57 protein-coding genes (1 of these 57 cut by a window edge) are annotated in these 54,898 nt (G+C 69.5%); 26 read left to right on the top strand and 31 right to left on the bottom strand.

Annotation, left to right across the window (positions count from 1 at the left end; genetic code table 11):
• Positions 1-1,851, bottom strand: partial view of a methyl-accepting chemotaxis protein gene (locus ABB34_RS15755; RefSeq protein WP_152979475.1) — the 5' portion only. It extends 834 nt beyond the left edge of the window; the window shows 1,851 of its 2,685 coding nt (coding positions 1-1,851); its start codon is at positions 1,849-1,851; the stop codon falls past the left edge of the window.
• Positions 1,852-2,030: 179 nt separating this feature from the next.
• Between ABB34_RS15755 and dnaX the strand changes: the two genes are divergently transcribed.
• From dnaX to ABB34_RS02455, 4 genes are all read left to right on the top strand, one after another.
• Positions 2,031-3,932, top strand: a complete 1,902-nt coding sequence (gene dnaX, locus ABB34_RS02470; RefSeq protein WP_057639652.1) for a DNA polymerase III subunit gamma/tau — start codon at positions 2,031-2,033, stop codon at positions 3,930-3,932.
• 6 nt (positions 3,933-3,938) lie between these two features.
• Entirely contained in the window at positions 3,939-4,259 is a 321-nt protein-coding gene (locus ABB34_RS02465) for a YbaB/EbfC family nucleoid-associated protein (protein WP_057639651.1), read from the top strand.
• 286 nt (positions 4,260-4,545) lie between these two features.
• Positions 4,546-5,142 carry a recombination mediator RecR gene (recR, locus tag ABB34_RS02460; protein ID WP_057639650.1) on the top strand — a complete coding sequence of 199 codons (597 nt, stop codon included), beginning with the start codon at positions 4,546-4,548 and terminating at the stop codon, positions 5,140-5,142.
• A gap of 194 nt (positions 5,143-5,336) precedes the next feature.
• Positions 5,337-5,690, top strand: a complete 354-nt coding sequence (locus ABB34_RS02455; RefSeq protein ID WP_057639649.1) for a histidine triad nucleotide-binding protein — start codon at positions 5,337-5,339, stop codon at positions 5,688-5,690.
• A gap of 132 nt (positions 5,691-5,822) precedes the next feature.
• On the opposite strand, the gene ABB34_RS02450 is transcribed toward ABB34_RS02455, so the two are convergent.
• The 4 genes from ABB34_RS02450 to ABB34_RS02435 form a co-directional block, all read right to left on the bottom strand.
• A complete protein-coding gene (locus tag ABB34_RS02450; RefSeq protein ID WP_057639648.1) occupies positions 5,823-6,338 on the bottom strand; it encodes a Slp family lipoprotein in 516 nt (171 codons plus the stop codon).
• 2 nt (positions 6,339-6,340) lie between these two features.
• Positions 6,341-8,299, bottom strand: a complete 1,959-nt coding sequence (locus ABB34_RS02445) for a transglutaminase TgpA family protein (RefSeq protein ID WP_057639673.1) — start codon at positions 8,297-8,299, stop codon at positions 6,341-6,343.
• 138 nt (positions 8,300-8,437) lie between these two features.
• Positions 8,438-9,394, bottom strand: coding sequence for a DUF58 domain-containing protein (locus tag ABB34_RS02440; protein WP_057639647.1), 957 nt, complete (start codon positions 9,392-9,394; stop codon positions 8,438-8,440).
• A gap of 1 nt (position 9,395) precedes the next feature.
• Entirely contained in the window at positions 9,396-10,343 is a 948-nt protein-coding gene (locus ABB34_RS02435; RefSeq protein ID WP_057639646.1) for an AAA family ATPase, read from the bottom strand.
• 42 nt (positions 10,344-10,385) lie between these two features.
• On the opposite strand from ABB34_RS02435, the gene ABB34_RS02430 reads away from it, so the two are divergent.
• The gene (locus ABB34_RS02430) at positions 10,386-12,233 is read left to right on the top strand and encodes an ArnT family glycosyltransferase (RefSeq protein WP_057639645.1); all 1,848 of its coding nucleotides are present in this window, start codon (positions 10,386-10,388) and stop codon (positions 12,231-12,233) included.
• A 24-nt stretch (positions 12,234-12,257) separates the two neighbouring features.
• Here ABB34_RS02430 and ABB34_RS02425 read toward each other — a convergent pair whose 3' ends face one another.
• Positions 12,258-12,830, bottom strand: a complete 573-nt coding sequence (locus tag ABB34_RS02425) for a Maf family protein (protein ID WP_057639644.1) — start codon at positions 12,828-12,830, stop codon at positions 12,258-12,260.
• Positions 12,831-12,944: 114 nt separating this feature from the next.
• Here ABB34_RS02425 and ABB34_RS02420 point away from each other — a divergent pair, with 114 nt between their 5' ends.
• From ABB34_RS02420 to ABB34_RS02380, 9 genes are all read left to right on the top strand, one after another.
• Positions 12,945-13,454: a YceD family protein gene (locus ABB34_RS02420; protein WP_057639643.1), complete on the top strand. Its 510-nt coding sequence runs from the start codon at positions 12,945-12,947 to the stop codon at positions 13,452-13,454.
• A 111-nt stretch (positions 13,455-13,565) separates the two neighbouring features.
• Entirely contained in the window at positions 13,566-13,760 is a 195-nt protein-coding gene (gene rpmF / locus ABB34_RS02415) for a 50S ribosomal protein L32 (RefSeq protein WP_057639642.1), read from the top strand.
• A gap of 85 nt (positions 13,761-13,845) precedes the next feature.
• A complete protein-coding gene (locus ABB34_RS02410) occupies positions 13,846-14,811 on the top strand; it encodes a beta-ketoacyl-ACP synthase III (RefSeq protein ID WP_057639641.1) in 966 nt (321 codons plus the stop codon).
• Between the two features lie 72 nt (positions 14,812-14,883).
• On the top strand, positions 14,884-15,666 hold the full coding sequence (locus tag ABB34_RS02405; RefSeq protein WP_057639640.1) for a BUD32 family EKC/KEOPS complex subunit: 783 nt from the start codon (positions 14,884-14,886) through the stop codon (positions 15,664-15,666).
• A 94-nt stretch (positions 15,667-15,760) separates the two neighbouring features.
• Positions 15,761-16,705, top strand: a complete 945-nt coding sequence (fabD, locus tag ABB34_RS02400; protein WP_057639672.1) for an ACP S-malonyltransferase — start codon at positions 15,761-15,763, stop codon at positions 16,703-16,705.
• A gap of 81 nt (positions 16,706-16,786) precedes the next feature.
• Positions 16,787-17,530, top strand: a complete 744-nt coding sequence (fabG, locus tag ABB34_RS02395) for a 3-oxoacyl-ACP reductase FabG (protein WP_057639639.1) — start codon at positions 16,787-16,789, stop codon at positions 17,528-17,530.
• A 147-nt stretch (positions 17,531-17,677) separates the two neighbouring features.
• Positions 17,678-17,917, top strand: coding sequence for an acyl carrier protein (acpP, locus tag ABB34_RS02390; RefSeq protein WP_005415509.1), 240 nt, complete (start codon positions 17,678-17,680; stop codon positions 17,915-17,917).
• A 143-nt stretch (positions 17,918-18,060) separates the two neighbouring features.
• Entirely contained in the window at positions 18,061-19,323 is a 1,263-nt protein-coding gene (fabF, locus tag ABB34_RS02385) for a beta-ketoacyl-ACP synthase II (RefSeq protein ID WP_057639638.1), read from the top strand.
• Positions 19,324-19,611: 288 nt separating this feature from the next.
• Positions 19,612-20,964, top strand: coding sequence for an aminodeoxychorismate synthase component I (locus tag ABB34_RS02380; protein ID WP_057639637.1), 1,353 nt, complete (start codon positions 19,612-19,614; stop codon positions 20,962-20,964).
• 164 nt (positions 20,965-21,128) lie between these two features.
• Here the strand turns inward: ABB34_RS02380 and ABB34_RS02375 are convergent, their stop codons facing one another.
• From ABB34_RS02375 to ABB34_RS02355, 5 genes are all read right to left on the bottom strand, one after another.
• The gene (locus ABB34_RS02375) at positions 21,129-21,527 is read right to left on the bottom strand and encodes a hypothetical protein (protein WP_057639636.1); all 399 of its coding nucleotides are present in this window, start codon (positions 21,525-21,527) and stop codon (positions 21,129-21,131) included.
• A gap of 90 nt (positions 21,528-21,617) precedes the next feature.
• Positions 21,618-23,618, bottom strand: coding sequence for a M2 family metallopeptidase (locus ABB34_RS02370; protein ID WP_057639635.1), 2,001 nt, complete (start codon positions 23,616-23,618; stop codon positions 21,618-21,620).
• 142 nt (positions 23,619-23,760) lie between these two features.
• Positions 23,761-25,416, bottom strand: a complete 1,656-nt coding sequence (locus ABB34_RS02365) for a phosphoethanolamine transferase (protein ID WP_083490025.1) — start codon at positions 25,414-25,416, stop codon at positions 23,761-23,763.
• Positions 25,413-26,174: a phosphatase PAP2 family protein gene (locus ABB34_RS02360; protein WP_057639634.1), complete on the bottom strand. Its 762-nt coding sequence runs from the start codon at positions 26,172-26,174 to the stop codon at positions 25,413-25,415. The genes ABB34_RS02365 and ABB34_RS02360 overlap by 4 nt, the downstream gene beginning before the upstream one ends.
• Positions 26,175-26,316: 142 nt before the next feature.
• Positions 26,317-28,044, bottom strand: a complete 1,728-nt coding sequence (locus ABB34_RS02355; protein WP_425478933.1) for an ArnT family glycosyltransferase — start codon at positions 28,042-28,044, stop codon at positions 26,317-26,319.
• A 161-nt stretch (positions 28,045-28,205) separates the two neighbouring features.
• On the opposite strand from ABB34_RS02355, the gene ABB34_RS02350 reads away from it, so the two are divergent.
• Together ABB34_RS02350 and ABB34_RS02345 are read left to right on the top strand one after the other, a co-directional pair.
• Positions 28,206-28,898: a response regulator transcription factor gene (locus ABB34_RS02350; RefSeq protein ID WP_057639669.1), complete on the top strand. Its 693-nt coding sequence runs from the start codon at positions 28,206-28,208 to the stop codon at positions 28,896-28,898.
• Entirely contained in the window at positions 28,895-30,166 is a 1,272-nt protein-coding gene (locus ABB34_RS02345; RefSeq protein WP_057639668.1) for a sensor histidine kinase, read from the top strand. The genes ABB34_RS02350 and ABB34_RS02345 overlap by 4 nt, the downstream gene beginning before the upstream one ends.
• 305 nt (positions 30,167-30,471) lie before the next feature.
• Here the strand turns inward: ABB34_RS02345 and ABB34_RS02340 are convergent, their stop codons facing one another.
• Genes ABB34_RS02340 through ABB34_RS02320 form a run of 5 tightly spaced genes read right to left on the bottom strand, consistent with a single transcriptional unit; the run spans position 30,472 to position 33,446 of the window.
• The gene (locus ABB34_RS02340; protein WP_057639633.1) at positions 30,472-30,957 is read right to left on the bottom strand and encodes a hypothetical protein; all 486 of its coding nucleotides are present in this window, start codon (positions 30,955-30,957) and stop codon (positions 30,472-30,474) included.
• Between the two features lie 42 nt (positions 30,958-30,999).
• Complete coding sequence (minE, locus tag ABB34_RS02335) at positions 31,000-31,260, bottom strand: cell division topological specificity factor MinE (protein ID WP_057639632.1); 261 nt, start codon at positions 31,258-31,260, stop codon at positions 31,000-31,002.
• A 2-nt stretch (positions 31,261-31,262) separates the two neighbouring features.
• A complete protein-coding gene (gene minD, locus ABB34_RS02330; RefSeq protein WP_057639631.1) occupies positions 31,263-32,072 on the bottom strand; it encodes a septum site-determining protein MinD in 810 nt (269 codons plus the stop codon).
• Positions 32,073-32,104: 32 nt separating this feature from the next.
• The gene (minC, locus tag ABB34_RS02325) at positions 32,105-32,896 is read right to left on the bottom strand and encodes a septum site-determining protein MinC (protein WP_057639630.1); all 792 of its coding nucleotides are present in this window, start codon (positions 32,894-32,896) and stop codon (positions 32,105-32,107) included.
• Positions 32,856-33,446 (bottom strand): GNAT family N-acetyltransferase, encoded by a 591-nt coding sequence (locus ABB34_RS02320; protein ID WP_057639629.1) that lies wholly within the window; start codon positions 33,444-33,446, stop codon positions 32,856-32,858. Before ABB34_RS02320 ends, minC begins: the two co-directional genes overlap by 41 nt.
• 140 nt (positions 33,447-33,586) lie before the next feature.
• On the opposite strand from ABB34_RS02320, the gene ABB34_RS02315 reads away from it, so the two are divergent.
• From ABB34_RS02315 to ABB34_RS02295, 5 genes are all read left to right on the top strand, one after another.
• Entirely contained in the window at positions 33,587-34,786 is a 1,200-nt protein-coding gene (locus tag ABB34_RS02315; protein ID WP_057639628.1) for a sensor histidine kinase, read from the top strand.
• On the top strand, positions 34,783-35,424 hold the full coding sequence (locus ABB34_RS02310; protein ID WP_057639627.1) for a response regulator: 642 nt from the start codon (positions 34,783-34,785) through the stop codon (positions 35,422-35,424). Before ABB34_RS02315 ends, ABB34_RS02310 begins: the two co-directional genes overlap by 4 nt.
• Before the next feature lie 202 nt (positions 35,425-35,626).
• Entirely contained in the window at positions 35,627-36,760 is a 1,134-nt protein-coding gene (locus ABB34_RS02305; protein ID WP_057639626.1) for a polyketide cyclase, read from the top strand.
• Positions 36,761-36,903: 143 nt separating this feature from the next.
• The gene (locus ABB34_RS02300; protein WP_057639625.1) at positions 36,904-37,275 is read left to right on the top strand and encodes a DUF423 domain-containing protein; all 372 of its coding nucleotides are present in this window, start codon (positions 36,904-36,906) and stop codon (positions 37,273-37,275) included.
• Positions 37,276-37,282: 7 nt separating this feature from the next.
• The gene (locus ABB34_RS02295; protein ID WP_057639624.1) at positions 37,283-37,957 is read left to right on the top strand and encodes a DNA-3-methyladenine glycosylase family protein; all 675 of its coding nucleotides are present in this window, start codon (positions 37,283-37,285) and stop codon (positions 37,955-37,957) included.
• A gap of 231 nt (positions 37,958-38,188) precedes the next feature.
• Here ABB34_RS02295 and ABB34_RS02290 read toward each other — a convergent pair whose 3' ends face one another.
• The 9 genes from ABB34_RS02290 to ABB34_RS02250 all read right to left on the bottom strand — a co-directional run bounded on the left by ABB34_RS02290 (position 38,189) and on the right by ABB34_RS02250 (position 44,203).
• Complete coding sequence (locus ABB34_RS02290) at positions 38,189-38,950, bottom strand: DUF6508 domain-containing protein (RefSeq protein WP_057639623.1); 762 nt, start codon at positions 38,948-38,950, stop codon at positions 38,189-38,191.
• Positions 38,943-39,743, bottom strand: a complete 801-nt coding sequence (locus tag ABB34_RS02285) for a M15 family metallopeptidase (protein ID WP_057639622.1) — start codon at positions 39,741-39,743, stop codon at positions 38,943-38,945. Before ABB34_RS02285 ends, ABB34_RS02290 begins: the two co-directional genes overlap by 8 nt.
• A 170-nt stretch (positions 39,744-39,913) precedes the next feature.
• Complete coding sequence (locus ABB34_RS02280) at positions 39,914-40,444, bottom strand: PH domain-containing protein (protein ID WP_057639621.1); 531 nt, start codon at positions 40,442-40,444, stop codon at positions 39,914-39,916.
• A gap of 21 nt (positions 40,445-40,465) precedes the next feature.
• Positions 40,466-41,263, bottom strand: a complete 798-nt coding sequence (locus ABB34_RS02275; protein ID WP_057639620.1) for a CPBP family glutamic-type intramembrane protease — start codon at positions 41,261-41,263, stop codon at positions 40,466-40,468.
• The gene (locus ABB34_RS02270) at positions 41,260-42,555 is read right to left on the bottom strand and encodes an alpha/beta hydrolase (protein WP_057639619.1); all 1,296 of its coding nucleotides are present in this window, start codon (positions 42,553-42,555) and stop codon (positions 41,260-41,262) included. Before ABB34_RS02270 ends, ABB34_RS02275 begins: the two co-directional genes overlap by 4 nt.
• A 1-nt stretch (position 42,556) precedes the next feature.
• Positions 42,557-42,739 carry a DUF4177 domain-containing protein gene (locus tag ABB34_RS02265; protein ID WP_057639618.1) on the bottom strand — a complete coding sequence of 61 codons (183 nt, stop codon included), beginning with the start codon at positions 42,737-42,739 and terminating at the stop codon, positions 42,557-42,559.
• On the bottom strand, positions 42,736-42,915 hold the full coding sequence (locus ABB34_RS02260; protein WP_057639617.1) for a type II toxin-antitoxin system antitoxin: 180 nt from the start codon (positions 42,913-42,915) through the stop codon (positions 42,736-42,738). The genes ABB34_RS02265 and ABB34_RS02260 overlap by 4 nt, the downstream gene beginning before the upstream one ends.
• Entirely contained in the window at positions 42,912-43,202 is a 291-nt protein-coding gene (locus ABB34_RS02255) for a hypothetical protein (RefSeq protein WP_057639616.1), read from the bottom strand. Before ABB34_RS02255 ends, ABB34_RS02260 begins: the two co-directional genes overlap by 4 nt.
• Before the next feature lie 134 nt (positions 43,203-43,336).
• Positions 43,337-44,203, bottom strand: a complete 867-nt coding sequence (locus ABB34_RS02250; RefSeq protein ID WP_057639615.1) for an SPFH domain-containing protein — start codon at positions 44,201-44,203, stop codon at positions 43,337-43,339.
• Between the two features lie 119 nt (positions 44,204-44,322).
• On the opposite strand from ABB34_RS02250, the gene purT reads away from it, so the two are divergent.
• Complete coding sequence (purT, locus tag ABB34_RS02245) at positions 44,323-45,507, top strand: formate-dependent phosphoribosylglycinamide formyltransferase (protein ID WP_057639614.1); 1,185 nt, start codon at positions 44,323-44,325, stop codon at positions 45,505-45,507.
• A 219-nt stretch (positions 45,508-45,726) separates the two neighbouring features.
• On the opposite strand, the gene ABB34_RS02240 is transcribed toward purT, so the two are convergent.
• Both ABB34_RS02240 and ABB34_RS02235 read right to left on the bottom strand, forming a co-directional pair.
• Positions 45,727-46,929 (bottom strand): endonuclease/exonuclease/phosphatase family protein, encoded by a 1,203-nt coding sequence (locus tag ABB34_RS02240; RefSeq protein ID WP_057639613.1) that lies wholly within the window; start codon positions 46,927-46,929, stop codon positions 45,727-45,729.
• A gap of 93 nt (positions 46,930-47,022) precedes the next feature.
• Positions 47,023-47,760, bottom strand: a complete 738-nt coding sequence (locus ABB34_RS02235) for an arginyltransferase (RefSeq protein ID WP_057639612.1) — start codon at positions 47,758-47,760, stop codon at positions 47,023-47,025.
• Positions 47,761-47,910: 150 nt separating this feature from the next.
• Here ABB34_RS02235 and ABB34_RS02230 point away from each other — a divergent pair, with 150 nt between their 5' ends.
• Positions 47,911-48,477, top strand: a complete 567-nt coding sequence (locus ABB34_RS02230; RefSeq protein ID WP_057639611.1) for an EF-hand domain-containing protein — start codon at positions 47,911-47,913, stop codon at positions 48,475-48,477.
• A 159-nt stretch (positions 48,478-48,636) separates the two neighbouring features.
• Here ABB34_RS02230 and ABB34_RS02225 read toward each other — a convergent pair whose 3' ends face one another.
• The 4 genes from ABB34_RS02225 to ABB34_RS02210 all read right to left on the bottom strand — a co-directional run bounded on the left by ABB34_RS02225 (position 48,637) and on the right by ABB34_RS02210 (position 52,364).
• Positions 48,637-49,827, bottom strand: a complete 1,191-nt coding sequence (locus ABB34_RS02225) for an RNA polymerase sigma factor (protein WP_057639610.1) — start codon at positions 49,825-49,827, stop codon at positions 48,637-48,639.
• A gap of 210 nt (positions 49,828-50,037) precedes the next feature.
• The gene (locus ABB34_RS02220; RefSeq protein WP_057639609.1) at positions 50,038-50,520 is read right to left on the bottom strand and encodes a putative signal transducing protein; all 483 of its coding nucleotides are present in this window, start codon (positions 50,518-50,520) and stop codon (positions 50,038-50,040) included.
• Between the two features lie 3 nt (positions 50,521-50,523).
• A complete protein-coding gene (gene tesB / locus ABB34_RS02215) occupies positions 50,524-51,423 on the bottom strand; it encodes an acyl-CoA thioesterase II (protein WP_057639608.1) in 900 nt (299 codons plus the stop codon).
• Positions 51,424-51,581: 158 nt separating this feature from the next.
• Positions 51,582-52,364, bottom strand: a complete 783-nt coding sequence (locus tag ABB34_RS02210) for an enoyl-CoA hydratase/isomerase family protein (RefSeq protein WP_057639607.1) — start codon at positions 52,362-52,364, stop codon at positions 51,582-51,584.
• Positions 52,365-52,401: 37 nt separating this feature from the next.
• On the opposite strand from ABB34_RS02210, the gene ABB34_RS02205 reads away from it, so the two are divergent.
• The 3 genes from ABB34_RS02205 (at position 52,402) to ABB34_RS02195 (ending at position 54,870) form a co-directional block, all read left to right on the top strand.
• A complete protein-coding gene (locus ABB34_RS02205) occupies positions 52,402-52,842 on the top strand; it encodes a copper chaperone PCu(A)C (RefSeq protein WP_057639606.1) in 441 nt (146 codons plus the stop codon).
• Between the two features lie 117 nt (positions 52,843-52,959).
• Positions 52,960-54,363, top strand: coding sequence for a glutamate--tRNA ligase (gltX, locus tag ABB34_RS02200; RefSeq protein ID WP_057639605.1), 1,404 nt, complete (start codon positions 52,960-52,962; stop codon positions 54,361-54,363).
• Positions 54,364-54,381: 18 nt separating this feature from the next.
• Complete coding sequence (locus ABB34_RS02195) at positions 54,382-54,870, top strand: transcriptional repressor (RefSeq protein WP_057639604.1); 489 nt, start codon at positions 54,382-54,384, stop codon at positions 54,868-54,870.
• The last annotated feature ends 28 nt before the right edge of the window (positions 54,871-54,898 follow it).

Here is a 54,898-nt window from a genome sequence, read left to right as displayed (position 1 = left end):
GATGCGCTGGGTGAGGTCGCCCTGCGCCAGCGCGCCGAGCACGCGCTGCACGTCGCCGATGGTGCCGGCGTTGGCGTCGAGCATGCCGTTGACGCCGTCGGCCAGGCGGCGGAAGAAGCCGGTCTTGCCGTCGCGGCCGATGCGCCGGGACAGGTCGCCGTCGGCGGCGGCGTCGATGACGCTGCCCACTTCGGCCTCCACCGCCACTTCCTGGCTGCGGTCGCGCCATTCCACCACCACGCCCAGCCGTTGCCCGTCGCCGGCAACCACCGGCGCGGCGGTCTGCGCGAACACGGCGCTGCCGAAGGCCAGTTCGCGCTGCACGATGCCTTCGATGTGGGCCAGCGCGTCGCCATCGTCGGGCTGCAGCTGTGCCAGCGGTTGTTCCTCGAGATGCTCGAGATCGGCATCGGGCAGGTGCCGGGCCAGTTCGGCGCGGTGCTGTGCCAGCAGTTGCCGCATCGCCGGGTTGGCATAGGCGACGAGGCCGCCGGCATCGGCGATCAGCATGGCGGTGCCGGCGTTGTCCAGGGCGATGCGCACGCGCAGGTTCTCCGCGGCGATGCGGCGCTCGGCGTCCAGCCGCGCCTTCAGGTCGGCCTGCATCTTGCGGAGGGCGCGCGAGACTTGTCCCACTTCGTCGTCGCCACCGGCGGCGATGGGGTAGTCCAACTGCCCGGCGGCCACCGCGTCCACGCCCTGCACGATGCCGCGCAGCGGGGTGCCGACCAACTGCCGCAGCAGCAGCACGACCACCGTCACCAGCGCCAGCACGCTGGCCACGCCGACCCAGATTACCCGGTTGCGGATCTGCACCACGCCGGCCATCACCGCATCGACCGGGGCCGAGACCATCAGCGCGAAGGCGTCGGGGGCATGGCCGACGGTGATCGGCACGTAGACGCGGAAGACCTCGCCGCCGACGCTGGCGTCGACGGTGCGCTGGTGGACGATTTCGCCCTTGGCCAGCCGCGCCAGCAGCGGCGCCAGGTCCGGGGCGAACGGTTTGCCCAGGCTCTGCTGCTCCGGCGCGGCGAGCACGGCGCCGGTGGGCGAGAGCAGGCGCACCACGCCGCGCTGGTAGGGGCGCACCTTGGCGAGGTTGGCCTGGATGGCGGACAGGGCGATGTCGGCGCCGGCCACGCCGTGGAACTGGCCGTCCAGCTTGATCGGCACCATCAGGCTGGTCATCAGCACCTTGGTGGTACCCACGTCGTCCAGGTACGGCTCGAACATCAGCTCGTCGCCGCGCTCCTTCACCGCCACGTAGTACTTCTCGGCGTCGGGGCCGTCGATCTTGATCTCGTTACTGCTGCCGACGGTGTCTTGCAACGCCGGTTCGGCGTCGCCCTGGCGGGTCCAGTAGATGGAGATGCGGCCGGCGTCGCTGCTGACCTGCTGGTCGGGGTCCAGTCCGGCGATGAAGGCCTGCAGTTCGTCGCCCTCGGGTTCGCCCTCGGGCCAACTGCGGGCGAACTCGGCGTCGCGGCCGTCGTAGCCATTGGGCTCGAATTCCAGCCAGTAGCCCAGCACCGCCGCGTCCGCGGCGGTGAAGCGCCGGGTGAGTGCGGACACCTCGCCGCGGCTGGCGTCGCCGCGGGCCATCAGCGCCTGGGTGGCGTCGGCCAGGCCGCGCACGCGCGACAGGGTCTCGGTGGCGTCGCCGCGGACCTTGGCGGCCTCGGCCTGGGCCAAGTGCTCCAGCTCGTTCAGGGCGGCCGCCTCCTGCACCGCCGCCGCCTTCTGCTGGATCAGCCACGCCGCGCCGGCGAAGCAGGCCGCGGCCACCAGTCCCAGCACCAGCGCGGTACGCGCCACCACCGATTTCAAACCCGTTCGGCGAACTTGCATTGGTCCAACCTCTGGAATGTTGCCGGAGCGCAGTCAGCACAAGGCTGGGCGGCAATGCCGGCCCCGTTGCTGGAGATATCGCCCCCGGCGGCCGGATCTTTAACCGGGCCGGCGGCGCGGGTGTGGCACCGGCCGGCCGGCACCGGCACAATGACGGTCCAGATGAAGACGGTTGCCTGATGTCCTACCTCGTCCTCGCCCGCAAGTGGCGCCCCAAGCGTTTCGCCGAGCTGGTGGGGCAGGAACACGTGGTCCGCGCGCTGAGCAACGCGCTGGACAGCGGCCGCGTCCACCATGCCTTCCTGTTCACTGGTACCCGCGGCGTCGGCAAGACCACCATCGCCCGCATCTTCGCCAAGTCGCTGAACTGCGAGCACGGCACCAGCGCCGACCCCTGCGGCCAGTGCGCGGCCTGCCTGGACATCGATGCCGGCCGCTACATCGACCTGCTGGAGATCGACGCGGCCTCCAACACCGGCGTGGACGACGTGCGTGAGGTGATCGAGAACGCCCAGTACATGCCCTCGCGCGGCAAGTACAAGGTGTACCTGATCGACGAGGTGCACATGCTGTCCAAGGCGGCGTTCAACGCGCTGCTGAAGACGCTGGAGGAGCCGCCGGAGCACGTGAAGTTCCTGCTGGCCACCACCGACCCGCAGAAGCTGCCGGTGACCGTGCTGTCGCGCTGCCTGCAGTTCAACCTGAAGCGGCTGGACGAGGAACAGATCCGCGGGCAGATGACCCGCATCCTCGGCGCCGAGCAGATCGAATTCGAGGACGGTGCCATCGCGCAGCTGGCGCGCGGCGCCGATGGCTCGCTGCGCGACGGCCTGTCGCTGCTGGACCAGGCCATCGCCTATGCCGGCGGCGTGCTGGGCGACGAGGTGGTGCGGGCGATGCTCGGCACCGTGGACCGTACCCAGGTGGCGGCGATGCTCGATGCGCTGGCCGCGGGTGATGGCGCGCGGCTGTTGCAGGTGGTGGCCGCGCTGGCCGATTTCTCGCCGGACTGGAGCGGCGTGCTCGATGCGCTGGCCGAGGCGCTGCACCGCATCCAGGTGCAGCAACTGGTGCCGGGCGCTTTGGTGCCGGGCGACGGCATCGACGCGGTGGCGTTCGCGCCGCGCCTGCGCCCGGAAGTGGTGCAGCTGTGGTACCAGATGGCCCTGGGCGGCCGCCGCGACCTGCATCTGGCGCCGAGCCCGCGCGCCGGGTTCGAAATGACCGTGCTGCGCATGCTGGCCTTCCGCCCGGCCGGCAGCGTGCCGGCGGTGCCGGAAGGCGCCGGCCCGGAGGCGGGCGCTGGAGCGTCGTCGGCAAGCGGTTCCGCGCCTGTGGCGTCGGCCGCGGCCATGGCCGCGCCGGTGCGGCGGGCGAATGCCACGCCCGCAGATCCTTCCCCGGGGGCTTATGCGGCAGCGAACCCGGTGACCGCCGCGCCCGAGCCTTTGCGCGTGCGCGAACCCCGGTCCGAGCCGGTGGCTTCCCCGTTGCCGGCCCCGACAGCAGCCCACCGCGACGACGACCTGCCGCCGTGGATGGAAGAAACCGCCGCCGCGCAGGCGCGCGACGACGCGGCCGACGCCCTGCCGGCCCCGGTTCGCCAGGCGCCGCCTTCGCCGTTCCGCGCCGACGGCATCGCGATTGCGCCGCCGCCCGCCGTCGAACGCAGCGCCGCCGCCACGCGTGCGCTGGAAAGCGCCGGGCAATGGCTGGACCTGGTTGCCGCCAGCGGCCTGTCCGGGCCGTCGCGCGAACTGGCGGCCAACGCCGCCTTCGTCAGCTACCGCAATGGCGTGCTGCGCCTGGCGCTGCCGCCGGGCTTCGAATACCTGCAGTCCGAGCGCTCGCTGGCGGCGCTGGCGCAGACCCTGGCGCAGGCGCTGGGCAGCGCGCCGAAGATCGTGGTCGAGGCCGGGCAGGAGGCGCAGGCCGAGACCCTGCACGCCCGCACCGACCGCCAGCGTGGCGAACGACAGACCGCGGCCGAGGCCGCCTTCATGGCCGACCCGCAGGTACAGCACCTGCTCGCGCAGGGCGCACGGGTCGTGGCCGATTCCATCCGTCCCTTTGAAGAGTAAGCAAGCATGCGCGGCAATATCGCCCAGATGATGCAACAGGCCCAGAAAATGCAGGAAAACCTGCAGAAGGCCCAGGAAGAAATCGCCAAGCTGGAAGTCACCGGCAGCGCCGGCGGCGGCATGGTCAACATCACCCTCACCGGCACCAAGGAGTGCCGCAAGGTGCGCATCGATCCTAGCATCCTGTCCGACCAGGAAATGGTCGAGGACCTGATCGCGGCGGCGTTCAATGACGCCTCCAACAAGATCGACGCCGAATCGCAGGCGCGCATGGGCTCGGCCACCGCCGGCATGAAGCTGCCGCCGGGCATGAAGCTGCCGTTCTGACGGCAGCGGACGCCAGCCATCAAGCCCCTCTCCCGCCGGGAGAGGGGTTGGGGTGAGGGTTCGGGGGCGAAGCCTTGCGCACCCTGTGTATGCAAACAGCGGTATCTCGATTGTTTTCTCCACGGGCGCGTGGCGACGCGTTCATCGTCAGGACCACCGTCAGTTCCCTGCGGCGCGGCTTCGCCCGTACCCTCATCCGCCCCTGCGGGGCACCTTCTCCCGGAGGGAGAAGGAAACAGCCGGCATTCGACGCCGATCACGTCCAGCCAAGCCTTCCCGACTCCCCGTGTCCTCACTTCTCGAACAACTGATCGACGCCTTCCGGGTACTGCCCGGCGTCGGCCAGAAGACCGCGCAACGCATGGCCTACCACGTGCTCGAACGCGCGCGCGAGGGCGGCCAGCGCCTGTCGGTGGCGCTGGCCGATGCGATCGAGAAGATCGGGCATTGCACGCAGTGCCGCGATTTCAGCGAGACCGAGGTGTGCCCGGTGTGCGCCAGCGGCAGCCGCGAGCGGCAGACCCTGTGCGTGGTGGAGTCACCGGCCGACCGTCTGGCGATCGAACATGCCACCAGCTACCGCGGCCTCTACTACGTGCTGCAGGGGCGGTTGTCGCCACTGGATGGCATCGGCCCGCGCGAGCTCGGCCTCGACCAACTGGAAGCAAGGTTGGCGCAGGGCGAGGTCAACGAGTTGATCATCGCCACCAATTCCACCGTCGAAGGCGAGGCCACCGCGCACTACCTGGCGCAGCTGGCGCGCCGCCACGGCGTGCGCCCGAGCCGGCTGGCGCAGGGCCTGCCGCTGGGCGGCGAGCTGGAATACGTGGACCGCGGCACGCTGTCGCACGCCTTCGGCAGCCGCAGCGAAATCCGCGACTGACGGTTCATTGCCGGTGGCCGAGGTTGCCGGATGCCGGTGGGTGCTGACCGTTGGCCGGCACGGCTGTTCGCCATCCATCGAACCGCACGGTGCTGCGCACCGCCGCCACGACCAACGGTCGGGCGCTACCGGGAAACGGTCGGGCGGGTATCGGCATTGCATACAATGCCTTGGACATTCCGCCGAGGCAGACCATGCGCAACGACACCCTTTTCGGCAAGATCATCCGCCGCGAGATCCCCGCCACCATCGTCTACGAGGACGAGGAGGTGCTGGGCTTCAAGGACATCGCCCCGCAGGCGCCGGTGCACGTGCTGTTCATCCCGAAGAACGAGCTGATCCCGACCCTGGACGACCTGCAGCCGGCGCAGGCGCACCTGATCGGCAAGCTGGCGCTGGCTGCGGCCGGGTACGCGCGCCGGGAAGGCTTTGCGCAGAATGGCTACCGCATCGTGATGAACTGCCGCGAGGATGCCGGGCAGACCGTGTTCCACATCCACCTGCACCTGCTGGCCGGTGCACCGCTGGGGCAGTTCGGCGCGGCTTGACTGCTGCTGCATGCGGGGCAAGCCCTGCACGGGGCTTTCATGGCGTGCCCGACGTGGAGCCTTTTCGCCAATGTGGGTGCAAACGAAAACGCCGCCCATCGGGCGGCGTTTTGCATCAGGCGCTGCGCGGGCTTACCACCAGCCGTAATAACCCCAGCGGCCCCAGCCCGGACCCCGCGGGCCATAAGGGTAGGCCGGCACCACTTCCACCTCGCGCTGCACCGGCCACAGGTAGACCACGTCGGCGGCGATCTTCGGCAATGGGTAGTCGTAGTCGCCGATCTTGGTCGACTGGTAGCCGTCGATGCGGCCGATGAAGGTCACGTCGCGGCCCGGTTCGAACACCGCCGGGTCGTAGAAGCCGGCGCGGCAGGCCAGAAAACGACCGTCGCTGGCATCGGCGGACGTCGTGCTCGGGCGGCCGGTGCCGTTGAGCGGGCGGGCGATCATCTGGAAGCAGGTCTCGCCCTGGCCGGGCAGGGTCTCGATGATGCGGCCACCCCAGCGCACCGGCGTGCCGGTCTGTTGCTGCGCGACGGAATCACGCGGCGAAACGGTGCTGAACTGCCCCTGCAACGGCTTGGGGGCGGTGGCACAGGCAGCCAGTGCGAGGCTGGCGCCGAGGGTCAGGAAAATGCGGATGTTCATGGTCATGCTCCGGTTCGTGCTCCGCGTTGGGGGCGATGCCTGCGCAGGTCCGACAATAATGCGCTGTCCAGACCGGCGCCAGCGTAGCGTGCATCGGTGAAACGGCGGCTGAGCGCCGGCAGGCTGCCGCCGGGGCGCGCCGCTTCCACGCGTGCGGCCCAGCGGCCGGCGGTTTCGTGCGGCAGGCGGCCCAGGCCGAGGCGGGCATAGCGGCGGTCCAGCCGGCGCCAGGCACGCAGCAGCGGATCGCGCTCGCGTTCCCCGCGCGCCAGCAGCCAGGCCATCATGCCGATGGCAAGCAGCGCGAAGGTGGCGAACAGGCCGACCAGTTGCGCCGGCTGCAACCGCTCGACGCCGAACGCGCGCAGCAGTTGCTGCTGGCGGCGGGCGTCGAAGGACAGCACCATGCCGTTCCAGTTGCGGCGCAGCCAGTCGCCCACCTGCGCCACCTGCAGCCAGCGCGTGCCGAGGTCGAGCGTGCCGCCGCCGGCGCGGGCCTGCGCCAGCCGGTCCTCCAGCGTGTCGCGGATGCGCTCGGGCGCCACCGCGGCGGTGGGATCGACGCGGGTCCAGCCGCGCTCGGGCAGCCACACTTCGGCCCAGGCGTGCGCGTCCATCTTGCGCACTAGCCAGTAGTCGCCATAGGGGTTGCGGGTGCCGCCGGCATAACCGGTGACCACGCGCGCGGGGATGCCGGCGCTGCGCATCAGCACCACGAAGGCCGAACTGAAGTGCTCGCAGAAGCCGGCCTTCCAGTCGAACAGGAATTCGTCGGTGCCATGCCGGCCCGGCAGCGGCGTGCTCAGGGTGTAGCTGAAGTCGCGCCTGATCCATTGCAGCGCGCGCTCGACGATGGCGGCATCGTCGTCGCCCGCGTCATGGCGCCACTGCCGGGCCAGCGCCAGCGTGCGCGGGTTGTAGCCGGGCGGCAGTTGCAGGGCCTGCCGCCGCAGCAGGGCAGGCAGTTCCGGCTGGAACCGGGCCGGGGCCGCCGAGCGCAGTTGCAGGCGGGTCAGCGTGGTCAGTGGGCGGTTGCTGGTCAGGGTGTAGTCGGCGTCCAGCCGGGTTTGGCCCGGGGCGGCCAGCGGCAGGTCCAGCGCGACCAGCTCGCGGCGTTCGCTGGCTTCGTATTCGACCTGGTAATCCCACTGCGCCGCGCCGGTGCTGATCGGCGGTGGTGGTGCGCCACGCTGGTAGTCCAGGCGGCTCCAGCGGCGGCCGTCGAAACGGGTCAGCACCGGACCACGCCAGTAGCGCTGCTCCGGTGCCGGTGCGGCGCCGGAGAACTGCACGCGCAGCGCCGGGCTGTCGTCGGTCATCAGGTCCAGCCACTGCCCCGGCTGCATCGTGTCCGACAACCCCGGCAGCGCCACGGCCCGCTGCGGGATGCCCCACAGCGGCGTGGGCAGGCGCGGCACCAGCCAGAAGGCCGACAACGCCAGCGGCAGCGCCACCAGCATCAACCGGCCGACCGTGCGCAACTGGTGCGGTGCCGGCAGTGGCGCGGTACCGGTGTCGGCATCGGCCAGCCGTTGCAGGGCGAGCAGGGCGGCGACCACCGCGGCCACGGCCAGCAACAGGGAGCCGGGCCCCTGGTCGAGCAGGAAGGCGGCGAACGGGGCGAACAGGGCGAAGCCGAGCAGGCTGCGGGCGTCGCGCAGCGTGCGCAGCTCGCCGGGCTTGAGCGCGAGCATCGCCGCCAGCAACGCGCAGCCGCTGTCACGGCCGGGCGTGGCGCCCATCTGCCAGTAGATGACCGCCAGCAGCGCGACGACCAGCAGCAGCCGCAATGGCGCAGGCAGCACGCGCCGCCACGCCAGCGCCCCGACCGCGAGCGCGCTGGTGGCGAATATGGCGGCCAGTACGTGGGGCAGTTGCAGCAGCAGCGGCAGCAGGGCCAGCGCGGTGGTCAGCAGCAGCCAGCCGCGTGCGGTCGTTGGCAGAGTGGTGGACCTGTTCATGGCGCACATCCCCGTGCGCCACCCTTCGGGCGGCTTCGCCGTGGGAAATGCCTGTCCTGTCGTTTTTTCATGTCGCACATCCATGCGCGCCACCCTTCGGGCGGCTTCGCCGTGAAAAACGACTGTCCTGTCGTTTTTTCATGCGGTGGGCATCAGTGCCAGCGCGCGCAGGCACTGGTGGCGGTGGGCGTCGCCGCTGGACGGGCCGAGCGCCGGTTGCCCGGGCAGCAGCAGGCGGTAGCGGCGGCCCTCGTGTTCGGCGTCGTCGACCCAGCGCGCCAGCCGCGCGATGCGGCGTTCGTGCGGCAACGGGCCGAGGGCGTGCCAGTCCAGCAGCAGTTCATTGCCGGTGGCGTGTTCGTGCTCGCGCACCAGCAGGCTGTCGCGGCGGGCGGAGTGCTTCCACGCGATGGCGCGGCGGGCGTCGCCGTGGCGGTACGGACGCAGCTGCTGCAGGTCGTCGCCGAGCGGATCGGGGCGGGTGTGGGTGCCGGGGTTGCCGGTATCGGGCAGCGGCGGCGCATTGCGCTCGGGAGCGGGATAGACCAGCACCGGCGTGGCCGGCCAGACCCAGCCCCAGGCGCGCACCAGTCCCAGCGGTTGCAGGGTGGACAGGCGGATGCGCTGCAACGGCAACCAGCCGCGCCGCTCGGTGGGCAGCCACAGGTCGGCTTCCACCTGCTCGCCCTGCAGCAGGTCCACGCAGGCGCTGGCCGTCCCGTAGGACAGCTGCAGGCCGCGGCGCGGGCGGTGGTCGTCGCGGGCGAGGGCCAGCCGCAGCCGCAGCGGTTGGCCGGCGGCCACCGGTTCGGCGGACAGCGCACGCAGGCGCAAGCCGGACAACTGCAGGTGCGCATGCAGCGCACTGGCCAGTGCGCTGGTCGCCAAGACCAGCGCCAGCAGCAGCGCCGGGTTGTTGTTGTAGTTCAGGGCGCCGAGCAGCATCACCGCCAGCAGGGTGCCGAGGAACAGGCCGAAGCCGGTGGGCAGCACGTAGATGCGGTGGCGGTCGAGCGTGACCGGCAGCGCTTCGGGCCGCCGCGGGCGCGCCAGCAACTGCAGCCTCCGCGATTGGACATGCAGCCAACCGGGCATCTCAATCGACCTGCACGCCGTGCAGGATGGCCTGGGCCAGCGCCGGTGCGGCGGTGGCCTCGGCCTCGGCCACCAACCGGTGCGCGGCGACGGCGACGAACAACGCCTGCACGTCGTCCGGCAACACGTGGTTGCGGCCCGCCAGCAGCGCATGCGCCCGCGCCGCGCGCAGCAGCGCGATGCCGGCCCGGGGCGACAGGCCCACGCGTATGCCCGGATGCTGGCGGCTGCGCGCGAGCAGGCGCTGCACGTAATCGACCAGAGCATCGCTGGCATGCACCTGCTCCACCGCCGCACGCAGCGCGCGGATGTCCTGCTCGGACAGGCACGGCAGCGTCTGCGCGATCAGCTCGCGGCGGCTGCTGCCGGCCAGCAGGGTGCGTTCGGTGGCGGCGTCGGGGTAGCCGAGGGTGAGCCGCAGCAGGAAGCGGTCCAACTGCGAGTCGGGCAGCGGGAAGGTGCCCGACAGGTCCACCGGGTTCTGCGTGGCGATGACGAAGAACGGGTCGGGCAGGGCGTGGGTGGTGCCGTCCAGGGTGACCTGTTGTTCGGCCATCGCCTCGAGCAGCGCGCTCTGCGTGCGCGGCGGCGCGCGGTTGATCTCGTCGGCCAGCAGCACGTTGCTGAACACCGGGCCGGGGTGGAAGCGGAAGCTGCGGCTGTCCGCTTCGTAGATGGACACGCCCAGCACGTCGGCCGGCAGCAGGTCGGAGGTGAACTGCACGCGCTGGAACTGCAGCCCCAGCGCGGAGGCCATCGCATGGGCGAGGGTGGTCTTGCCCAGCCCCGGCAGGTCCTCGATCAGCAGGTGGCCGCCGCAGAGCAGGGCGACGAAGGCCAGCCGCACCTCGTCGGCCTTGCCCAGCAGCAGGGCGTTGACCTGCGCCTGCGCGCGATGCAAGGCCTGCAACGTGACTTCGGGTAGCATTTCGGTGGATGCCGGGGACATGTGGTGTCTCGCAGGGGATATCCGGAAGGAGTGTAAGTGGCAATGCAGGGCGAACAGCGGGCGCGGGCGATCTTCCTGTCGTTGTGGGTGATTGTCACGGCGATCAAGACATTCGTGGCCTGGCGGCTGCCGTTGTTCGTCGACGAGGCGTTTTACTGGCAGGAAGGGCAGCACCTGGCCGCGGCCTATTCGGACCTGCCGGGGCTGACCGCGTGGCTGACGCGGCTGGGCGTGGAAATCGGCGGCGGCCACCGGCTGGGCCTGCGCCTGCCGTTCCTGCTGCTGGGCGCGCTGTTGCCGTGGATGGTGGCGCGGATTTCCGCGCGCTGGTTCGGCGGCAGGATCGGCTGGCTGGCCGGCTCGCTGACCCTGCTGATGCCGCTGTCGGCGACGCTGGGCATCCTCGCGGTGCCGGACGTACCGATGGCATTCACCTCGGTGCTGTGCCTGGGGGCCGGGGCGAAGCTGCTGCGCGACGTCGATGCCGGTGGCGCGCTGCTGCTGGCCGCCGGGCTGCTGGTCGGGGCGCTGAGCCATTACCGCTTCATCGGCGTGATCGGCTTCGGTTTCATCGCGTTGCTGCTGTTGCCGGAAGGACGGCGGATGCTGCGCGACGCGCGGGTGTGGATGGCGCTGACGGTCGGCATCGTCGCCTGGCTGCCGCTGCTGGCGTGGAATCTGGGCAACCAGGATGCCGGCCTGCGTTTCCAACTGGTCGAGCGCCACCCGTGGTCCTTCCAGGCCACCGGGCTGTGGTTCCTGGTGATCCAGCCGCTGCTGGTGACGCCGTTGCTGTGCCTGGCGATGTGGCAGGTGGGCGTTGCCGGGTTCCGCCCGAATCATGGCGACACCTACCGGGTGCAATGGCGCTATTTCGCGCTGGTGGGCGGCGTTTCCACGCTGGCGATCTTCCTGTTCGGCTTCTTCACCGACGTGGAGCGCATCAGCTTCCACTGGCCGCTGCCGGGCTACTTCGCCCTGCTGGTGGCCGCACCGGTGGTGCTGAGCCGCTGGCCGCGGCACTGGCGCCGTATCACCTGGGGCCTGACCTCGGTTGGCCTGCTGCTGGCGCTTGCCTATTACGTGATGGCGGCGACACCGTCGCTGCGCGAGGAACTGGCCGGCAACAAGTTCTATCCGCGCAATTTCGCCGGCTGGCGGCCACTGGCGGTGGCGGTGCGCGAGGAACTGGCGGACATGCCGGCCGATACCAAGGTGCTGGCCGGCAATTTCAAGATCGGCGCGGAGCTCGGTTTCCGGCTGGGCGATGCCTCCATCGAGGTGCTGCCGCATGCGTTGAACGACAAGCATGGGCGCACCGCGCAGCTGGCACTGTGGGGGCTGATCAGCGACGGCGGCCGTTCGACGCCGCGGCTGCTGGTGCTCGCGCCGGGCGACCAGCGCTATCGCGACCTGCTCCAGCGCTATCACCAGGTCTGCGACCTGGTCGGGCCGCTGCCGCCACCGCGGGTGGTGGCGCTCGACCACGGCAACCAGCGTTTTCTGCTGTTCCAGCTGCCGGCCGAAAAGCAGCCCGGCCCCTGTGTGACGCCGGCGATGGCGTGGATCGACACGCCGTTGCCGCACGAAGAAGTGGGCAAGGTCGTCGAGATGCAGGGCTGGGCTTTCAAGGACGGGGTGGGCCTGAGCGGCGTCGAGGTGCTGGTGGATGGCCGGGTGATGGCTACTGCCGATTACGGCGCCGAATACGATGTCTCCGGCTACTGGAAGATATCCACCGATCCCAACCATCCGAAGACCGGCTTCACCGCCCGCTTCGATACCACCGCGCTGGCACCCGGCAGGCACTGGCTCGGGCTGCGCCTGCATGGTGCGGATGGCAGCGTGGAGGATTGGAAGGAGCAGCCGTTCGAAATTCCGGACCGATAGCCGTGCAGCGTCGTTCAGGCCGGATCAGGGCAAGGCGAAGCCGGCCTCGCGCAACAGCCCGGCGGTGGCGATCAGCGGCAGGCCGACCAACGCGGTGGGATCCTGGCTGTGGATCGCCTCGAACAGTGCGATGCCCAGGCCTTCGCACTTGAAGCTGCCGGCGCAGTCCAGCGGCAGCTCGGCATCGACGTAGCGTTCGATCTCCTCCGGCCGCAACCGGCGGAACGCCACCCGGGTCAGGTCGCAGGCTTCCCGTTGCATGCCCGCGCCGGCCACGCACACGGCGGTATGGAACGCCACTTCACGGCCGGACATCGCCGCCAGCTGCGCGCAGGCGGCATTGCGACTACCGGGTTTACCGAGGGGCCGGCCGTCCAGTTCGGCGACCTGGTCCGAGCCGATTATCCAGGCGCCGGGATGTTGCGCGGCCACCGCCATTGCCTTGGCGCGGGCCAGGCGGACGGCCAGTGCGCGGGGTGCCTCGCCCCGCAGTGGCGTCTCGTCCACCTCGGGCTTGGCGCAGTCGAACGCCAGCCGCAGCCGTGCCAGCAGTTCGGCCCGGTAGCGGGAGGTGGAGGCGAGGACGAGGGTGGACATGCGAAAATCCCGGCGTGAAGGCGCCGCCGAGTCTGCGGCGCGGTTGCCGGCATGGCAACGGCGGCCGGGGCGGGTTTGACAGCGGCCGGGGCGGGCCCTAACATTCTGCGGCTTATGTCCGCGAACGTGCCCGAATTGCTGGATGCTTGGCGGATGGTCGCAGCGCGCAGGCGCTTTGACGGCCGGGTGCCGTTGTCCGGGTTGGAGCGCCTGCAGGGGCTGGTCGCCGATACCGAAGGGGAGTGCGCGTATGCACTGGAATTCGGTCGCGACGAGGCTTTGCAGGTACCCTATGTCGAACTGACCATCGAAACCGCGCTGCCGTTGACCTGCCAGCGCAGCATGCAGCGTTTCCTGCTGCCGGTGTCGCTGGTGCAGCGGTTGGGCCTGATCCGCGACGAAGACGAGGAACAGGCGCTTCCGCCGGATTACGAAGCGCTGCTGGTGCCCGAGGACGGCAACCTGCGGCCGCTGGACCTGGTGGAGGACGAGTTGGTGCTGGCGGTGCCCGTGGTACCGCTGGCGCCGGGAAGCGAGGCGGTCGAGCGCGACTTCTCCGCGACCAGTGAAGAGTTGGACAAGGCCAATCCGTTCGCGGCATTGGCGGCATTGAAGAAACAATAGCGGCCGGTTGTCGTCGGCGGCTGCGGCGAAAGCGAAAAAACAGTGCCGGACATTGGCGTCCGCATGCACTGCAACGACGAAGCAAACGAACCGAAGTTTGGAGCAACCCCAATGGCTGTGCAGAAATCCCGTGTCACCCCGTCCCGCCGCGGCCAGCGCCGTTCGCACGATTCGCTGAGCGCCAAGCAGCTGTCCACCGATCCGACCACCGGTGAAGTGCACCTGCGCCACCACATCACCGCCGACGGCTTCTACCGCGGCAAGAAGGTGATCACGACCAAGTCCTCGGTCGTCGAAGAAGATTGATCGGTGAAAGCCGCCATCCGCAAGGGTGGCGGCTTCACTCGTTTCTTCAGGGCCGCCTGCGGCGGCCCGCGCAACAGGAACCAGCATGAGCAAGCGGATCTACTCGAGGATCGCGGGCACCGGCAGCTATTTGCCCGAGAAGGTGTTGACCAATGATGATCTGACCAAGATCGTCGACACCAGCGACGAGTGGATCCAGTCGCGCACCGGCATCCGCGAGCGGCACATCGCCGCCGAAGGCGAGACCACCGGCGACCTCGGCTACAACGCCGCTCTGCGCGCGCTGGAAGCGGCTGGCATCGAGCCGTCGCAGCTGGACATGATCATCGTGGGCACCACCACGCCGGATCTGATCTTCCCGTCCACCGCCTGCCTGATCCAGGCGCGCCTCGGCGCGGCCGGCGCGGCGGCGTTCGACGTCAACGCGGCATGCTCGGGCTTCCTGTTCGCGCTGAGCACGGCCGACAAATTCATCCGCTCCGGTGACGCCAGGCACGTGCTGGTGATCGGTGCGGAAACCCTGACCCGCATCGTCGACTGGAGCGACCGCACCACCTGCGTGTTGTTCGGCGATGGCGCCGGCGCCGTCGTGCTCAAGGCCGACGAGGAAACCGGCATCCTCAGCACCCACCTGCATGCCGACGGCAGCAAGAAGGAATTGCTGTGGAACCCGATCGGCGTGTCCACCGGCCTGGACCAGCCCGGCAAGATCCTGATGAAGGGCAACGACGTGTTCAAGTACGCCGTCAAGGCGCTGGACTCGGTCGTCGACGAGGCCCTGCACGCCAATGGCCTGGACAAGTCCGACCTGGACTGGCTGATCCCGCACCAGGCCAACCTGCGCATCATCGAAGCCACCGCCAGGCGGCTGGACATGCCGATGGAGCAGGTGATCGTCACCGTCGACAAGCATGGCAACACCTCGTCCGGCTCGGTGCCGCTGGCGCTGGACGCGGCGATCCGCTCCGGGCGCGTCGGGCGCGGCCAGCTGCTGCTGCTGGAAGCCTTCGGCGGCGGCTTCACCTGGGGTTCGGCGTTGCTGCGCTATTGATCCACCGGATATGGCCGGGGGCACGAGGCTCCCGGCGTGGCCGCAAGGCCGTCGATTCCGGGAGATATCGTCATGGCTGAACCCATCGTCATCGAAGGACAGCGCGCATGGCTCAAGCATTACGGTGAAGGCAGCCGGGCCGTGGCCCTCGGGCTGCTCAACTTCGTCGCGCGCCGTTTCCATCTCGATGCCCTGCGGCCGCCGCCACATCGCGGTGGTGCCGGTGCGTGCGGGATCGAGGCGCGGCGCCTGCTCGAGTTGAAGGCGCAGGGCGTGCACGTGCCGGAAGTGATCGGCCAAGGCGATACCGTGCTGGTGCTCGAGCACACCGGTGATTCGTTCAACGCCTGCCTGCGCAAGGCCGACATGGCCGGACGCGACCGCCTGGTGGGTGCGGCCATCGCCGCGATCGCCGAGGCGCACCGCAACGGCGCCTATTTCGGTCAACCGCTGCCGCGCAACATGACCTGGGACGGGCAGCGCGTGGGTTTCATCGACTTCGAGGAAGACCCGCTGGAAGTGATGGACCAGGCCCAGGCGCAGGCCCGTGACTGGCTGATGTTCGGCTACGGCGTGGCCAGGTATTACGACGACCGGCCGCAGGCGCTGGAAGCGATGCTGGCCGCGGCGATGGAACAGGCCGGCAAGCCGGTGGTCGAGCATGCGCATGCGGTGACCGGGCGCCTGCGGCGGCTGGCCCGCATGCTGCGCCGTGCCGGCAAGTCGGGGCGCGCGCTGGCCCATGCCATCCTGGTCGTGCACGGGGCCAGCACCTTCGGTTTCGTGGTGCTGGCGGTGCTGTGCCTGGACCTGCTGGGCGACGGCGAGCTGGATCTGTTCGACCTCATCGGCTGAGCCGTGCCGCCGCACCTGCATACGCGGCAGTACAGACGGGTGGCGACATTCGCGATTATCATGGGCGGTCTTGATTCATGCAGTGAATGACCGCGTGACCGATTCCCGACTCGCTTTCGTATTCCCCGGCCAGGGCTCCCAATCGCTGGGCATGCTGGCCGAACTGGCCGAACTGCACCCGCAGGTCCGCGAGACGTTCGCCGAGGCTTCCGACGGTGCCGGCGTCGACCTGTGGGCGCTGTCGCAGGGCGGACCGGAAGAGCAACTCAATCGCACCGAATACACCCAGCCGGCGCTGCTGGCCGCCGGTGTCGCGGTGTGGCGGCTGTGGGCCGGGCAGCGCGTGCAGCGCCCGCTGGTACTGGCTGGGCACAGCTTGGGCGAATACACCGCGTTGGTCGCGGCTGGCGCATTGTCGCTGCGCGAGGGCGCACACCTGGTGCGCCTGCGCGGGCAACTGATGCAGGAAGCCGCACCGGCCGGTGTCGGTGCGATGGCGGCCGTGCTTGGCGCCGAGGATGCGCTGGTGCAGGAGGTCTGCGGGCAGGCCTCGGGCAGCCAGGTGGTGGTGCCGGCCAACTACAACTCGCCCGGCCAGATCGTCATCGGTGGCGATGCCGCCGCGGTCGATCGCGCGCTGGCGCTGCTGGCCGAAAAGGGCGTGCGCAAGGCGGTCAAGCTGGCCGTCAGCGTGCCCTCGCACACACCGCTGATGCGCGAGGCCGCCAATCGCCTGGCCGAGGCGATGGCCGGGCTGGACTGGCGCCTGCCGGTGCTGCCGGTGGTGCAGAACGTCGATGCGCAGGTGCATGAAAGCGTCGAGGCCATCCGCGACGCGCTGGTGCGCCAGCTGTACCTGCCGGTGCGCTGGACCGAGTGCGTGCAGGCGCTGGCCGCGCGCGGCGTCACCAGCGTGGCCGAATGCGGCCCCGGCAAGGTATTGACCGGGCTGGTCAAGCGCATCGACAAGTCGCTGGAAGCCCGTCCGCTGGGCACGCCCGCCGATTTCGACGCCGCGCTGGACGAGTGGACCCACTAAACAATGCGAGCCGCGATGGGGCACCGCGCGTGCCGCATCGCCTCCGGTGGCCGTTCGGCCGCCCGCCATCGAGGAAAATGCATGAGCAAGCCATTGCAGGGTGAAATCGCGCTCGTCACCGGCGCCAGCCGCGGCATCGGCGCGGCCATCGCCGACGAACTGGCCGCGCAGGGCGCGACCGTGATCGGCACCGCCACCACCGAATCCGGTGCCGCCGCCATCGGCGGGCGCCTGGCCGCGCAGGGCGGCCACGGCCGCGCGCTGAACGTGACCGAGCCGGGCGCGGTGGAGGCGCTGATCGACGCGGTGGGCAAGGAGTTCGGCGCCATCACCATTCTCGTCAACAACGCCGGCATCACTCGCGACAACCTGCTGATGCGGATGAAGGACGAGGACTGGCAGGCCATCCTCGACACCAACCTGACCAGCGTCTACCGCACCTCCAAGGCGGTGATGCGCGGCATGATGAAGGCGCGCAAGGGCCGTATCGTCAACATCGCCTCGGTCATTGGTGTCACCGGCAACGCCGGCCAGGCCAACTACGCCGCGGCCAAGGCCGGCATCATCGCCTTCTCCAAGTCGCTGGCCAAGGAAATCGGCAGCCGCGGCGTGACCGTCAATGTGGTCGCGCCGGGCTTCATCGACACCGACATGACCAAGGATCTGCCCGAGGACGCCAAGACCGCGATGCTCGGCCAGATCGCGTTGGGCCGCCTCGGCGAGCCGGCGGACATCGCCCGCGCGGTGGCGTTCCTGGCCGGTCCATCGGCCAACTACATCACCGGCGAAACCCTCCACGTGAACGGCGGCATGTACATGCCGTAAGCGTGTGGCGCAGGGACTGCGCCCAAGTGGTTGATCGCCGTGGCTTTTTGCCAGAATGCATGGGTCCGGCGGTTTCCACTACACTATCCCACGGCCATCAATCCGATGGCGCCTTTTGAACCACTACTCCATCTGGAGCGATATCCAATGAGCACCATCGAAGAACGCGTCAAGAAAATCGTCGTCGAACAGCTTGGCGTCAAGGAAGAGGAAGTCACCAACAGCGCATCGTTCGTCGATGACCTGGGCGCAGACTCGCTGGACACCGTCGAGCTGGTGATGGCGCTGGAAGAGGAATTCGAGTGCGAGATTCCGGACGAAGAGGCCGAGAAGATCAGCACCGTGCAGGCTGCCATCGATTACATCAAGGCCCACGTCAAGGCCTGATCCATGCCTGACGCAGGCGTGGCCGGGCTGTGCGCCGGGCCGCGCCGCACTCATGGGGCCGCGGAATGCGGCCCCGTGTATTTCCGCTTCAATTCCACAATCCCCGGGAACGTCCCCCACGAACGGGACCAGGAGAATCCGCAATGAGTCGTCGTGTCGTCGTTACCGGCCTGGGCATGGTGTCGCCGCTGGGCAATGACCTGGCCAGCAGCTGGGAAGGCATCGTCAATGGCCGCTCGGGCATCGGCCCGCTGACGAATGTTGCAGACGCCTATCTGGAGCGTTTCACCACCAGGATCGCGGGTGAGGTCAAGGACTTCGACATCACCGCCGACAACGCGCAGTTCGGCAAGTACCGGGTCAGCGGCAAGGACGCCAAGAAGATGGACCCGTTCATCCATTACGGCCTGGGCGCGGCGTTCATGGCGCTGCACGATTCCGGGCTGGAGATCACCGAGGCCAACGCCGAGCGCATCGGCGCCATCGTCGGCGCCGGCATCGGCGGCCTGCTGGGCATCGAGGAACAGGCCATCGAGTTCCACGAGGGCAGGAAGATCTCGCCCTTCTACGTGCCCAAGACCATCATCAACATGCTGCCAGGGCAGCTGAGCATCATCGCCGGGCTGAAGGGGCCGTCGTTCTCGGCGGTGTCCGCCTGCGCCACCTCGAACCATTCGATCGGCACCGCGATGCGCATGATCCAGTACGGCGATGCCGACGTGATGGTGGCCGGCGGCGCCGAGCGCGGTTCCTCGCCGACCGCCATCGGCGGCTTCTGCGCGATGAAGGCCATGTCCACCCGCAACGACGCGCCGGAAAAAGCCTCGCGCCCGTGGGACAAGGAACGTGACGGCTTCGTGCTGGGCGACGGCGCCGGCATCCTGATCCTCGAGGAATACGAGCACGCCAAGGCGCGTGGTGCGAAGATCTACTGCGAGCTGGCCGGCTTCGGCGCCAGTTCCGACGCCTACCACATGACCGCGCCGAGCGAGAACGGCGAGGGCGCCGCGCGCTGCATGGTCGCGGCGCTGAAGGATGCCGGCGTGACCCCGGAGCAGGTGGGCTACCTCAACGCCCACGGCACCTCGACGCCGCTGGGCGACCTCGGCGAGACGATGGCGATGAAGGCCGCCTTCGGCGACCACGCCTACAAGATGATGGTCAGCTCGACCAAGTCGATGACCGGCCACCTGCTCGGCGCGGCCGGCGGCGTGGAGGCGATCTTCTCGGTGTTGGCGCTGCGCGACGGCGTCATCCCGCCGACCATCAACCTCGACCAGCCGGGCGAGGGCTGCGACCTCGACTACGTGCCGAATGTTGCCCGCCAGGCCAAGGTGGACGTGGTGATGTCCAACGGCTTCGGCTTCGGCGGCACCAACGGCACGCTGGTGTTCAAGCGCGTCTGACGCTTGCTTTTGCTTGAGTCCCTCTCCCTGCGGGGTAAGAGGGGCAGTTTGCGAACCACTGGTTCGCTGCCCCTCGAACGCCCTTGCGCCAGCGCAAGGGCCGGGGCGCGAAGCGGGGGTTGGGGGCGAGCGAAGTCATGATCGTCCAGGTTGCACTGGCTCCGTTCGCCCCTCATCCGCCCTTCGGGCACCTTCTCCCGGAGGGAGAAGGAAACAAACTCTGCTCATCCGGCTTTCTTCGCCAGATCCGGGCGGAAAACCACCAGCGGTCTGTGCCGCCCCATGCCGATGACCCGCCTGATCCCCCTGCACGCCGACACCGACCTGCTGGCGCTGCACCGGCTCGCCCCGCAGCGTTACCCGCTGCTGCTCGAATCCACCGCCGCCGGCCGGCAGGGCCGCTGGGACATGCTGCTGATGGCCGATGGCGGCCAGTTGCGGCTGGACGCCGATGGCCGGGTCCGGCGCGAGGATGGTGCTTTGGTCGAGGGCGACTTCCTCGCCGCGCTGGACCGCGAATGGCAGGCGCGGCGCCTGCCGCGTGACGCGAACGCGGACGACGTGCCGTTCCGGGGCGGCTGGGCGCTGCTGCTGGATTACGAACTGGCCACGCAGGTCGAGCCGGTGCTGTCGCTGCCGGTGCGCGGCGACGGCCTGCCGCAGGCGCTGGCCCTGCGCTGCCCGGCGGCGGTGCTGCGTGATCGCGGCGATGGCCGCTGCTTCGCGGTGCTGGAAGACTCCGGTGCCGCACTGCTCGAACAACTGCAACGCGACCTGCATGACGCGGCCGCGTTGCCAGCGCTACCGGAATGGCAGCCGCCCACGCGGATCGACGAAGACGATGGCGTGCGTTTCACCGATGGCGTGGCCCGCGTCATCGACTACCTGCGCGCCGGCGACGTGTTCCAGGTCAACCTGTCGCGCCGCTGGCAGGCGTGCTTTGCCCAGCCGCTCGATCCGGCTGCGTTGTATGCGCGGTTGCGGCAGGCCAACCCGGCGCCGTTCGCCGGCCTGTTCCATGCCGCCGGGCGTGCGGTGGTCAGCTCCTCGCCGGAGCGGCTGGTGTCGGTCTGCGGCGAGGTGGTACAGACCCGCCCGATCGCCGGCACCCGCCCGCGCTTCGATGGCGACGACGATGCCGCGCGCATCAGCGAGCTGGTCGGCCATCCCAAGGAGCGTGCCGAGCACGTGATGCTGATCGACCTGGAGCGCAACGACCTGGGCCGCATCGCCGCACCGGGCAGTGTCGAAGTCGATGAACTGATGACGGTGGAGAGCTATGCCCACGTCCACCACATCGTCAGCAATGTGCGCGCGCGGCTGCGGCCGGAGGTGACGCCGGGGCAGGTGATTGCCGCCACGTTCCCGGGAGGCACCATCACCGGCTGCCCCAAGGTGCGCTGCATGCAGATCATCGCCGAACTGGAAGGGCAGGTACGCGGTGCCTACACCGGCGCATTCGGCTGGTTGAACCGCGATGGCGACATGGACCTGAACATCCTGATCCGCACCGCCGAAGTGGGGGGCGACAGCGCCAGCTTCCGCACCGGCGCCGGCATCGTCGCCGATTCCGATCCGCAGAAGGAACTGGACGAAACCCGCGCCAAGGCGCGCGGCCTGTTGCGGGCGCTGCAACGGTAGCGTAGCGCCGGCCGCTGGCCGGCAACCCCGCACATCGCCATCCCGTAGATGCGGGGCTTGCCCCGCATGAAGCTTTCCCGATCAGGCCCCGTGCCGGGCAAGCCCGGCACCTACGTAACATGGTGCAATTGCCGGCCAGCTGCCGGCACTACCCATACCCTGAGTCACACCGTTGCTGCGAGGTTGAAGATCGGCAGGTACACGCTGAGAAAGGCCAGCGGTATTCCGGCGACAAACGCGAGCAGGCCGACGATGCCTGCAGCCCGTGCGCGGTGCCTGCGCTGGGGCCAGAACAGATAGAGCAGCATGACCAGCAGGGGCGCGAGCCAGATGGCTGGGTAATAGCGGGTGACCAACCGGGTGAACAGCGGCAGGTCGATGCCGAAGCCGGCGAACACCTCGGCAAACTGCGGGAATATCAGCAAGCCGATCAGGGTGATGGCGCTGGCGGCGACGATGCTGCACGCCAGCCCGACAATCAGCCAGGCGATGCCAGGTGAGGATGCTCGCGCTGCGGCGATAGGTGGCAATTCGGGAACTGTTTTCGTGGAGATGTCGGGCATGGGCGTCGTCCGTCAGGCCATGTGTTCAAGATGCAGGGGCGCCACAACGAAGGGCACCTTGCGGTGCCCTTCGTCCTGCGTGTGTGGCGGTTACGGTGCCGCCGGCCCGGCGGGCGCCGCGGCGTCGGCCTGCCAGCCGCACATCTGCCCTTCGTTCTGCTGCTTCAGCCATTCCTGCAGCGGGGCGAAGTATTCCAGCATCGGCGCGGCGTCGAGCTTCCCGGTGCCGGTCAGCTCCTTCAGCGTGGCCTGCCACGGCTGGCTGGCGCCCTTGCTGAGCATGGCCCAGTACTTCTGCCCGGCTTCCTTGTTGCCGTAGAAGGTGCATTCGTTGAGCGGGCCGGTGTAACCGGAAGCGTCGCACAGGCCCTTGTAGAACTGGTACTGCAGGATGCGGGCCAGGAAGTAGCGCAGGTACGGGGTGTTGCCCGGTACGTGGTACTTGGCGCCGGCGTCGAAGTAGTCCTCGCCGCGCGCGCTGGCCGGGGCCACGCCCTGGTACTGCGCCTTCAGTTCCCACCACTTCTGGTTGTACTGCTCGGGCTTGATCGAACCGTCGAACACGCCCCAGCGCCAGCGGTCGATCATCAGGCCGAACGGCAGGAACGACACGCCGCTCAGCGCCATGCGCATCTGCGCGTTGATGGTGGCCTCGCGGCTTTCCTGCGGCTGCCCGACCAGGCCGATGGAGTTGAGGTACTTCGGCGTCATCGCCAGCACGATGGTGTCGCCGATGGCCTCGTGGAAGCCGTCGTTGGCGCCGCCTTGGAACAGCGGCGGCAGCGGGTTGTAAGCCAGGTCGTAATAGATGTGGCCCAGCTCGTGGTAGATGGTGGTGAAGTTTTCTTCGGTAGGAGTGATGCACATCTTGGTGCGCACGTCCGCGCCGGCGTCCTTGCCGTCGCCGCCCATGTTCATGTCCCAGGCGCTGGCGTGGCAGACCACGTTGCGGTCCAGCGGCTTGATGAACTGGGTGTTCTGCCAGTAGCCCTGCGGCAGCTTGGGCATCCCGAGGGACACGTAGAAATCCTGCGCGCGCTCGGTCATCTGCCGGGCGGTGGCCAGCTCGGCCTCGCGCTGGGCCTTGAAGCGGGCGGCGACGTCGGCGTTGCCGTCGAGCTTGCGCAGCGCCGCGCTCAGGTTGTCCTGGTACTGCTTTTCCAGCGCGGCGGTGATGTCCAGGCTGCCGGCGCCGGGGTAGGGCTCGAGCATGTCCCACAGGTTGCTCCAGTCCTGCTGCCACATGTTGCCGGTCAGGTGCGCGGCGATCATGCCGCCGCCCACTTCGGCCTTGTCCTTGCCGTAGGCCTTGTCCAGTTTCGCGCGGGTGTAGCAGTGCAGTTGCTCGTACAGCGGCTTGACCTGCTCCCACAGGCGATCGGTCTCCGGGCCAACCTGTTCGGCGGGCATGTCGTAGCCGCTGCGCCACATCTGCCCGGCGTCGTCGTAGCCCAGTTCGCGCGCGCCTTCGTTGACCAGCTCGGCGAAGCGCTGGTATGGCTTGCGCGAGGCGACGGCGGTGGAGTGCCAGCCCTGCCAGGCATCGAGCTGTTTGTCGTAGTCGCGCGAGCGCGCCAGCACCTGCTCCAGGTCGCCGAGTTGGCGGCAGTTCTGCTTGTCGCCTTCGCCGGTGCAGTAGGTACCGGCGCCATAGTCGCCTTCCAGCTTGGTGGCGATGGTGGCCAGCTCGGCCAGCTTGGCGGGGTCGCGCGGGGCCGGCATCGCGGTCATCAGCTTGAGCAGCTGCAGGGCGCGCTTGCTGTCCTCGCTCATCGGCTGGCCATCGTACTGGCCGGCCTGCTCGATCCAGCCGTTGAGCGTGGTCAGCCAGCGTTCGTTGGCCTTGGCCGCCACGCGCGCGGAGTCGTCGTTGATGTAGGTGGAGGACAGCCACTGCGCCGAAGTCATCTCCGGGTACATGGCCTTGTATTCGGCGTTGACGCGGGCGATGAACTGGTCGGCGGTTTCCGCCGGGGCGGGTGCGGCGGCACCGGTGGCGGTGGTTTCGGACGCGGTTTCCTTTTGGCAGGCGGCCAGCGACAGCACGCCTGCGCTCACGGCAAGGGCCAGCAGCAGGTGACGATGTTTCACGCGATTCCCCGGTGGTGATGGACCGGCGGAAGGCTAGAGGGCCGCCGCGGCCCCCGCAAGTGCAGGAGCGACGCCAGTCGCGATGGGGCTTTGCCGGGAGTGCCCCGTCGCGACTGGCGTCGCTCCTGCAGAAAGAGGGGATTTACCCTGCGCAGCCGGCGAACAGGTCGCGCTCGCGCGCATGCACGGAGGTGCGGACCTGCATCAGCCCCAGCACCGAGGGGAACAGGTTGTCGTGGTCGGTGCGCTGCGTAGCGCGTTGGCGCAGGCAGGCCAGGTCCAACCCACGGGCTGCGGCGAACTGCGGCGAGAACCACATCACCATCGGTACCCGGGCCTGTTCTTCCGGCGCGATCGCATACGGCATGCCGTGCAGGTACAGGCCCTTCTCGCCCAGCGATTCGCCGTGGTCGGAGAGGTAGACCATCGCCGTGTCGTAGTCGTCCATGCCGCGCAGGGTGGCGATGGTGCGGGCGAGGAAGTGGTCGGTGTAGCGCACGGCGTTGTCGTAGCTGTTGACGATCTGCGCGCGGCTGCACTTGCCCAGGTCCGGGGTGTCGCAGGTCGGCATGTACTGGCGGAATTGCACCGGGTAGCGCTGGAAATAGCTGGGGCCGTGGTTGCCCAGCTGGTGCAGGACGATGACGCGGTCGCCGGGCTTGGCGCGGGCCTGCGCGGGCAGGTCGTCGAGCAGGATTTCGTCCATGCAGCGGCCGTCGGCGCACAGGCCAGGCGTGGTGGCGTCGTCCAGCCGCTGGATTTCCAGCCCGTCGCACACGCCCTTGCAGCCGGACTGGTTGTCGCGCCACAGCGTGGCGATGCCGGCGTGTTCGAGCACGTGCAGCAGCGACTGGTGCGCGCGGATCTTCTTCGCGTCGTAGTCGTGGCGGCCGAACGGCGAGAACATGCACGGCAGCGACACCTCGGTGCTGGTGCCGCAGGCGTGCATGTCGGGGAAATTGATGACGCCGGCCTGCGCCAGCTCGGGCGTGGTCTGGCGCGCGTAGCCGTTCAGGCCCCAGTTGCGTGCGCGCACGGTTTCGCCGACCACCAGCACCAGCAGGCGCGGCTTGCCGCCGGCCGCGCGCGGCGTGGCCGTGGCGTCGGTGCCGAGCGGCAGTTTTGGCGGGTTCCCGATCGGGTTGGAGGCGGACAGGTTCTGCTTCAGCGCGACCAGGTAATTGATCGGCGTGGCGAGGTAGCGCACTTCGCGGTGGTTGCGCATCAATGCCGACACGTCCTGGAACGAGGCCAGCGTGCCGGCGGCGGTGACCACGGCCACGCCGAGCAGGAACAACGCCCGCCGCGCCAGCGCGCGGCCCCACGCATGCCGGCGCAGCCGCAACCGCCACAGCAGCATGCATGGGAGCAGCGCATGGCCGAGCAGCGGCAGGAGCAGCGCCGGCGTCATCAGCTCGCGCGACTCCTTGTGGTCGGTGGCCAGCACGTTGCGCAGCATGTCGGCATCGAGATAGACGTTGAAGCTGTCCATGTAATGGGTGGCGAAGGCGGTGGCGATGAACAGCACCGCCAGCACCACCTTCGCGTTCCAGTGCCACAGCAGCAGGCCCAGCAGCAGGGCGTGCACGCCCGCCAGCAGTACGAACAGCGACAATGCGAACAGCACGCTGCCGGGGTTGGTCGCCATCGCGTTGCGCCAGAACAGCCCGTTGCAGGCCAGCGCGAAGAAGGTACTGGCGAGCAGGATCAATGCCTCGGTGGTGATCCGGGGGCGCCACTGGCGCAGGCGCGCGAACAGCGCGGCCGGTGCCGGCAGGTACGGGGCGGTGGCGTTCATGCCCGGCCCCCTGCAGAGGTTGCACCTGCCTGCGCCGGCGGGAACATCGCCAGGTAGAGCAGCGCCGCAACCGTCCAGCTGATCATCAGCGACCACAGGTCATGCGAGAGGAAGTGCGCGCCGCGCAGCTGCTGGGAAATGCCGAACACCAGCCCGGCGGCCAGTGCCGCCGCCAGTGCCGGCCAGCGCCATTGCGGGCGCAGCCGCAGGGCGAAGAAGTACAGCGCCACCCAGCCGTAGCCGGCACTGGCGTGGCCGGCGGGGAAGCAGGCGGCGTGGCCGAGCGCAGCCGGGCGCGATTGGAACAGGCCGATGAACGGACGCAGGCCGCCATAGCGCTGCAGGTCCCATGGGCAATCCATCTGCGTCCACGACTTGAGCAGGGCGACGATGCCGGTGGACAGGCCCACCGCCAGCAGCAGGTACAGCAGGGGTCGCCGCAGCGGCTTCCAGCGGCGGTCGATACAGGCGCGCAGCAGCGCCAGCAGCACCAGCCCGGCGGCGAAGGTGCTCAGGTGCTTGCCGCCGCGATGGAGCGCATGGCTGGTCCACCACGCATCCCGGAGCGCCCATTGGCCGCCCTCGGCGCGAAAGATCAGGTCGGCCAGCCACTGGTCGCCGTTGCCGGCCATCAGCAGCAGGCTGGCGGCGGTCAACGCGAAGGCGGGAAGCAGCAGGTGGCGGGCGAGGAAGCCGTGCCGATGGCCGGTGCTGCCGGTGATGGGCAGAACTTGTGACGAAGGGGGCGAAACGGACACGGAACGGATACGCCGACGGGAGGTGGGCGCATCGTCATGATGCCGTTGTCGGAGGTGGGTCGGAGGGATGTCCGAACCGTGTTAACGGTTCAGCCGCGGCGCCCGCGCAAGGGCGCCGTGGCCGTGGCGCAGTGACCCGCGTTCAGTCCTCTTCGTCCGCATCGGCGGGCGCCACGTCGGCCACGCCACCGTGGCTGCGCGCCACGCAGGCGGTGTCCAGCGCGGTGCCGGGCAGCAGTTGCCAGTTGTTGCGGTTGGCGCTGCCGATGTCGATCACCTGCGCGCGGTCGGCGCAGGGCGTCATTGCCGTGTCGCGCACGAACAGCCAGCGGTGCGAGGGTGCGGCGGCGACCCAGCGTGCGGCCTGTTCCCACTGTTCGGCGACGGGACGCTTGAAGCCGAAGTCCAGCGCCTGCGGATGGGTCTGCAACAGGTTCTGCTCGCGCCAGGCGACCATGCCCAGCTCGGCATCGCCGATGCGCTGGCGCACCTTGTCCATGACCGCCGATGCCGAGCTGTAGGGGTCCAGCGCCGGCATCAGCCCGACGCCGTACATCGCCCACAGCAGCACGCTGGCCAGCACCACCGCCAGCCCGGCGCGGCGCAGGCGCAGCCACGCCACCAGCGCCAGTGCGGCGATGCCGAAGCCCAGCAGCCACGCACCGACCCGCGGCAGCACCCATGCATCGATCGCCCGCCTGGCCGCGTGCTGCTGCGCCCAGCCGTCGCCATGCAGCGCGCCGTAGCCGATGGCCAGCGTCGCCGCGGCCAGCAGCAGCACGTACAGCAGCAGCACCCGGCGCACGCCGGTGCGCCGCAGCAGGCCCGCCAGCAGCGGCGCTGCGGCCACCGCCAGCGCCGGCAGCATCGGCAGGATGTAGACCTCGCGCTTGCCGGGGCTGGCGCTGAAGAACAGCAGCACCAACAGTGCCCAGCCCAGCAGCAGCACGTAGCGCGGGTCGGCGCGGCGCAGGCGGCGCCACCATGCCGGCAACAGCCACGGCAGCAGCAGGCTGCCCGGCAGCCACAGCGTGGCCATCACCTGCAGGTAATACCAGGCCGGCTTGTGGTGGTGCCATGCGTTGGCGTAGCGGGTGCCGGTCTGCTTGAACAGCAGTTCATGGGCATAGCCCTGCAGGTGCGGGTCCGGGTTGCGCAGCAGCGCGATGCCCAGGGGCGCCAGCCATACCGCGGCGCCGGCGACGAACAGCGGCAGGATCAGCCACCAGTTCCAGCTGCGCCCCGGCCCGGCCGCGGCGGGGTGGCGCCAGCGCCATGCCAGCCACGGCAGCAGCACCAGCAGCGGCAGGAAGCCCACGCCCTTGGTCACGGTGCCGAGGCCGGCGGCGAACGCACCCAGCGCCAGCAGTTTCCAGTCCGGCCCCAGCAGCAGGTGCCGCAGCAGCGCCCACAGCGACAGCGTGGTCATGCCCACCAGCACCATGTCGATCTGCGCGCGCTTGGCCATCAGCCCGAACTGGACGATGACGAACAGGCCCAGCACCGCGTAGCGCGCCACCTGCCGGTTCCACAGCCGCCGCGCCAGGTCCCAGGTCAACCACAGGGTCAGCAGTGCCGACAGCAGCGACGGCAGCAGGAAGGCGAGGTTCCAGTCGCCGACCAGCTTGTAGGTGGCGGCCTGTATCCACATGAAGGTCGGCGGCTTTTCCGCGTACAGCTCGCTGCCCCGGTGCGGCAGCAGCCATTGCCCGGTTTCCACCATCTGCCGCGCGGCCAGCACGAAGCGCGGCTCGTCCGGCGGCGAGGGCTGGCGCATGCCCAGCCCGGCCAGCAGGCTCAGGGCGACCAGCGCCAGCAGCAACGGGAACCACGGGGATTTGATCGAAAGGCGGGGGCTGGATGGGCGCACGCGCGGCTCGCTTGGGGAAAAGGGAAATCATCACGCCGCCGCCGTGGGAAACGTGTCGTGGCGCGGATTGTCGCCGTTTCCGACGTTCCTGCGACAGCCATGCCGCTACGATGGCCGGAGCGTGTTTCCCGCTCACGGGAAACCGGACGGAGGGCATGCGCATGCGGCTGCTGGTCATCGAGGACAATCGCAACCTGGTCGCCAACCTCTTCGATTATTTCGAGGCGCGCGGCCATGTGCTGGACGTCGCGCCCGACGGCGTGACCGGGCTGCACCTGGCCGCCAGCCAGGCCCACGACGCGGTCCTGCTGGACTGGATGCTGCCGCGCATGGACGGCCCGGAGGTGCTGCGGCGGCTGCGCGAGGAGCACCGCAGCGAGGTGCCGGTAATCATGCTCACCGCGCGCGACGAGCTGCCCGACAAGATCGCCGGCTTCCGCGCCGGCGCCGACGACTACCTGACCAAGCCGTTCGCCCTGCCCGAGCTGGAAGTGCGGCTGGAGGCGGTGCTGGCGCGCACCCGGGGCCGCAACCCGCACAAGCTGCTGGAAGTGCACGACCTGCGGCTGGACCTGGCCACGCTGGAGGCGCAGCGCGCCGGCAAGCCGCTGCACCTGTACCCGGCCTGCCGCAAGCTGCTGGAGGTGCTGATGCGCGCCAGCCCGGCGGCGGTGCCGCGCGGCCAGCTCGAATACGCGCTGTGGGGCGATGAGCCGCCGGACGGCGACATGCTGCGTTCCCACATCTACGAACTGCGCCGCAGCGTCGATGGCCCGTTCGAGCAGAAGCTGCTGCACACCCTGCCGCGCGTGGGCTACCGGCTGTGCGCGCCGGCGGCGGGCGAAGCGCGGTGAGGGCGCGCCGGACCCTGCGCCGCAAGCTGCTGGGCTGGCTGGCGCTGTACCTGGCGCTGCTGACGCTGGTGGTGTTCAGCGCCGCCAACTACGTGCACGAACGCGCCGAGCATGCGGTATGGCGCGCGCTGCTCAATTCCGAGCTGGACAGCATCCTCCACAACGCGCGCAGCGGGCCGGACTACCGCTGGCAGGATTCGGACACCCTGCGTTTCTTCAGCGCACGCGACGCACGCGGCCTGCCCGCCGAACTGGCCCCGGGGCTGCACGACGACGTATGGCTGGAGGGACGCAACAGCGCGGTGATGGTGCGCGATACCGATGATTTCGGGCGGGTGATGCTGGCGCTGGACATCGGCGATTTCGCCGAACTGGAAAACTTCATCACCCGCTGGGCGGTGCTGGCCGGCATCGCGATGGCGGTCGTCACCCTGCTGATGGCGTGGGTGGGCAGCAATCGGCTGGTGCGGCCGTTGTCGAGCCTGGCCGCGGCCATCGCCCGGCTGCAGCCGGAGCGCAGCGGGCAGCGGTTGCAGGTCGATGCCCGCGGCAGCGTCGAACTGGAGGTGATCGCCGGTTCGGTCAACGACTACCTGGAACGCAACGAGCGTTTCGTCGCGCGCGAGCAGGCCTTCATTGGCGCCGCCAGCCACGAGCTGCGCACGCCGATGGCGGTGATCAGCGGCGCCGCCGAGCTGGCGCTGGAGCAACCGGGGCTGCCACCGCGCGCGCAGCAGCAGTTGCAGCGCGTGCGCGCCACCGCGCTGGGGGTGGAGCAGCTGATCCAGTTGTTGCTGATGCTGGCGCGGGACCCGGCGCGGCTGGCCGCGTTGAGCGAGCCGGTGGCGCTGGAGCAATTGTTGCCGGAAATCGCCGCCGACCATGAGCACCTGGCCGCCGGCAAGGAACTGGCCGTGGAAACGGCGGCGTTGGCGGCCTGCACGATCCTGGCGCCGGTGGGGGTGGTGCAGGCGGCGGTGGGCAACCTGCTGCGTAACGCGATGGAGAACAGCGACCGCGGCGTGATCCGGATGATGCTCGCACCGCGCGCGGTGGTGACGATCGAGGACCCGGGCCACGGCATGAACCCGGAGGAAGTGGCCGCCGCCTACGCCAAGGTCGCCCGCGGCGAGCGCAACATGGGCGCGGGGATCGGGCTGGAGCTGATCGGCCGCCTGTGCGAGCACCTGGGCTGGAAGCTGGACATCCATTCCGGCCCGGAGCGCGGCACCCGCGTCACCCTGGACATGGGCAGTTCGCTGCCGTGACGCTGTTCCCGCAGGTGCCGGGCCTGCCCGGCACGGGGTTGGCGGGGAAGGTTCCACCGCGTAGGTACCGGGCTTGCCCGGTATGGGGATTTACCGGGAAAGCTTCATGCGGGGCAAGCCCCGCATCTACGCAGAGGCAGCCGCGGCATGGCGGGGTTGGCCATCAGGAGCCGGCAACAGGCCGCGTTCGAGCAGCCACTGCTTCGCGTCCGCGGCGTCCTGCTCGAACCGCGCCAAGCTGGCCGGAAGGCGCCGAGGATGTTTGGCGCGTCGCCACGCGCCCAAGTCGTGCCGCGCTTGCGGCTTTACGTAGCCAGCAGCCCGCGTTCGATCAACCATGCCTTGGCGTCTTCTGCATCCTGCTCGAACCAGGCTTTGGTGGACCCCAGCCGGTACGTATAACCCCAGGCATCCATGTCGGCCATCAACCGCGCGCTGCCGACGCCGGGCAACTGCCCGGCCAGCACGATCTGCAGGTAGCAGGTGGCGTCTTCCTCCGGCACCGAGTCGGTGGCGTCGGTATGCACCTGGGCGCGGCGCTCGGGCGGCAGCACGATCAGGTGGCAGGCCTCGTGCAGCATCGAATGCACCGGCGTGTCGGCGCGCACATGGACGTCGCTGGCGATGATGCCGGCCTCGGGCTCGCCCCAGTAGCTTCCGGGGATGGCGGCGCCATCGGCGACGCGGTTCAGGCGCAGGCCGTGGCGGGCCAGCAGCGCGGCGGCGTCATCCCACTGGATATCGCCCACGCACAGCACGGCGGGGGCATCGGCGGAGGTGGAGGAGGGCATGGGCGGAGACGTCCGGGGCCGCGCCGGCGGCCCCGTGGTGGTTCAGTTCTGCGGGCCTTCGGGCAGGGCCACGGAAATGTCGAGCACGTCGTGCTCGCCGTCCTTGACCAGGTCCACCTTGACCGCGTCGGCGTCGATGTTGACGTACTTCTTGATAACGTCCAGCAGTTCGCGCTGCAGCAGCGGCAGGTAGTCCGGGCCGCCGCGGGCGCTGCGCTCCTGCGCGATGATGATCTGCAGGCGGTTCTTGGCGGTTTCCGCGGTGGTCTTCTTGCTCTTGAACAGGTCGGAGAAAATGCCCATCGTCACCCTCCGAACAGCTTGCTGAAGAAGCCCTTCTTGTCCACGGTGGTGAAGCGCATCGGGCGCTCTTCGCCGAGGATGCGCCCCACGGCGTCTTCATAGGCTTGGCCGGCCGGCGATTCGGTGTCCAGGATCACCGGTTCGCCCTTGTTTGAGGCGTTGAGCACGTCGCCGGACTCGGGGACCACGCCGATCGCCTTCAGCCCCAGCACTTCCTCCACGTCGGTGATGCTGAGCATCTCGCCGCTCTCCACCCGCGCCGGGCTGTAACGGGTGAGCAGCAGGAAGGCAGGCACGCTCTTGCCGGCTTCGGCATTGGCGGTCTTGGAGTCGAGCAGGCCGATGATGCGGTCCGAGTCGCGCACCGAGGACACTTCCGGGTTCACCACCACCACCGCGCGGTCGGCGAAGTACATCGCCAGGAACGCGCCCTTCTCGATGCCGGCCGGCGAGTCGCAGATGATGAAGTCGAAGCCGTCGGCGGCCAGGTCCTTGAGCACCTTCTCCACGCCTTCCTTGTTCAGCGCGTCCTTGTCGCGGGTCTGCGAGGCGGCCAGCACGAACAGGTTGTCGAAGCGCTTGTCCTTGATCAGGGCCTGCTTCAGCGTGGCCTCGCCGTGGACGACGTTGACGAAGTCGTACACCACCCGGCGCTCGCAGCCCATGATCAGGTCGAGGTTGCGCAGGCCGACGTCGAAGTCGATGACGGCGACCTTCTTGCCGCGGCGCGCGAGGCCGCAGGCGATGCTGGCGCTGGAGGTGGTCTTGCCCACGCCGCCCTTGCCGGAAGTGACTACGATGATTTCAGCCAAAGGATTTCTCCTGAATGTTCGGGTGGGCCGCGTCAATCCAGCGCGGCGATCATGACCTGGTCCTGCTCCAGCCAGACCTGCACGGCCTTGCCGCGCAGGTTGTCGGGAATATCGTCCAGTACCTTGTAACGTCCCGCAATGGCGACCAGCTCGGCATGGAAGTCGCGGCAGAAGATGCGCGCGCCCTCGTTGCCCTTGGCGCCGGCCAGGGCGCGGCCCCGCAGCGTACCGTAGATGTGGATGCTGCCATCGGCGATGACCTCGGCGCCGGCACCCACCGTTGAGATGACAGTCAGGTCGCAGTTCTCGGCGTACAGCTGCTGGCCCGAACGCACCGTGCCCAGCTGCATGCGCCCGGGCTGCGGTGCGGCGGCCGGGGCGGGGGGCGGCGGTGCCGGTTCAGGTGCGCGGCGCGGCGGCGCGGCGGGCGCGGCGTCGATCGATTCGTATTGGGCGCGGAATTTGGCCAGCAGCGGCAGGCCCAACTGCACCGAGAGCTGCTCGATCTCGCTGGTGCCGTAGGCCAGCGCCACCGGCAGTACGCCGGCCTCGCGCAGGCCGTCCAGCAGGGCGCGCGCGGTGGCGGTGTCCGGGGTGTGGCTGAGGCCGCCGAAATCGAGGATCACCGCCGCGCGCCCGAACAACCTGGGCGCGCGGGCCACGCGTTCGCGCATTTCCTGGACCAGCCGCGCCACGTCGAGGGTGCGGATGCGCAGGTTGGCCACGCCCACCTGGCCGATCTTCAGTTCGCCTGCCTGTTCGTAATCCGGATTCGCTGCCATCTCAGGTTCCCGTCGGCCGCTGCTGCAGGGGCCGGCGTGCATGGCCCACCCACGGGACGTCGGGCAGGTTGTCGCCATAGGTCTCCTTTACCCATTCATGGCTGCACAGGTCCTTGAGCAGCATGCTGGTGCGCACGTCGACTTCCGGCATGGTGTTCTGCCCGACCTCGCGGAAGCCGAAGCTGCCGTGGAACAGCAGGGCGGCGTCGGCGCCGTGGTCGAGGAACACCTCGCAGGCCATCTGCGGGTAGCGCAGTTCGGCGTAGCTCTGCACGTCGGCATAGAACGCGCGGCCGACGCCACCGCCGCGGCGGCGGCTGGCGACCACGATGCGGTCGATGTAGAAGAAGCTGGGGTAGCGCTGCTGGAACCAGGCGAAGTTGCAGCTGTCGTGCGCGCTGTCGCTGCCGTAGCCGACCAGGAAGCCGGCCATGTTGCCGTCGCGCTCGGCGATACGGAAATACTCGGCGGTTTCGTAGAAGCGGCGGACCTTGGCGGCATCCAGCGGCAGGATGGCCAGGCCGGCGTTGTTGTTCAGTGCCAGGACGGAATCGAGCTCGTGCTCGCGCACGTCGCGGATGACGATCGACATTGTGACTCCGTGGGGTGAAACAGTCGGCCCCGGATGGGGGAAGGGGGCAGGGCGGCGATTATCGCATGGCCGGCCGGAGCCCGGCGAGCCATGACTTCCGTGGGAGGGCGCGCGCGCGCCGGGCTCCTTACCATGCACGCATGTTGGGAAAACTCAGTCATACCCGCGTCCTGCGCCTGGCCGGCCTGTTCACCTGGGCCATCGTCAGCCTGCCGCTGATCTACAGCCAGTACGCGCTGGACGAAGAAGCCGTGCCCGGCCGGCCGGGCGAGGAGCTGTGGCTGTTCGCGTTCTACGTGGCCTTCGGCGGCTGCTATTTCTGGCTGACCCGGCGGCTCAACAGCGGCGGCCACGCGCACTGGTACGACCGCCTGCTGCTGGTGGTGCTGACCATCTGCGCGCTGGCGGTGAGCTACCTCAACGGCTCGGGGCTGGGCAGCATCCTGCTGATGGTCGCGGCCGGGGTGATCCCGTGGCTGCTGCCGGTGCGGCTGGGCGTGTTCTGGTTGCTGGTGAGCCACTTGGCGGTGCTTCCGGTGTATTTCGCGCTGGGCTTCTCGCTGTTCGAGGCGCTGATGCAGTCGCTGCTGTACGGCGGTTTCTCGATGTTCATCTTCGTGACCAGCCTGGTCGCGCGGCAGCAGACCCAGGCCCGCGAGGAGCAGCGCCGGCTCAATGCCGAGCTGCGCGCCACCCGCCTGCTGCTGGCCGAGAGCGCCCGCGTCAACGAACGCACCCGCATCTCCCGCGAGCTGCATGACCTGCTCGGCCACCACCTGACCGCGCTGAGCCTGAACCTGGAGGTGGCCGGGCACATCACCGAGGGGCGGGCACAGGACCACGTGCGGCAGGCGCACACGCTGGCCAAGCTGCTGCTCACCGACGTGCGCGAGGCGGTCAGCCAACTGCGCGAGAGCGGCGCGATCGACCTGGCCGCGGCGCTGCGGCCGCTGGCCGAGCGGGTGCCCTCGCTGCACATCCACCTGGACATGGACGACCCGCTGAGCGTGGAAGACCCCGAGCGCGCCCACGTGCTGCTGCGCTGCACCCAGGAGATCATCACCAACGCCGTTCGTCATGCCGGCGCCCGCAATCTGTGGATAAAAGTGGGGCGAGAGCGCGAGCGCATCGTCATCGACGCGCATGACGATGGCATTGGCGGCGAGGTGGAGCGGATACTGCCCGGCAACGGACTGCGCGGCATGCGCGAACGGCTGGCCCAGCATGGCGGCGACCTGGACGTGTCGGCACCGCGCGGCGGGGGCTTCCGCCTTCGCCTGTGGCTGCCGGTGGCAACCAACATGATGCTGGCCTCCGGGCCACAAGGAGTGAACCGATGATCCGCGTCTGCCTGGTCGACGACCAAACCCTGGTGCGGCAGGGCATCCGCTCGCTGCTGGCGCTCGATGACGGCATCGAGGTGGTGGCCGAGGCCACCGACGGCCGCCAGGCGGTGGAGCTGATCCCCGAGGTGGCGCCGGACGTGGTGCTGATGGACATGCGCATGCCGGTGATGTCCGGGCTGGAGGCGCTGCAGACCCTGTCCCAGCGCGGCCAGCTGCCGCCGTCGATCATCCTGACCACCTTCGACGACGACCAGCTGGTGCTGGCCGGGCTCAAGGCCGGGGCCAAGGGCTACCTGCTCAAGGACGTGACCCTGGAGCAGCTGGTCGGCGCCATCCGCACCGTGGCCGAGGGCGGCTCGCTGGTGCAGCCGGCGGTGACCCAGCGCCTGCTGTCGGGGCTGGAGCACATGCGCAACGAATTCGTCAGCCTCGACCGCCCGGACCCGCTGACCGACCGCGAGACCGAGATCCTGCGGCTGATGGCCTCGGGCTTCTCCAACAAGGAGATCGCCAACTCGCTGGGCGTGGCCGAGGGCACCATCAAGAACCACGTCTCCAACATATTGAGCAAGCTGGGGGTGCGCGACCGCACCCGCGCGGTGCTCAAGGCGTTCGAGCTGCAGTTGGTCTGAACGGGCCGGCCGGAGGCGGAAACCGCCGCGGCCACGCTGCCGGGGCCGGGGTGATGCGTTACCCTTGGAACCCGTCGAGGAAGTTTCGCATCCGGCAGGGAAACCGGTGCGCCAATCCTGTCAACAACCCGCGCAAAGCCTGATAGGATGGGGGCTTCGCTTCAATCAACCCGGCCGTGGGATCGGCCCCGGAGACTCCTGAATGACCCGTATTATCGAGTTCCTGATCGCCTTGGGGATCGTGGCTGGCCTGTTCGTCCTCATCGGCGTGCTGCTGCCGGGCGAGCGTCACATCACCGAGAGCGTCGAGACCAACCGCAAGATGACGATCGTGTACGACACGGTCAACAGCCTGCGCCGCTTCAAGGATTGGAACCCGCTGGTGCTGCGCGATCCCGCCGTCGAGCTGACGCTCAAGGGTCCGGACGCCGGCAAGGGTGCGCGCCTGGAATTCAATTCGAAGAACGACGTACTGGGCCAGGGCAGTTGGGAGATCACCGACAGCGAGGAGAACCGGCGCGTCTCCATCGCCATCGAGGACCAGACCCGCGGCCATGACAAGGTGACCACCTTCACCCTGCAGCCGACCGGCAAGAACGACCGCAACGTCAAGATCACCCAGGACTACAGCGTCAAGTACGGCTTCGACCTGTTCGGCCGCTACGCCGGCCTGTACGTCAGCCGCCACATCGGCGACGACCTGAAGCTGGGCCTGTCGCGCATGGCCAACATGCTGGCCTCGGTGCCGAACGTGGACTACCGCGCCGCCGAAGCCCCGCTGACCGACCTGAAGATCGTGGACGTGCCGGCCGAGGACCTGCTGGCGGTCAACGCCGGCAACATCGACCGCAACAACGAGACCATCCGCAAGTCGATCCAGGACAACCAGGAGTGGATCAAGCGCGCGATGGAGGCCAACGGCCTGGAGGCCGCCGGCCCGGTGCGCATCGTCACCACCGACTTCGGCGCCGAGAAGTACGCCTTCGACGTGGTCCAGCCGGTCCGCAAGAAGAGCGCCGCCGACAAGGACAAGAAGGACGGCGACAAGGCCGACGCCGCCGAGGCTGCCCCGGTCGCCGCCGCCGATGGCGAGCTGAAGGTGAAGATCCCGGAAGGCAACCCGGCCACCTACAGCCACGTCGCGCCGCACCGTTCCGCGTTCGCGTCCTACACCGGCCACATGGCGGGCCTGGACGTGGCCCGCAACGCGCTGCGTGCGTGGGCGACCACCAACGGCAACGAGGTGACCGACCGCCCGTACGAATCGTGGACGGGCGGCGTGGACAAGGCGTTCACCACCGACGGCACCTACGACGTGTATTGGTCGATCAAGTAACCGACCGGTTGCGACGAATGCAGTGATCGACGAAAAACGCGCCGCCTCCTGCGGCGCGTTTTTCTTTGGCCCCCACCAAGGCCCGGCGGCGGGCCCCACACCCGCGCGGGCCCGGCCCGCGCCGCAAAAACCGAGGGAAGACGATGCTGGGTCTGGAACGGCGTGTACGCAAACCTTCGTTTCTGGCGTTCTGCGGCGCGTTGCTGGCCGCCGCCGCGGTGGCGCTGTCGGCCTATGCCGCGCATGGCGTCGGCGATCCCCTGCTGCAGTCCCGGCTGGAAACCGCCGCGCTGCACGCCTTCGGCCACGGCGTGGTGCTGGCGGTGCTGGGCCCGGCCTCGCTGAACGGCTTCGGGCGGGTGGCGCTGTACGTGCTGCTGCTGGGGGTGCTGCTGTTCTCCGGCAGCGTGGCCGGCGGCGTGCTGATGGGCTGGCCGACCACGCTGGCCCCGGCCGGTGGCATGGCGATGATCGCCGGCTGGCTGCTGTTCGCGCTGGGCTCGCTGCGGCGGTAACGCGGCGATGCCCCGTTACGCGCGCGGATTCGACGTCGGGCAGGCGCTGGCGCACCTGCAGCGCCGCGACCGGCGGCTGGCCGCCTGGATGCGCCGGCTGGGGCCGCTGGAAGCCCCGGCGGGCTGGCGCCGTCCGTTCGACCCGGTCGATGCGTTGGCGCGCGCGATCCTGTTCCAGCAGCTCAGCGGCAAGGCCGCCTCGACCATCGTCGGGCGGGTGGAGGCGGCCATCGGCAGCCCGCGCCTGCATGCCGACACGCTGGCCCGCATCGACGACGCCGGCCTGCGTGCCTGCGGCGTCTCCGGCAACAAGGCGCTGGCGCTGCGCGACCTGGCCCGGCGCGAGCAGGCCGGGGAGATTCCCTCGACCCGGCAGATGGCGTGGATGCACCACGACGCCATCGTCGAGGCGTTGGTCCCGATCCGCGGCATCGGCCGCTGGACGGTGGAGATGATGCTGATGTTCCGGCTCGGGCGGCCGGACATCCTGCCGGTCGACGACCTCGGCATCCGCAAGGGCGCCCAGCGCGTGGACGGCGTCGACGCGATGCCCACGCCGAAGGAACTGCAGGCCCGCGGCGAACGCTGGGGGCCGTACCGCACCTGGGCCAGCCTGTACCTGTGGCGGATCGCCGATGCCGCCGACGCCGGTGGCGCGAAGACCAATCGTTCGCAGGATTGATTTCCGGAGCAGGAGCTGATGACGGTGCTTTCCCGTACCGCGTGGAATGGCCTTCTGTTTCGTAGGTACCGGGCTTCACCGGGAAGGTTTCATGCTGGGGCAAGCCCCGCGTCTACAAGATTGCTTCGTAGGTACCGGGCTTGCCCGGCACGGCTTCACCGGGAAGGCTCCATGCGGGGCAAGCCCTGCATCTACAAGGTGCCTGAAGAACCCCGATTCGGTCCCGGCGGGTTACAGCCGATAGCGGTGCAGGTAGTCCAGATGCTTCCTGCCGGGCGCGGATTGCGTGTATTCGCCCTTGTCGCTCCATGACGCGGTATGGCCGATGCCGCACTCGGCCAGCAGGTATTCGAGCAGGCCATCGTGCGGGCACAGGTACCACTGCCCCGCATGCGGGAAGCATAGCCACAACCCGCGGTGGCGGTATTTGCGCGCCACACCCATGCGGCTTTTCAGCTGCACGCGCAGGAAGGTGCGGCCGTCGATGTGCTGGGCGATGAAATCGGCGCCCTGCCAGTCGTCGCTCAGGCGCAGGGTGACGTAGCCGTAGTCGGCCAGCCGCGCAGAGACTTTCTGGAAGTTGTGGTTCTCGCGCTGGCGGCTGTTGAGCGCGGCATAGGCCACCGGTTCGAGGGGAACATGCGCTTGCCGTTGCGCCATCGCCGCGGCGATGCGCGACAGGCGTTGCATCAGGCGTTGCAGGCGGCCATCGGCGAGCAGGGCGGCATGGTGGCCTGCGTTGAAGCGTTCGCCACGCTCGCACCAGGTCAGCAGCGGGCGCAGTTCGGCCAGCGTGGCGTCTTCGATCCGCTGCGGGTCGTCGATGGCTTTGCCCGCGGCGGCCGGGTCGTAGCCGGTGTCGCACCACGGCGGGCATGCCAGCAGGGCGAAGAAGGCGCCTGCCGCTTCGTGCCGGGGCGCGTGGTGCAGTGCCTGCCACGCCGCCAGCAGGGTCTCGATGTCGGCCAGTCCGGGCAGGCCGCCCTCAGCCACGGAAACACCAGTGCCACGGTTCGTGGACGATGCCGTGCGGGTTGTCGCGCGGGTAGCTCAGGTGGAAGCCGAGTTCGCCCGCGCGGCGTTGCAGCCAGGCGAAGGCCGGGGTGCGCTCGAAGGATTCCTCCGCGGGCGGCTCGCCCGGCGTGCCGATGTCCAGCGCATTGCCGCCGTGGTGCTCGCTGTAGCCCGGCGCGGCGTTGACGGTGAGGATCGCGGCCACGTCCAGGCCGCGGGCGAGCTTGCGTTCGAAGATGCCCAGTTGGTAGGCGTGGCTGCGGTAGCCGGAGATCGCGTCCAGCGCGATGCCGTCGATTGCGGCGGCCGCATGCAGGCGCTGCCATGCGCGCGCGGCGCCGCGGGTGAGCCACAGCGGGCGGCGGTAGCGGTCGAAGCCGGCCAGTTGCAGGCATGCTGGCTCGGCGACCAGCGGCAGGCCGGTCTGCGCGGCATAGGCGCTGGCATCCAGCCCGAGCCGGTCCAGCCGCTGCTGCAACCCGTCCAGCGGCAGCGGACCGGAGGGCGGGGGCATGCGCGCCGGTTGCGACAGCCGGGCATCGAGCAGCGCCAGTGCCGGTTCGACGCCGGGCTCTTCGGGCAGGCGCGTGACCAGCGGCATCAGACCACCGCGCAGTTGCACGGCCAGGTAGCGGCCGTCGCGCTTGCGCCGCAGCACGTGGCTGGCGCGGGCGAGCAGGCGCGCGTCGTGGTTGCTGCGCGCGCGCAGCAGGCCGCCGGGCCAGAGTTCGATGTCGGGGGTGTTGAGCAGCAGGTGCGGGGCGTTGCGCATGGAGGCAGCTTGGGGCATCGATGCGGGGCTGTCTAATGCTTGAACGGCGTTCGCTGATTTGCCCGCGCGATGGGGTCTGCGGCGGCCGCCCGGCACGTAGGTCGGGGTTACATCCCCGACGGCGGGATGCACGAGGCGAGGGCGCGGAGCGTCGGGGGCGTGGCCCCGACCTACGCCAGGCGTTTCAGGTCGTCGAGCAGGGCGCGTGGCTGCTCCGGCGAAAGCAGCAGCATCGCGCCGCCGCGCAGGGGCAGCACCACCACGCGGCTGCGGTCGGTGAGCAGGCAGAATGCCTTGGCGCCGCCGCGCATGCGGAAGTGGCCGGACTGGAAGCCGGGCATGCCGAAACCGTTGGTCTTGAAGCCGGGGCGGTATTCGTGGTGTTCGGCCAGGTCGACCACGCGCGCCTGTTCCAGCCGCAATTCGGAAACGTCCACGCGCTTGCGGTAGAAGGTCGAAACCACGTCCAGCTGCCGGCCCTGCACGTTGATGCGGCGGCGGTTGAAGGCCCATTGCAGGACGATGCCTACCACCGGCAGGTGCGCCAGCACCAGCCAGATGCCGGGCGGCACGGGCGGATTGCGCCATGCGCTGGCAAGGGTCAGGCCGCAGGCCAGCAATAGCGGCAGCCATATCCACAGCAGCAACCACGGTGAAGCGGGAGCAACGGCGTAGGACTTCGATGTGGACGCGGTGGTCATCGGCTCGGGTCTTCCTTGTGGTCAGGGTGTGCCGCTGCCAAGCAACGGCATCAGCACGTGCAGCACGAGGTCGGCGCTGAAGTGGGCGAGCATGGCCATCTCCAGCCCGCGCCGCCAGTACAGCCAGCCGCAGGCGATGCCGACCACCGCATTGAGGGCGAGGGTGCGCAGCACGACGACGGTATCCAGCCCCCAGATGTGCGCCGCCGCCGGCAGGTGGCCGACGCCGAACAGCAGCGCGGCAAGCAGGATCGCCAGCCAGAACGTGGCGTTGCCGGGCATGCGGCCGCGCACGCGGGCGACCAGCCAGAGCAGCAGCGTCATCAGGAACAGCCGCAGTTGCAGCTCTTCGACGATGCCGCCGTAGAACGAGGCCAGCAGGCCGTTCAATGCCGAGGCCGCGGCATCGGCGTGCGCCGGCGGGTTGCGCATGGTCGGCAGCAGCGGGTCGATCCATTGGCTTGCCAGTACCACCAGCAACGCCATTGCCGCACCCAGCGCGACCGCCAGCCACGGCTGCGGGCGCGGCCGTGCCGCAGCCGGCGTGCCGCCCAGCCATGCCTGCAGCAGCGGTGCGCCGAGGCCGATACGGTGCCCCATCCGCAGGCCCAGCAACGACATGCCGCCGAGCAGCACCAGCGCCTGCAGCGACTGCGCCACGACCACCACCGGCAAGGGCAGTGGAATCCGTGCCAGCTTGTCCGGCATCAACTGCAGCAGGTAGGGGAACAGCGCGGCGGTGGCCAGCGCCGCGGCCAGCCCCAGCACGCCGGCCAGCTTCAGGTCGGGTTTCCACGGTGCGGGCGAGGACGGGGTCATTGCCGTTCCTTCACCCAGTTGGCGATGTCGTCGAGCAGCGTGGCGTCCACGTGGCCGGGTTTCTGGTATTCGTCCAGCGTGCCCTTGCCTTCGCCGGCGATGCCGAGGTGGTTGAGCGCCGGGTAGCGATGGAAGCGGTAGCGCGGGCCTTGCAGGCCCTGTTGCCAGCGTTGCCAGTCGGCGTCGACCACCTGGAAGTCACGGCCGCCTTGCAGCAGCAGGACCGGCAGTTGGCTGTCGCGCGCATCGGCGACGGGATCGACTTTTTCCAACTGCTGCCAATAGCGCCCGGGCAGTTCCAGCAGCCTGGCTTCGGGGTCGTGGCGCACCTTGGTGATGGCGGCGTCGAGCGCATCCAGATGCGCCTGTTCCGTGGCGCTGATGCTGCCGTCGAGATTGGCGAGGTAGCGGTTCTGTTCGCCGAGCAGGTCGAGGATCGGGCGCGCGGGCGCGGCCAGCAGGATCAGCCCGGCCACTTCGCCGTGGCTGTTGCGGGCGATGCGGCCAGCGAGCAGGCCGCCCTGGCTGTGGCCGATCACGTAGACGTGCCTGCGGTCGACATGGGGGTTGCCGACGAGCGCGGCGACCGCGGCGACGGCATCGTCGGTGGTTTCGTCGTCAATGCCCGATTCGCTGGTGAAATCCTGCGGTCGGGCCTGCGTGCGCTTGTCGTAGCGCAACGTGGCGATGCCGTGCGCGGCAAGGCCGCGCGCGATGTCGAGGAACGGACGGTTGGCGCCGATGGTTTCGTCGCGGTCCTGCGGGCCGGAGCCGTGCACCAGCACGATGGCCGGGAACGGACCTTGTCCCTTGGGTACGGTGAGCGTGCCCGGCAGCCCCGGCTTGCCCGAGGCGGGCGCGGGCAGGGTGAGGTCCTGCTCGGTGAAGGGCGCATCGGCAGGCGCGACGGGTGGCGGGGGCGGCGCCGGTTGCACCATGAAGCCGGCGATGCGGTCGTCCCTGTCCAGCACCACGCGTGCCAGCACGTCGCCGTGGGCGTAGTGCAGCGGGACGGCCACGATGCGGAAACCATCGGCCTCGCTGGTCGTCGCCTCGCCGCGGCTGCCGGCCGCGCCCAATTGCGCGGGTAGCGACTCCCACACGGCCTTGAGCTTGTCGGCGGGCACGGCGGTCTTCATCTGCGGCGAGAACGACGCCTCGGCGGCGGCGTACTGGCCGGCGTCGAGCTGGTCGAGCAGGCGCGTGGCCAGCGTGGTGGGGGCGTCGGTGGCGGACGCCGTGGCCGAAACCATCATCGCCGCGGCGGCGAGCCATGCCTGCATCCGCTTCATCTCAGGCTTCCTTCTTGAACAGCAGGGTCGGCGAGGAATAGCCGGGCATGGAATGCACCACGTTGACCAGCTCCCAGCCCTGCCGGCCGTGCTTGTCCAGTTCCTCCTGCAGCGTCTCCATCTTGAAGCCGCCGAACACGCTGGTGTTCACTTTGACGACGAGGTACTTCCATTGCTTGTTCATGGCTCTTCCCTTGGCTCGGTTTTCGGTTTGGGCAGGCGCCCGGCCTTGCGCAGCGCGTCGCGCAGCACGTATTCGATCTGCGCGTTGAGGCTGCGCAGCTCGTCGTCGGCCCAGTGTTGCGCCGCCGCCAGCACCTCGGCATTGATGCGCAGCGGGTAGGCCTTTTTCTCGCTCACCTGCGCGGTGCTCCGCCGTTGCCGCGGCGCAGGTGCAGCACCATCGACACCGCCAGTGCGTTGACCGCCACCGCGAAGCCGATGCCGATGGCCAGCGCCGCGCTGCGGTTGCCGCCGGAGAAATACAGCGCGATCGCGGCGATGAAGCTGCACAGCGCGATCAATGCCCAGCGCAGCCCGGTGCCGCGTGCGTGGGCGCTGCCGTCGCGGCCGCTCCATGCGGCGATGCCGAGCGCCGGCACGCCGGTGAGGGCGATGACCAAGGCGGCGATCACTTCATTGCCCATGCGCGGCGTTCCCGTGGTTGCGGCCTGCCTGCCGGTGCCGGCGGCGGCGCGCGCCGATGGCGACGGCGGGGATGATGAAGACGACGGTGGCGGGATGGGCGGGATTCACGGCCTTGCTCCTGTCGGGGCGGGGGTCAGTACAGCGAGCCGGTGTTGACCACCGGCTGGGTGCCGCGGTCCGAGCACAGCACGGTGAGCAGGTTGCCGACCATCTGCGCCTTGCGTTCCTCGTCCAGCTCGACCACGCCGCTGCGCTGCAGTTCGGCCAGCGCCATCTCGACCATGCCCACCGCGCCGGCGACGATGCGCTGGCGCGCGGCGATCACCGCGTTGGCCTGCTGCCGCTGCAGCATCGCCTGCGCGATTTCCGGGGCGTAGGCGAGGTGGCTGATGCGCGCGTCGAGCACCTGCACGCCGGCGTCGGCCAGGCGCTCGGCCAGTTCGTCCTTCAGGTGCTGGGAGATCTCGCTGGCGTGGCTGCGCAGCGCCAGCTGGCCTTCCTCGTGCTGGTCGTAGGGGTAGCTGGTGGCCATCGCGCGCAGCGCCGATTCAGACTGGATGTGCACGAAGCTCTCGTAGTCGTCGACGTTGTAGACCGCCTCGGAGGCGTCCACCACCTGCCACACGATCACCGCGGCGATCTCGATCGGCGAGCCGTCCAGCTCGTTGACCTTGAGCTTGCCGCTCTCGAAGTTGCGCACCCGCTGGCTGACCTTCTTCTTGCTGAAGAACGGGTTGTTCCAGCGCAGGCCGTTGTCCTTGACCGTGCCGGTGTACTTGCCGAACAGGCTCAGCACCGCGGCCTGGTTGGGCTGGACCATGTACAGGCCGGTGACGGTGAAGATGCCCAGCGCCACCAGCACGATGCCGGCGATGGCCGACAGGCCGCCGGCGCCGTGGGCGGCGGCCAGGACCAGCGCGCCGGCACCGGCCAGCATCAGGACGATTGCGCCGAGCAGGGTGGGGATGCCGGGCAGGGAACCGAGGGCTTTCTCTTTCATGGCGCGTCTTCCGTGGTGGTTGCGATAAAAGATATCAAATTGATATCAATGTGCAAGAGGGGTGTGGCGGGGACCGGCGGCTAGAATGTGCGGCCCCGTCCCTGCCCCGGATCCGCCCGATGACCTCGCTTGGTACCCCGCTGTCGCCTTCCGCCACCCGCGTGCTGCTGCTTGGGTCGGGCGAGCTGGGCAAGGAAGTGGCGCTCGAACTGCAGCGTTTCGGCGTGGAAGTCATCGCCGCCGACCGCTATGCCGACGCCCCGGCGATGCAGGTGGCGCACCGCAGCCACGTGCTCGACATGCTCGATGGCGCCGCGGTGCGCGCACTGGTCGAGCGCGAGCGCCCGCACATCGTGGTGCCGGAGATCGAGGCGATCAGCACCGCCACGCTGGAGGAACTTGAAGCCGAGGGCGCGACCCGGGTGATCCCCACCGCGCGCGCGGCGCGGCTGACGATGGACCGCGAGGGCATCCGCCGGCTCGCCGCCGAAACCCTCGGCGTGCCGACCTCGCCCTACCGCTTCGTCGATACCGAGGCCGAGTACCGCGACGCGGTGGCGGCCATCGGCCTGCCGTGCGTGGTCAAGCCGGTGATGTCGTCCTCGGGCAAGGGCCAGAGCACGGTGCGCAGCGAGGCCGACATCGCCCCGGCGTGGGCCTACGCGCAGACCGGCGGCCGCACCGGCGCCGGCCGCTGCATCGTCGAGGGCTTCATCGACTTCGACTACGAGATCACCCTGCTGACCGTGCGCCATGCCGGTGGCACGTCGTTCTGCGATCCCATCGGCCACCTGCAGCAGGACGGCGACTACCGCGAAAGCTGGCAGCCGCAGCCGATGTCGGCCGAGGCGCTGCAACGCGCGCAGGCCGTGGCGCGCGCCATCGCCGACGATCTCGGCGGCTGGGGCGTGTTCGGCATGGAGTTCTTCGTGAAGGGGGACGAAGTGTGGTTCAGCGAAGTCTCGCCGCGCCCGCACGACACCGGGCTGGTGACGCTGGCCTCGCAGGAGCTGAGCGAGTTCGCGCTGCACGCGCGCGCGATCCTCGGCCTGCCGATCCCGCACATCCGCCACAACGGCCCTTCGGCCTCGTGCGCGCTGCTGGCGCAGGGGTACGGCGTGCCGTTCTTCGACGGCATCGACGCCGCGTTGCGTGCGCCGGACACCGCGCTGCGCCTGTTCGGCAAGCCGGTGGTGGAAGGCCACCGCCGGGTCGGCGTCACCCTCGCGCGCGCGGCCGACGTGGAGCAGGCGCGTGCGATCGCCCGCGAGGCGGCCGCGGCCATCGGCATCGAATTGCGCTGATGGTGGACGCTGGCTGACCGTGGCCCAGCGAAGGCTTTTCCTTCTCCCTCTGGGAGAAGGTGCCCCGAAGGGGCGGATGAGGGTTCGGGCGAAGCCTCGTGCAGTCAAACACCGCGAAGGCTTCGCCCGAACCCTCTCCCCAACCCCTCTCCCAAGGGGAGAGGGGCTTTGGCCGGGCAGGCTCCGCTCTACGACGGCGGGTTCAAGGGACGGGCCGACTCAATCCACGTCCACCCATACCAGGTGGTGGTCGCTGCCATCGGCGATCCCGGCTTCGGGGTTGCCATCGGCCGGCCAGAACACGCCGCTGCCGAGGTGGCTGAAGCCGGCTGACGGCAGCACGTAGTCCAGCCGCAGCGTGCCCGAGCGCGGGCCGAAATCACCGGTGGCCTGCCGCGGGGCGCCGCGCCGGGCCACGCCCTTTTCCGCATGGGCCAGGCTGGTCTGTTCGGCGCCGGTGCTGGTGGGCGTGGGGTAGCGCAGCACGCGCGGGTGTTCGAGCAGTTCGAGGATGGCCTCGTGGCGGCCGTCGCCATCGACCGGGTCGTTGTTGAGGTCGCCGACGATCACGAAGCGCGCATCGGCGGCCAGCCCGCCGCAGCGGCCCCGGTCGTCGCACAGCCACGGCTTGTCGCCGCCGTCCAGGTATTCCTTCCACAGCCGCAGCTCGTCGTGGTTGCGCGCGACGTTGCGCTTTTCCGGGCCGTTGAAGGCCGGTGGCGTGGGATGCGAGGCCAGCACGTGCAGGGTGCCCAGCGGGGTCTGCACCGGCACGTCCCAGTGCGACTTCGACGACAGCCGCAGCTGCGACCACACCGCATCGCTCCAGAACGGCTGGCCGCTGGCCGGGTCGAGCGGGCGCACCGCGTTGGGCAGCGCGCTCCATTTCAGCAGCCGGAAGCTGCGCACCGCGGCGTCGTCGATGGGGTAGCGCGACAGCAGCAGCATGCCGTACTGGCCGGGGTGCAGGCCGTAGCCCCACGCATCGTTGCCGTGCGCGCGGCCTTCGCCGCCGACCGTGCCGTCGTTGTCGATGTCCAGCCCGCTCGGCACGCCGGTGTTGACCGGCGCCAGGTAGCGGTAGGCGTAGTGCAGCGGTTCGCCGCCGCCGGGCTGCGCGGTTTCCAGGTAGCGGCGCTGGAACAGGTCGGCGGCGCGGTGGGCGTCGTCGTAGTCGAATTCGTTGAGCAGCACCAGGTCCGGGCGCACCTGCTGCAGCACCGCGGCGATCTTGCGTGCGTGCGCGCTGTCGCCCTGCAGTTCGCGGATCAGGCCGCCGGCCTCGTCCGAATACAGCGAGGTGTTGTAGGTGGCCAGCCGCAGGCGGGACGTCGCCGGGGCGTCGCTTGGCGTGGCGGTGGGAGTGCTGGTGCAGGCGGCGCAGAGCATGGACAGGGCCAGGAGCAGGATGTGCTTGTTCATGCCGGCATTCTCGCATCGGCATGATGAAGCCGTCATGGCAGGGGCCATGACCTCGGCGCAACCGGCGATGAACGCCGGGGGCGTAGCCCCGGCCTACCGGGCCGCGGTGTCTTCCCGCCAATGGCGGCCGTCGAAATATTCCAGCGGCCGGTAGCGGCGCTTGTAGTCCATCTTGCGGTGGCCGTCGATCCAGTAGCCCAGGTACAGGTGCGGCAGGCCGGCACGCTGTGCCCAGGCGATCTGCTGCAGGATCGCGAGCGTGCCCAGCCCGCGCGCCTGTTCGTCCGGGTCGAAGAAGGTGTAGACCGCCGACAGGCCCAACGGGGTGACGTCGGTGACGGCCACCGCCAGCAGCCGGCCCTGTGCACCGTGCGTGCGGATTTCGAGGAAGCGCCCGTGCGACCAGCGGCCGACGAGGAACTGGTCGAACTCGTGCGGGCCGTGGTCGTCCATGCCGCCGTTGGCATGGCGCGCGGCGAGGTAGCGCTGGTACAGCGCGAACTGCTCGTCGCTGCGCTCGGCCGGCAGCACGCGGCAATCGAGGTCGGCGTTGCGGGCCAGGCAGCGGCGCTGGCTGCGGTCGGGCATGAAGCGCGCCACCGGGATGCGCACCGGCACGCAGGCGCGGCACTGCTGGCAATGCGGGCGGTAGACCAGGTCGCCGGAGCGGCGGAAGCCCCAGCCCAGCGCCATCGGGTACAGCTCGCCGAGGCGGCTGTCCTGCGGGTCGAGCACCAGGTCGCGCGCCTGCCGCTCGGGGAAATAGCCGCAAGGGTGCTCGCCGGTCTGGAACAGGCGCAGTTCTTCGTTGGAGTCGCCGTGCAAAGCCATGCGCGCAAGCATAGCCGCCCGTGGTCGCAGTACCTGCGCCTGTCCGGTTGATGAATGCGCCCGCCGCGCGGTCAACGCCGGCACCGGTGGCGCGTTGATGTCAACGAGGCGCAGGTACTGCGACCTTTCGTCCACTACAGGAGCCACCCCATGACCCACCGCAAATCCCTGATCCTGCTGGCCGTGCTGCTGGCGACCTCCACCACCGGCGTTGCGCTGGCCGCCGCCACCGCACCGCAGCCGAAGCCCGCCATGCAGCGGCCGGACGCCAATGGCGACGGCGTGGTCGACCGCCAGGAGGCCGCCGCGCAGCCGTGGCTCGCGCAGCGCTTCGACGAGCTGGACAAGAACAAGGACGGCAAGCTCTCGCGCGACGAACTGCCGCGCTGGCACGCGCGCGGCGGCGACGGCCACCGCGGCATGGGCCGCCATCACCGCGGCCATCGCGGCGAAGGCTTCATGCCGATGATGGACAGCGACCATGACGGCCGCATCAGCGCCGCCGAACACCAGGCCTTCTTCGAGCGCATGGACGTCAACAAGGACGGCTACATCGACCGTGCCGACCGCGAGGCCCGTGCCAAGCAGCGCCGCGACGAATGGTTCGTTAACGCCGACACCGACAAGGACGGCAAGCTGAGCCAGGCCGAGCTGGATGCCGCCCGCGCCAAGGCTGGCCCGCGCGGTCCGCGTGCGCCGGCGCCGGTCGCGAAGTAAGCGGGAGGAAACAGCCCCTCCCACCTTGCAGGTGGGAGGGGCTGGCTTGCGGAGTCGAGCCATCGATCACGGGTCGGGGTTACCTCCCCGACAGAGGCATGCCGATGTCCCGTGCGTCGGGGGTGTAACCCCGACCTGCGCCTGGTCGCGGTACCGAAGCTACAACCGCCCGGCATTGTGCAGCGCGTGCAGCAGGCAGGTCCCCGCCACCAGCGTGCTGGCCACCACCGCCGGTTTGCCGATCACCCATGCGTATCCGCGACGGCGCCGGGCGTTGTCGGCGCGGGCGAGGATCGGGTCCATGATCCGCGGCAGCGTGACCAGGTACTGGTAGTTGACGATGGAGATGCCGATGGCGAAGGTCGCGAGCGTCGCCTGCCAACCCGGGGTGAGCACCACCGCGAGCATGATGCAGAACAGCATCGTCGTGCCGGTCGTCATGTTGAGGAGCATGAAGCGCTGCACCTGCGCGCGCTCGCGGGCACCGGCGCAGAAGCGCACCAGATACCACCAGGTCAGGCCATAGCCGACGACGCCACCGAGCACGCCGCCGAGCATGCCCAGCAGGACCGCCGGATGATCGGTGAGGTGCTGGACGATCGCGCCCAGCGAACCGCCGGCGATGCCGCCGGTGATGCCACCGGTGCCGAGCTTGCCGAGGCCGCCGCCGAGCACGCCCGAGCCGATCACGGTGGCGGCGCTGGCCACCGGGGTCGCGCCGACCAGCGCGCCGACCACCACCAGCGCGAATGCCGCCGACGGCGCGCTGCCGCGCGCGAATTCGCCGAAGCGCTTGAGCATTTCCTCGCGCACCGTGGCGCGGGCGCGCGACAGGCGCTTGCGCACCGCCGCGTCGCTCAGGCCCAGCAGCGCGGCCACCTGCTGCGAGCTTTGTCCTTCGCGGTAGAACAGCAGCAAAGTTTCGCGGCTGTCTTCGGGCAGGGTGGAAATGATTTCCTCGGCGGCCAGTTCTTCCTCTACCCGTGCCATCGCCTCGGCGGCGCCGGGCGCGGGATCGGCGGCCATGCCGATGGCGATTTCGGCCGCCTCGCCGCTGAGCGGCCGGTTGCGGTTGGCGCGCAGCCAGTCGCGGGCGAGGTTGCGGGTGATCTGCCGCAGCCAGGGCAGGAAGCTGGCCGCGTTGTTGAGCTGGTTGAGCTGCTGCCAGGCCTTGATGAAGGCCTCCTGGGCGATGTCCTCGCTGGCCTGCACGTCGCGGGTGATGGCCAGCGCGATGGCGGTGACAGTGTTCTGGCAGGCCACGACGATGCGGCCGTAGGACTGCGTGCAGCCACCGCGGGCGGCAGGCAGTTCGCGATGCAGCATGGATTCGAGCGTCGTGGCGGTCATGCAGCAGCTCCCGTGTGGATGCAGGCCATGACGAAGGCCGCCAGCGGATGTGACCGGTAGTGCCGGCCGCTGGCCGGCAACCCCGCATGCCTGCCATTCCGTAGATGCGGGGCTTGCCCCGCATGAAGCTTTCCCGGCCAAGCCCCGCGCCGGGAAAGCCCGGCACCCGCATGACCATCGTGCAGATGCCGGCCAGCGGCCGGCACTACCTTAGTTCGCGGGCTGCACGCGCACGCGGAAATCGTCGTCGTCCTGCGCTGGTTGCACCTGCTGCGCCGGCTCGGGCACCGGCGGCACCGGCGCGGCGCGGTGGCGCAGCACCATCATCAGGACCAGTCCGGCGATCACCAACAGCAGCGCGATGCGGATGCGCCATGCCCAGCGGCGGCCGTTGCCTTCGCCCGGCGCTTCGCGGAAGGCGTATTCGGCGACCGGATGGTCGCGGCGGGTGGTGTCGAGCAGGCGTGCGTCGCGCAGGATTTCGCGCGCGCGGGTCTGGTCGTCGGCGCGCACGACCCACACCGTCGGCAATTTGTCATCGCCCAGCGTGTTGTCGAGGTAGCTGAACTGGCCGCGGCGCTTGCTGTGGTAGGAGCGGCCATTGGTGAGGCGCACCTCGATGCCGGCCTCGCGCAGCATCTGCGCCACGCCTTCGGCATTCTCCACGCGCTGGCTGCTGAAGATCTTGCGCATGCCTCAGTCCTTGTCGCCGGGGGCGACGCGGATCAGGCCTTCCTGCGCGGTACTGGCCACCAGCACGCCGTCGCGGGTGAAGAACTGGCCGCGCGCCAGCCCGCGCGAATCCTGCGCGCTGGGGCTGTCCAGCGAATACAGCAGCCAGTCGTCCACGCGGAACGGGCGGTGGAACCAGATGGCGTGGTCGAGCGAGGCCATCTGCACGTGCGGCTGGTAGTAGCTGATGCCGTGCGGGAAGGTGGCCGTGCCGAGCAGATGGAAATCGGAGGCGTAGGCCAGCAGCGCCTGGTGCAGCTCCGGTGCCTCGCCGACCCGCTCGCTCAGGCGCATCCACACCTGGTGGTATGGCGGGCGCTTGGTCGGGTTGAGTTCGTCGCGCAGGCTTTCGCCGGGAGCGATGACGTGGCGGAACTCGAACGGGCCGCCGCGCGAGAGCCAGCGCTGCACCTTCACCGGCAGCCGTTCCAGCACCTCGGGCGCCAGCGGGCGGTTGGGCTCGATGTCCTCCGGCTGCGGCACCTCCGGCATCTTGTGCTGGTGCTCGGCGCCGCGCTCGGCCTGCTGGAACGAGGCCGCGCAGAAGAAGATCACCTTGCCGTGCTGGATCGCGGTGACCCGGCGCACCGAGAAGCTGCCGCCGTCGCGGGTGCGGTCCACGTCGTAGACGATGGGGTGGTCGATGTTGCCGGCGCGCAGGAAATAGGCATGCAGCGAATGCACGTGGCGGCCGTTGTCGACCGTGGCCTGGGCGGCGGCCAGCGCCTGCCCCAGCACCTGCCCGCCGAACACGTACTTGGTGCCGATGTCGCGGCTCTGGCCGCGGAACAGGTTGTCTTCCAGCCGCTCCAGCGACAGCAGGTCGATCAGTTCGGGGACCACGGGTTCGGGATGGGCGGACAAGGGGGCGGGCCTGATTTCGACAGGCCGCGATTATAGCGGGCGGTGCCGGGCGGGCTGCTGCGAGGGACAAGGCCCTGCCCGTAGGAGCGCACCTTGGTGCGCGATGGGGCTATGCCGGGAAAGCTTCATCGCGCACCAAGGTGCGCGCCTACGGAAATTCAGGCTTTCCCGAGCTTCGCCGCCAGCGCCTGCAACGCCGCCTGCGCATCGGCCGAATACCAGGCCTCGACGAAGCGCTCCAGCTGGATGTGCTCGGGCTGCATGGCCTCGTGCAGGTCGGCGCGGGCGATGGCGCGGGTCTGCAGCATCGGCTGGCGCGGCAGCTTCAACTGCGCCTGCAGCCAGGCGATGGCCTGTTCGACCACGTTGCCGGCGCCATCGGCCAGTTCGTCCACCAGCCCGATCTCCAGCGCGCGCTCGGCGCTGACCAGTTGCCCGCCGGCCAACAGCACGCCGGCGCGGTGCATGCCGACCACCCGCCGCAGCAACCGCTGGATGCCCTCCGGCGCCACCAGCCCCACCTGCACCTCGTTCAGGCCGATCACGTAGGGCTTGGCCTGGTCGACGCTGCGCGCCATCACCCGGTAGTCGCAGCACAACGCCAGCACGCAGCCGCCGGCCGGGGAGTGCCCGGTGAGCGCGGCCACCACCGGGATGCGGCTTTCGGCCAGCGTGCGCGCCGCGCCGAAGAAGGCCTGCCAGCTGTCGAGCAGCTTGTGCTTGTCCTCGCCGTGGCGCAGCAGGTAGGGCACGTCCATGCCGCCGGTGAAGATGCGCTCGCTGCCGGACAGCACCACGCCCTGCACGTCCTCGGCCATGCACTGGTTGAGCGTGGCGATCAGCGCCCGGCACAGTTCGGTATCGAGCGCGTTGACCGGCGGCCGCGCCAGCCGCAGTTCGCGGATGGGGCCGTGGTTGATCGTGTCGATGAGCGTTGTCATGCTGCGGCCTCGGATACGGCAGGGAGTCGATGTTTCGATGATAACCAAACCATTCGCGTGCGTACTGTTGATGTCGGTGGCCTCGGTGATGGCGGCCCCGGCGCAGGCGGCGGAGGCTGCGTGCGTGCGTTTCAGCGACGGCTGGATCCGTTTCCCGGCGATGGCGCACATGGCCGGCGGCTTCGGCCGCATCGACAACGCCTGCAAGGCGGAGGTGGCGGTGACTTCGGTACGCAGCGAAGCGTTCGCGGACGTGTCCCTGCACGAGACGACGCTGGTCGATGGCGTCAGCCGCATGCGCGAAGTGGAACGCCTGCCGGTGGCGGCCGGGCAGCATGCCGAACTCAAGCCCGGCGGCCTGCACCTGATGCTGATGGATGGCAAGGCGGCGTTGCAGGAGGGCCAGCGCGTGCCGGTGGTGCTGGGCCTGTCCGACGGCACCGAGGTGCGCGGCGAACTGGTGGTGCGCAAGCCCTGATGCTTGTACAGGCGGGTAGGTCGGGGCCATGCCCCCGACGAGCATGAACCCCAGGCGTCGGGGGCGTAGCCCCGGCCTACGCGGTAAAATGCGCGGATTCCCACTTCCGCGCCCGTCATGACCGTCCGTACCCGCTTCGCCCCCAGTCCCACCGGCTACCTGCACATCGGTGGCGCCCGCACCGCGCTGTACTGCTGGCTGGAGGCCCGCCACCGCGGCGGCGAGTTCGTGCTGCGCATCGAGGACACCGACCGCGAGCGCAGCACCCAGGCAGCGATAGACGCCATCCTCGAAGCGATGGACTGGCTGGGCCTGGACTACGACGAAGGCCCGGTCTACCAGACCCACCGCGTCGCCCGCTACAAGGAAGTGGCCGAGCAACTGCTCGCCGCCGGCAAGGCCTACTACGCCTACGAAACCCGCGAGGAACTGGACGCGATGCGCGAGGCGGCGATGGCAAAACAGGAAAAGCCGCGCTACAACGGCGCCGCGCGCGAGCTGAACCTGCCGTACCGCGACGACCCGAACCGCGTCATCCGCTTCAAGAACCCGCAAGGCGGCAGCGTGGTGTTCGACGACCTGATCAAGGGCCGCATCGAGATCGCCAACAGCGAGCTCGACGACATGGTGATCTTCCGCCCGGACGGCTACCCGACCTACAACTTCGCGGTGGTCGTCGATGACTGGGACATGGGCATCACCGAGGTCATCCGCGGCGACGACCACATCAACAACACCCCGCGCCAGATCAACATCTACGAAGCGCTGGGCGCGGCGGTGCCGAAGTTCGGCCACATGCCGATGATCCTCGACGAGGCCGGCGCCAAGCTGTCCAAGCGCACCGGCGCGGCCGACGTGATGCAGTACAAGGACGCCGGCTACCTGCCCGAGGCGCTGCTGAGCTACCTGGCGCGGCTGGGCTGGTCGCATGGCGATCAGGAAATCTTCAGCCGGCAGGAGCTGATCGACCTGTTCGACGTCACCAACTGCAATTCCAAGGCCTCGCGGCTGGACATGGCCAAGCTGGGTTGGGTCAACCAGCACTTCCTGAAGAGCGAAGATCCGGCTTCCATCGCACCGCAATTGGTCTATCAGCTGGAAAAGCTGGGGCTGGACGTGGCCGCCGGCCCGGCCCCGGCCGACGTGGTCGTCGCCCTGCGCGAGCGCGTGCAGACCCTGAAGGAGATGGCCGAGAAGGCGGTGGTCTGGTACCAGCCGCTTACCGAATACGACGAAGCCGCCGTCGCCAAGCACTTCAATCCCGGCGCGGACGTGGCGCTGGGCAAGGCGCGCGAGCTGCTGGCCGCGTTGCCGCAGTGGACCGCCGAAGCGGTCGGCGTGGCGCTGCACGACACCGCCGCCGCACTGGAAATCGGCATGGGCAAGGTCGCCCAGCCGCTGCGCGTGGCGATCACCGGCACTCAGGTCAGCCCGGACATTTCCCACACCGTGTACCTGGCCGGGCGCGAGGAAGCCTTGAAACGCATCGACGCCGCACGCATCAAGGTAGCGAACGCCTGATTGCCGGGAGGCCGCCATATGACCGAGCACGAGCACGCCTGCACCGCCCCCCATCACCACGTCGACGACGCGGCGGATTTCATCGCGGTGGTCGAACGGGTGTGCCGCGAGCGCGGCCTGCGGCTGACGCCGATCCGCGCCAACGTGCTGCGGCTGATCGCCGAGGCCGGCAAGCCGGTCAAGGCCTACGAGCTGCTGGAGCTGGTGCGCGAAGGCAAGGGCGTGGGCGCCGACGCCCCGCCCACGGTGTACCGCGCGCTGGATTTCCTGATGGCCAACGGCTTCGTGCACAAGCTGTCGTCGGTCAACTCCTTCGTCGCCTGCCACCACCCCAGCAGCAACCAGCACTCGGTGCCGTTCCTGATCTGCGACCGCTGCCACAGCGCGGTGGAACTGGAGGACCGCGACATCGTCCGCCAGCTCGAAGCCCGCGCCCGCGAGCTGGGCTTCAAGCCGCAGGCGCAGACGCTGGAAGTGCACGGCCTGTGCGCGGAGTGCGCGGGGTAGCTGCTCTCTCCTTCTCCCTCCGGGAGAA

Source organism: Stenotrophomonas daejeonensis, from assembly GCF_001431505.1.
Taxonomy (GTDB): Bacteria; Pseudomonadota; Gammaproteobacteria; order Xanthomonadales; family Xanthomonadaceae; genus Stenotrophomonas; species Stenotrophomonas daejeonensis.
The sequence above is the reverse complement of the archived record's forward strand: the minus strand, read 5'-3'. Positions and strand labels throughout refer to the sequence as shown.

Coding starts and splice junctions, on each gene's coding strand:
- dnaX (WP_057639652.1), top strand. CDS start 2,031: ATGTCCTACCTCGTCCTCGCCCGCAAGTGGCGCCCCAAGCGTTTCGCC.
- ABB34_RS02465 (WP_057639651.1), top strand. CDS start 3,939: ATGCGCGGCAATATCGCCCAGATGATGCAACAGGCCCAGAAAATGCAG.
- ABB34_RS02455 (WP_057639649.1), top strand. CDS start 5,337: ATGCGCAACGACACCCTTTTCGGCAAGATCATCCGCCGCGAGATCCCC.
- ABB34_RS02450 (WP_057639648.1), bottom strand. CDS start 6,338: ATGAACATCCGCATTTTCCTGACCCTCGGCGCCAGCCTCGCACTGGCT.
- ABB34_RS02445 (WP_057639673.1), bottom strand. CDS start 8,299: ATGAACAGGTCCACCACTCTGCCAACGACCGCACGCGGCTGGCTGCTG.
- ABB34_RS02440 (WP_057639647.1), bottom strand. CDS start 9,394: ATGCCCGGTTGGCTGCATGTCCAATCGCGGAGGCTGCAGTTGCTGGCG.
- ABB34_RS02435 (WP_057639646.1), bottom strand. CDS start 10,343: ATGTCCCCGGCATCCACCGAAATGCTACCCGAAGTCACGTTGCAGGCC.
- ABB34_RS02430 (WP_057639645.1), top strand. CDS start 10,386: ATGCAGGGCGAACAGCGGGCGCGGGCGATCTTCCTGTCGTTGTGGGTG.
- ABB34_RS02425 (WP_057639644.1), bottom strand. CDS start 12,830: ATGTCCACCCTCGTCCTCGCCTCCACCTCCCGCTACCGGGCCGAACTG.
- ABB34_RS02420 (WP_057639643.1), top strand. CDS start 12,945: ATGTCCGCGAACGTGCCCGAATTGCTGGATGCTTGGCGGATGGTCGCA.
- rpmF (WP_057639642.1), top strand. CDS start 13,566: ATGGCTGTGCAGAAATCCCGTGTCACCCCGTCCCGCCGCGGCCAGCGC.
- ABB34_RS02410 (WP_057639641.1), top strand. CDS start 13,846: ATGAGCAAGCGGATCTACTCGAGGATCGCGGGCACCGGCAGCTATTTG.
- ABB34_RS02405 (WP_057639640.1), top strand. CDS start 14,884: ATGGCTGAACCCATCGTCATCGAAGGACAGCGCGCATGGCTCAAGCAT.
- fabG (WP_057639639.1), top strand. CDS start 16,787: ATGAGCAAGCCATTGCAGGGTGAAATCGCGCTCGTCACCGGCGCCAGC.
- acpP (WP_005415509.1), top strand. CDS start 17,678: ATGAGCACCATCGAAGAACGCGTCAAGAAAATCGTCGTCGAACAGCTT.
- fabF (WP_057639638.1), top strand. CDS start 18,061: ATGAGTCGTCGTGTCGTCGTTACCGGCCTGGGCATGGTGTCGCCGCTG.
- ABB34_RS02380 (WP_057639637.1), top strand. CDS start 19,612: ATGACCCGCCTGATCCCCCTGCACGCCGACACCGACCTGCTGGCGCTG.
- ABB34_RS02375 (WP_057639636.1), bottom strand. CDS start 21,527: ATGCCCGACATCTCCACGAAAACAGTTCCCGAATTGCCACCTATCGCC.
- ABB34_RS02365 (WP_083490025.1), bottom strand. CDS start 25,416: ATGAACGCCACCGCCCCGTACCTGCCGGCACCGGCCGCGCTGTTCGCG.
- ABB34_RS02350 (WP_057639669.1), top strand. CDS start 28,206: ATGCGGCTGCTGGTCATCGAGGACAATCGCAACCTGGTCGCCAACCTC.
- ABB34_RS02340 (WP_057639633.1), bottom strand. CDS start 30,957: ATGCCCTCCTCCACCTCCGCCGATGCCCCCGCCGTGCTGTGCGTGGGC.
- minE (WP_057639632.1), bottom strand. CDS start 31,260: ATGGGCATTTTCTCCGACCTGTTCAAGAGCAAGAAGACCACCGCGGAA.
- minC (WP_057639630.1), bottom strand. CDS start 32,896: ATGCACGCCGGCCCCTGCAGCAGCGGCCGACGGGAACCTGAGATGGCA.
- ABB34_RS02320 (WP_057639629.1), bottom strand. CDS start 33,446: ATGTCGATCGTCATCCGCGACGTGCGCGAGCACGAGCTCGATTCCGTC.
- ABB34_RS02315 (WP_057639628.1), top strand. CDS start 33,587: ATGTTGGGAAAACTCAGTCATACCCGCGTCCTGCGCCTGGCCGGCCTG.
- ABB34_RS02310 (WP_057639627.1), top strand. CDS start 34,783: ATGATCCGCGTCTGCCTGGTCGACGACCAAACCCTGGTGCGGCAGGGC.
- ABB34_RS02305 (WP_057639626.1), top strand. CDS start 35,627: ATGACCCGTATTATCGAGTTCCTGATCGCCTTGGGGATCGTGGCTGGC.
- ABB34_RS02300 (WP_057639625.1), top strand. CDS start 36,904: ATGCTGGGTCTGGAACGGCGTGTACGCAAACCTTCGTTTCTGGCGTTC.
- ABB34_RS02295 (WP_057639624.1), top strand. CDS start 37,283: ATGCCCCGTTACGCGCGCGGATTCGACGTCGGGCAGGCGCTGGCGCAC.
- ABB34_RS02285 (WP_057639622.1), bottom strand. CDS start 39,743: ATGCGCAACGCCCCGCACCTGCTGCTCAACACCCCCGACATCGAACTC.
- ABB34_RS02280 (WP_057639621.1), bottom strand. CDS start 40,444: ATGACCACCGCGTCCACATCGAAGTCCTACGCCGTTGCTCCCGCTTCA.
- ABB34_RS02275 (WP_057639620.1), bottom strand. CDS start 41,263: ATGACCCCGTCCTCGCCCGCACCGTGGAAACCCGACCTGAAGCTGGCC.
- ABB34_RS02270 (WP_057639619.1), bottom strand. CDS start 42,555: ATGAAGCGGATGCAGGCATGGCTCGCCGCCGCGGCGATGATGGTTTCG.
- ABB34_RS02265 (WP_057639618.1), bottom strand. CDS start 42,739: ATGAACAAGCAATGGAAGTACCTCGTCGTCAAAGTGAACACCAGCGTG.
- ABB34_RS02255 (WP_057639616.1), bottom strand. CDS start 43,202: ATGGGCAATGAAGTGATCGCCGCCTTGGTCATCGCCCTCACCGGCGTG.
- ABB34_RS02250 (WP_057639615.1), bottom strand. CDS start 44,203: ATGAAAGAGAAAGCCCTCGGTTCCCTGCCCGGCATCCCCACCCTGCTC.
- purT (WP_057639614.1), top strand. CDS start 44,323: ATGACCTCGCTTGGTACCCCGCTGTCGCCTTCCGCCACCCGCGTGCTG.
- ABB34_RS02240 (WP_057639613.1), bottom strand. CDS start 46,929: ATGAACAAGCACATCCTGCTCCTGGCCCTGTCCATGCTCTGCGCCGCC.
- ABB34_RS02235 (WP_057639612.1), bottom strand. CDS start 47,760: ATGGCTTTGCACGGCGACTCCAACGAAGAACTGCGCCTGTTCCAGACC.
- ABB34_RS02230 (WP_057639611.1), top strand. CDS start 47,911: ATGACCCACCGCAAATCCCTGATCCTGCTGGCCGTGCTGCTGGCGACC.
- ABB34_RS02225 (WP_057639610.1), bottom strand. CDS start 49,827: ATGACCGCCACGACGCTCGAATCCATGCTGCATCGCGAACTGCCTGCC.
- ABB34_RS02220 (WP_057639609.1), bottom strand. CDS start 50,520: ATGCGCAAGATCTTCAGCAGCCAGCGCGTGGAGAATGCCGAAGGCGTG.
- ABB34_RS02210 (WP_057639607.1), bottom strand. CDS start 52,364: ATGACAACGCTCATCGACACGATCAACCACGGCCCCATCCGCGAACTG.
- ABB34_RS02205 (WP_057639606.1), top strand. CDS start 52,402: ATGATAACCAAACCATTCGCGTGCGTACTGTTGATGTCGGTGGCCTCG.
- gltX (WP_057639605.1), top strand. CDS start 52,960: ATGACCGTCCGTACCCGCTTCGCCCCCAGTCCCACCGGCTACCTGCAC.
- ABB34_RS02195 (WP_057639604.1), top strand. CDS start 54,382: ATGACCGAGCACGAGCACGCCTGCACCGCCCCCCATCACCACGTCGAC.